Raw genomic sequence first — 57,671 nt, 5'->3', positions numbered from 1 at the left:
CAAAGGTAATCATATAAACCATCCAGTTGAGCGTTGCGAAGCAGTTGACGCACTCTCTTAGCACCTTCTCTATGCGGCTCAACTCGAGCCTGATTAAAGCAAGCTTGAGTGGCATATCGCTGCGCTACGTGCCAGTCTGTAAATGGATTAGCTAGTTCAAGTCCATAGGCAGCGCCTTGATGGTGCCCACTGCGATAAGTTTCATAACGTATCCAAATACCATCAGCATGTTTTGAATCTGCACTTTCTTGGGGTTTGTCTCTGTTTTCATCAAATGGCATGCCGAATGCCAGCATTAATTTCTTCAGGCCGCATTCTGCCGCCATGCCAAAAAAGTGGTCAGCATTGGCCCAACGCTGCGACTGAAAGAGCTGTTCAGCATCCTGCCAATGGCGCTCGCTAGCGTCGAGAAAATCACTTTGCATCTTGACCAGCTCCCTATCAATCTATTGCTTAGTATTACTCACTTGTTCAAGCATACGGATATTAACCCTTCAGCGCTTGTAACAACCCATGCCGCACATACCACACCCGTTCAGCCTGGGCAGTGGCATCCTGAACGAACCAGCCATTGAGGTCACGTAAGCGACGCTGTTCGGGCTGCATGGGCACAATCCCACGGCCAACTTCGTTGGCAATGATGATTAACGGTGCGTTTAGCTCTTCGGCGCGCTGGCAGAGTGCTGCCATATCGCTCTGCCACTGCTGGCGCAGGGCATCGTTATCGTCACGCTCAAGTGCAACGCTAAGCCACTCAAGCACACCTGTGATAACAAGCGGCGTATCGGCTACCAGTGCTTGCTGGCTATCGCTGAAGGGCTTAGCAGCATCAAGCCGCCACCCGTTTGCGGTGGGAAAGCGTGCGGTTACAGCGTCACGTTTGCCAGCGCAGGCACCGCCGATGAAGAGCTGCATTGCCATTCCCCTTTTCCATGGTCGTCTTGCTGATAAATAAGCTGCCAGCGCCTGCCTTGGGCTTGGAGCACGGTACCGTCCCAGAAATGAATCGTTTCAAAGCGGCGGCGCAGCTCACGAATCACGCCACCATGGGTGACGGCCAGAATCTTTTTATGGCCGTCGACGCGGCCATTCGTAGCCAGGTCATGCAACCAAGCGTCTAAACGCTCACGCAGTTGGGCCGCCGATTCTCCGCCGGGAATTTGCAGTTCGCCCACGCTATCAATCCAGGCACGGTAATGGGGTAAGTCTTTCAGCTCATCGTAAACTTTGCCTTCGTACTCGCCAAAATCGAGTTCACGCAGGCGTTGCTCAAGTACAAGCGGCACGCCAGCCTTGGCGACATCAGCCCACTCCAGGGTTTGCTGGCAGCGGCTAAGATCGCTTGAATAGATAGCATCGAACCGCTCATTCGCCAGTACGTCGCGCAGTTCCAGCAACCCTGCTTCAGCATCAGGAAACAGCAGCGGAATATCCTGCTGGCCTTGATAACGGCGCTCTAAATTCCAAGCGGTGATACCGTGGCGAACTGCCACCAGCTCCACAGTAAGATCAGTAGCCAAAGCTCTCCTCCTTCGATGGTGGCGCCTACCATATCGCCGTTAATGCCGTTCAACAGTCGCAACATTAGCCAGCGGATTAGTAACACGAACACAGTAACCGTAAGCATCATCAACACTATCGCGGGCGCTAACAGGGCTATCAGCATGATCGGCACCAACGCTAGCGCCACATCCTGACCGCTAAGCGATTGCTGCCAGCTCCACGCCAAGCCCTTCTGCTGGGCGCAGGGTGTTAGCACCAGTAACGCAACGCCAGCCCAGCGCCCTAGCGCAGGCAGCATCAACAGCCACCACAAGGGAGCCTGATAGGCCAGCAATGCCCATAGCAGAATGCCCTTCCAGGCGAGTAAAAACACTAGCGCCAGCATTCCAAAGCTGCCAATTTGTGGGTCTTTCATGATCTCCCAGCGGCGCGCCAGGGGCTGATTGCTGCCCAGGGCATCGGCGATGTCCATTACGCCGTCAAGATGCAAACCACCGGAAAGCGCTACCCACACGCTTAGTACCGCTAAAGCGGTGATAGGCGTGGGAACGTTGTGCATAGCCAACGCTGTTAGCATCAGCAAGCTCCCTATCATCAACCCCACTAATGGATTGGCCCGCACTGCCCAGCGACGGGTGTCAGGCGTCCAGGGAACGGCTATTGGAATCGGAATCCGGGTCAGAAACTGCAGCGCCAGCAACACACCGAACAAGGCATTTTTCAAACGTTTACCTCCTTCTCATGCTTCCACTGCCGATGCTTCCACTTAATGGCACAGCCTGCGACGACTTCGAGTACAGAATCGGCCTCTGCCACTATCCAGCAGTGAGCCCGCTGTAGAAATGCCAGATAGCGCCAGGTTTCAGCATCCGTAGGCGGCAGAGCTTCGTTGATATCATTGGAGACAATCACTAGATAAAGGCTACGCGCGCGGGCATCAGCCAGTGCGTTTACTAGCAACGCGAAGCCTTCTTCTTCGCTTAGTTTACTGGCGTACAGGACTTGGCTTGCCCATAGCGTTAAGCAATCCAGCAGCACGGCGCCACCATCAGGCACCTTGGCAATCGCTCGATCAATATGCAGCGGTGCCTCTAGCGTTTTCCATTGAACGGTGTGCCACTGCCCTTGCCTGGATTGACGATGACGCGCCACCCGCTCAGCCATCTCGTCGTCGTATATGTTTGCGGTGGCTAAGTAGTAACAGGGCGAACTGCCTGCTGCACTCACTGCTAGCTGCTCGGCGATATCACTTTTGCCGGAACGCGCCCCGCCGCTAACAAAGACAATCATGCAGTTCCTTTTTCCAAAACATTTTCTAAAACATGTTTCAACACGCTTATCAGCCGTCGATTAGCAGGGGCATCGCGCAGCGCTACCCGCAGCCAATCACCATTGAGCCCGGCAAAATTATGGGTATGACGCACTAAAATACCCCGGCGTAGGAGCTGCTCAAACAACGCATCACTGGTGATTGCCTGCGCGGCACAGGGCCGGATAAGAAAAAAACAAGCCTGGCTGGGCACGACTTCCAGCCCTAGTTGAGCAAGCGCCTCAGCCATGCGCGAGCGCTCGCTGGCCAACCACCGCTGGGTGCGCCGGGCAAAGGCATCATCTGCCAGCAGTGGTGCCACCAGTTCAGCCGCGAGGTGATTGACACTCCAAGGTGGCTGGTGAGCCTGTGCCGCTTGAACCGTGGCCGCATCCGCCAGCAGGTAGCCCAGCCGGAGCCCCGGCAGGGTATAAAATTTGGTCATTGAGTGGAGCAGCAGCAGATGCGGGTAGCGCGCCAGTAGCGGCACCAACGACGACGCTTGTGACGTCTCACCCACCATGTCGATAAAGGCTTCGTCGACCACAACGCGGCAACCCATCGCAGCGGTGTAATTCAACAGGTCTTCCATTGCTGAAATATCGATAAGCGTAGCGGTCGGATTATTGGGGCGGCATAGAAACAGCACATCAATGTCGTTAAGCCCAGCCGTTAGCGCGTCTATATCCACCGTGAAGTGCGGCGCGGGCAGCGCGATCTCACTGATTGAAAGCCGATGGGCACGGCAAGCGCGGGCATACTCGCCAAAGCTCGGGGTAATAATCGCCGCTCGCTTACCTGCATGCAGCGCGGCGGCGAGGAAAATTGCCTCAGCGCCACCGTTGGTGAGCAGTACCTGTTCGGGCTGAAGCTGGTGATGGGTGGCGATGGCCTGACGTGCAGCGGCGTAATCCGGCGCGGGGTAGCGTTCAAGACCTGCCAGTTGCTTAGCCAGCCAATCGCTAACCCACGCCGGAGGCCCCAAGGGGTTAAGGTTGGCACTAAAGTCGTCCAGGCGGTGATCGGCGGGCAAGCCGAAATGGGCCAGCAGTGTCTCGGCCTGGCCGCCATGGCTGGGCCATGGAGAGCTGGGCCATGGAGCGTTGGGCAATAGAGGAGTACTCATAGCGATCCTCGCAGCATAAACATCAATCCAACTATTACCCCAGCAAGCAGCAACATAAACAGTATCCAGGCGCCGTGCATTAAACGAAGTGTGGTGCTGATATGGGCAACACGCAGTTGCTCAAGCGGCTCGCCCAAGGTCGCACGGTGTGAGACCTCGCCTCCATAGAAATTGGTGCCGCCCAGCTGCACGCCGAGCAAACGGGCCACCATGGCTTCTGGCCAACCGGCGTTGGGGCTGGGGTGGCGCGGAGCATCGCGGAAGGTGCCCCACAGTGCGCCTTGCCAACGCAATCGTACAACACCTGAAAGACTTAATAGCAAGCCTGCAAGCCATAGACACAGCGCGGTTAAGCGTGCCGGTACCCAGTTAGCTAGATCGTCTAGCTTGGCAGAGGCAAAGCCAAAATCGGCATAGCGCTGGTTTTTGTAGCCTACCATCGAATCAAGAGTATTGACTGCCTTGTAGGCCAGCGCTAGCGGCGCCCCGCCGATAAGCGCGAAAAATAGCGGCGCGGTGATGCCGTCAACGGTATTTTCCGCCACGGTTTCCACCGTGCCCCGAGTAATCTCCGCTTCGTCTAGATTTTGCGTATCGCGGCCGACAATCATCCCCAGCGCCTTGCGGGCAGCAGGCAAATCGCCTTGAGTAAGCGGTTGGATCACGGCGCGGGCCGCATCGCCCAGACCTTTGATCGCCAGCGTAGTAGAGAGCAGCCAAAGCTCGGCGATCAGCGCTAGCCCTGGGTGCAAGCGTTCCAGCAGCGCCAGCGTTAGCCCGCTAATACCCCATACACCACCGACGACAATAATGGTTAGCAGGAAGCCACTAACTTTGCGCTGCTGTGCAGTTCCACGATTCCACAGCCGCTCAAAAGCACTGATAAAGCGCCCCATCAGCACCACCGGATGTGGCAGCGAGCGCGGATCGCCAACCACTAAATCAATGGCGGTCGCGAAGATGATCAGCACAATACCGCCAAAAGTGGCGCCTGGGATCATGGTGATGCCTTATCGCTAACACCGGCATCGGTAAAGGTAGCCATTTCCGCCACCATCGCTGTCGCCGCTTGCAGCAATGGATACGCCAGCGCAGCACCACTGCCTTCCCCTAGCCGCATGCCCATATCGAGAAGCGGCTTGGCCTCCAACGCTTTTAATGCCACATCATGGCCTGGCTCCTGGGAGCGATGACCAAAAATCAGATAGCCACGAACGGCGGGGCATAGACGGCAAGCGGTTAGCGCTGCGACGGTGGCAATAAAGCCATCCACAATGGCCGGTAAACGCTGGGCTGCTGCTGCCAGATAAGCACCGGTCATAGCGGCTATTTCCAGACCACCCAACTTGGCCAGCACCTCTAAAGGCACCTGAGGGTCAGCGCTGCGCGCAGCAATAGCGCGTTCAATCACCGCCACTTTGTACGCCTGCTGCTGAGGGTTAATCCCGGTTCCGGCGCCCACCACGCTTGCCACTGACTCACCCGTCAGCACCACCAACATTGCGCTGCTGGCAGTGGTATTGGCGATGCCCATTTCACCCACCATAATGCACTTTGCACCTGCCCTTTTTGCTCGATTAACGGCCGCAATACCCACATCAATCGCGGCTATGGCTTGATCACATTGCATCGCGTCTTCTAACACCATATTGGCGGTGCCATGGCGCACCTTGGCGGAGGTCACCCCAGGCAGTGTTAAAGGCGAAGCAACGCCCACATCCACAATCTCGACCTGCGCGCCTATCTGACGGGCGAAGACATTAATCGCCGCCCCACCGTTGGCAAAGTTGGCCACCATCTGAGCGGTCACTGCTTGGGGGAAAGCTGACACCCCCTCATCAGCAACTCCGTGATCGGCGGCAAACACAACCACCGCAGGCGGCGTCACGCTGGGCTTGAGTTCACCGGTTATGGCGCTCAGTTGAATAGCCAGCTCTTCCAAGGCACCCAAACTACCTGGCGGCTTGGTCAACGTATCCAAGTAACGATGCGTTTCTTCACCGGCATTAAGATCAACTGACTGAATGTGGTCAACAATGGCGTGCATGCAGGCTCCAGCCCACTAGGGGTCATCAAACATTCAAAGGCAAAGCGCAAAATGGTAGCAAAAGCCTGAGTGCTATACTTGCTATTTCATTAGCGGGTCTTCCACCCTGTCAGGATGTTAAGGCTTTATTTAGATATTTGGCGTGGCGTACTTGCCACCTCACATTCGAGTAATAAAACTACAAATGTGGTTTTTATTGCCGTAAAGTCTCTTATTTCGACGCCAAAAAATGTAAAATAACTACAAGCTTCACTCACCGTCTCTATCATGCAGAGGTCCCTATGCCGAGCTCAACACCTGCTACGTTAAACCCCACCGTTGCTGAGGTTACCCAGCGCATTCGTGAGCGTTCTGCTGAGCGTCGCGCCCTCTACGAGCGGCGCATGGCTGACCAGCACAAACGTGGCGTGCACCGTGCTGAGCTAAGCTGCGGCAACCTGGCTCACGGTTTCGCGGCCTGTAACCCGCGTGATAAAAACGAACTCAAGCTAATGAATAGCGCCAACCTGGGCATTATCTCGTCCTACAACGATATGCTCTCGGCGCACCAGCCGTTTGAGACGTTTCCTGAAACGATTAAAGCAGCCGCCAGTGCCATGGGTTCTACCGCCCAGTTTGCCGGTGGCGTTCCGGCCATGTGTGACGGTGTCACCCAGGGCCAGCCGGGCATGGAGCTATCGCTGTTTTCCCGGGATGTGATTGCCATGGCCACCGCCGTAGGTCTCTCGCATAATATGTTTGATGCCGCGCTGTATCTGGGCGTGTGCGACAAGATCGTGCCGGGTCTGTTTATTGGCGCGGCGCGTTTTGGCCATCTGCCCGCCATGTTTGTACCCGCGGGCCCCATGCCCAGCGGCTTACCCAATAAAGAGAAGGCGCGCATTCGCCAGCTCTATGCCGAGGGCAAGGTCGGCCGTGCTGAGCTGCTCGAAGCCGAGTCTGACTCTTACCACAGCCCCGGCACCTGTACGTTCTACGGCACCGCCAACTCCAACCAGCTAATGATGGAGATGATGGGCCTACACCTGCCCGGCACTTCTTTTGTAAACCCAGGCACCGAAATGCGCGAAGCGTTGACGCGCTATGCCACCGAGCAGGCGATCCGCAACACCGAACCCGGTGGCGACTACCGCCCGTTCTATAAGCAGATTGATGAGCGCGCGATTGTTAACGCCGTGGTGGGCTTGCTGGCTTCCGGTGGTTCAACCAACCACACGATGCACCTGATCGCCATGGCCGCCGCTGCGGGCATTACCCTCAACTGGGACGACTTCACCGACCTTTCGGCGGTCACCCCCAGTCTGATGCGGGTTTACCCCAACGGCCAGGCAGATATCAACCACTTCCAAGCAGCGGGCGGCATGAGTTACCTGTTCCGCGAACTGCTGGGCGCGGGCTTGATTCACGGCGATATTCCCACCGTATTCGGCACCGACCTAACCGCCTACACCCAAGAGCCGTTCCTTGAAGATGGCAAAATCGTTTGGCACGAAGGCCCCGAAAAAAGCCTTGATGAAGACGTGCTCAGCCCGGTAGCGACACCGTTCGCGCCGACGGGTGGCTTGACGGTCATGAAAGGCAATCTGGGTCGCGGTGTGATCAAAGTCTCCGCAGTGACGGAAGAGCATCGCGTGGTAGAAGCGCCGGTGAAGATCTTCGAAGATCAAAACGAAATGAAAGCCTCCTTCGAATCCGGCGACTTGGATCGCGACGTGATTGTGGTGGTTCGCTTCCAGGGACCCAAAGCCAACGGCATGCCCGAGCTGCATAAGCTAACCCCCTTCCTGGGCGTACTGCAGGATCGTGGCTTTAAAGTGGCACTGGTCACCGATGGCCGCATGTCGGGTGCATCAGGCAAAGTACCCGCCTCCATTCACATGAGCCCCGAAGCCCTGGACGGCGGCCCGCTGGCCAAACTGCGTGATGGCGATATTGTACGTCTGGATGCCAACGCCGGTACGCTCGAAGCCAAAGTCGACCCCGCCACCTGGGCTAAACGGGAACTGGCCATTGGCAACCTGGATCACTACCACGTGGGCTTGGGTCGCGAGCTGTTTGGGGGCTTCCGCCACCTGGCCATGCGCGGTGAAGAAGGCGCTGGTGTATTCGGTGGCTTTGAAGCCGATGATCTCGCCCGTCAGCAGGGGCAAATCTCAGAAGAGGATGCCTGATGCGACCGGCACTCATCGGCGATATCGGGGGAACCAACGCACGCTTGGCGCTGGTCTCTCCCGGTGAAATAACCCCGCACGATATATTGAACCTACCCTGCGCCGACTACCCTGGCGTCGTGGAAGCGGTGCAGGATTATCTGGGGCGCGTGGGCGCCACCGGTGACAACGCGCCCCAAGAGGCGTGTTTAGCCTTCGCCTGCCCCGTTCACGCTGAACGGGTCAAAATGACCAATAACCATTGGGATTTTTTGAAAAGCGATGTTCAGCAACAGTTGAATCTAGCGCTATTCAAGGTCATAAACGATTTTACCGCCCAGGCGCTGGGCGTTCCCCATGTGGCATCCAGTGATTTGGTCGAAGTTCAGCCGGGGCAAACCCAGGCACACTCCACACGCTTAATTATCGGCCCAGGCACTGGGCTGGGCGTTGCCGGGGTATTTCCTGGACAACACGCCTGGATTCCGCTGCCCACCGAAGGCGGACACGTCACCTTTGCCCCCACGGACAGTACCGAGCAGGCACTGCTGGATGTATTTCTGCAGCGCCACAAACGGGTGAGCGTAGAACGCATCTTATGCGGTCAGGGTTTATTGGAGCTTTATCAAGCCTACTGCACCCTTGAGGGAGTTGAGCCGCACTTAACTAGCCCAGCAGAGGTGACCACAGCGGCCAATGAAGGTGACAGCCTCGCCACGACTGCCCTGCTGCGCTTTCTAAAAATTCTTGGCGATGTGTGCGGCGACGCCACCCTTACCATGGGCGCAAGGGGCGGAGTTTATCTATGCGGTGGTATTCTCCCGCGCTTGCTTGAGTGGCTGCCAAAAAGCGAGCTGCGCGCCGCCTTTGTCAATAAAGGCCGTATGGGCGCCTATAACGCTGACATCCCCGTGTGGGTGGTAACTGCGCCCTGGACAGGGCTGTTAGGTGCCGCCGAAGCACTGCATAACGAAGAGGTTTTCTGATCACAACTTCTAACAACATCAATACGGAACCTGCTATGCCCGCCGCCACCTTTGATGTGCCGTTTTTACTTGGCATGATGCGTCTGCACGAAACACCCGCCATGCACGAACCCGAGCGATTAGCAGAATGGATCGAAGCGCGCCTGGAGCAGTGCCTTAACTGGTTTGACCATGCGGACATTTACGGCAGCGGCCAAGGGGAGACGCTTTTTGGCGCCGCGCTACGGGCGCGCCCTGCCCTGGCTCAGCGGGTTAATGTCGTCACTAAAGCGAGCATCGCTAACGACAACCCCGCCCCCGGTTCGGGTAAGGTAAAGCACTACAACGCTAGCCCTGCTTATCTTAATAGTGCCATTGATGCCTCACTTGTGCGTTTGAATGTCGAACGCCTCGACCATTTCCTGATTCATCGTCCCGATCTGCTGATGAACGCAGAAGCGACCGGCCGCGCGCTGGACGACGCCATTGAAGCAGGCAAAATTGGCGCTGCAGGGGTTTCCAACCACCTGCCCAGCCAGTGGCGGCGCTTGCAGGGCGCCATGCATCACCGCTTATCAGCCAACCAAATCGAGCTCTCGATTACCCACACAACGCCGCTGTTTGACGGCAGCTTTGATGATCTATGCGCCGATGGCCACGCCCCCATGGCGTGGTCGCCTCTGGCAGGCGGGCAACTGATGCAAGGCGCCGTTGGCGAATGTTTGGCTAAGTGGGCGACAAAGCTTGATAGCTCCCCCAGCGCTTTAGCGCTGGCATGGCTGCGTAGTCTTCCTAACTCGCCAGTACCGGTGATTGGCAGCATTAAACCTGACCGAATCAGCGACATGCTAAAGGGCCCTGCCACGCTACCCCGAGAAGTGTGGTATGAATTGCTGGAAGCCGCCCGCGGCCACTGCGTGGCATAAACCCGTCTTTGCAAACAATTACACTAAGGAGCCAATAATGACGCCAGTTATCGCGTTTGGGGAAGCGCTGGTTGATATGCTCTCCAGCCGTTTAGGGGCGGCTACAGATGCCCAGGAAACCTTTACGCCCTACGCCGGTGGCGCTCCCGCGAACGTGGCGGTCGCATGCGCCCGCCTGGGTGTTCCTAGCCAGTTTTTAGGTATGGTAGGCGACGATACCTTTGGGCATTTTTTGGTGCGTGAGCTCAATAGCCACGGTGTAGACACCAGCGGCATTGTGTACACCCAGCAATCCCGTACGGCGCTGGCGTTCGTTTCCCGGGATGACGTGGGCGAACGCACTTTTGATTTCTATCGCCCGCCCGCTGCTGACCTGCTTTATCGCCTTGAGCATTTACCCCATGGCGTATTCGAGAACCCTGCCATTCTGCACTTGTGCAGTAACAGCCTAACCGACCCAGAGATCGCCGACGTTACCCTGGCGATGGCCACCATGGCCAAGCGCGCAGGCTGCCTGGTCAGTGTAGATGCCAACCTACGCCACAACCTGTGGCCCGACGGCGAAGCCGATGCCAGCTTAGTCACACAGCTGCTAGACGGCGCTGAGCTGCTCAAGCTCTCCCAGGAAGAGCTCGACTACTTGCGCGCCGATCATCCTGCAGAATCGTGGCTTTCAGAGCGGCTTGCGGCAGGGGTAAAAGTTATTTTGATTACCGACGGCCCCAATGATGTCGTAATCAAAGGCGTCGGCATCGACCAGCGCATTGCGCCACCCAAAGTGGAAGCGGTCGACACCACCGCCGGGGGCGACGCCTTTATTGGCGGGCTGTTGGCGGAGCTCTCGGCCCACGGCATCAATGAACACTGGCAGAGCGATACGGATTTTCTACTCAGCGCAGTGAATACCGCCTGCCGCTGTGGCGCCCATGCGGTCACCCGGCCAGGCGCTTACGCAGCGCTGCCAACGCGAGCGGATATTATTGGCTAACTAAGTAGAGCTATAACCCATTAACAAATGGCGCGCCCCACGCAGGCGCGCTTTTTTTATGCTTCTTAGGGGTCGACTCGTCGCCAATCTAATTCGGACTTTTGTCTAAAGCGGCTCGCTTGTGGAAATGTCAGACATTTAATAGACTAGGGTTTATCCAATAAAGAACAAGAGATGACCGATGACGCTGGACGCTCTACCGCCCCACCAGGGTGGCGCTGAACAGTTAGCCCGTTTACTCGCCCAAGCACTGCTGGCAGGCCATTGGCAGCCAGGTGATGTTTTCCCCCGTGAGCTGGATATCGGTAAACACTTTGCCGTTAGCCGTAACCAAGTGCGTAACGCACTCACCAGCCTCACCGCTGCGGGTTTATTAGAGCGCACCGCGGGCCGTGGCACGCTGGTTCGCGAGATGGGCGATTGGCATCTACTCGACCCACTGATGAGCGAATGGATGACCGGGCTGGTCAACCTTGACCCACAGTTGGTAAGGGCTATTTACGCCTTTCGTTTTTCTGCTGAACCGGTGGTCGCAGGACTCGCTGCTCAGGCAGCTCAGGCTGAAGACATAGAACGTCTGGAGAGCGCCTATGCAGGCATGGAGAGCAGCGCAGGCAGTGTTGAAGCGCGTGCTGAGCATGCCGAGTACGATGTCGCCTTTCACGACGCCACCTACCGGGCCAGCCACAATTTAGTCTGGCGGCAAATGGGCCATTTATTGCGCCCTTCGATCATGGCGCTAATACATCGCTCGCAACACCGCACGGACACCCTGGACGACAGTCTCGCGCGCCACCGCCAGGTACTTGACGCTATCCGCAGCCACGATGCCAGCGCCGCAGAAACCGCCGCGAGAGAAGTGCTGCGCCGCACGGCCATCGACCTTGGCATCGTCAGCTAACAATTACTCAATGAATACTATCTATTCAGAAGGATGACTGAACATGAAAATTACCAAACTCAAGACCTGGCAAGTCCCCCCGCGCTGGCTGTTTCTCAAGATCGAGACCGATGAAGGCTGTTACGGCTGGGGTGAACCGGTAATTGAAGGCCGCGCGGCAACCGTTGAAGCCGCCGTACACGAGCTTTCCGACTACTTGATCGGCCAAGACCCGCACCGCATCGAGCATCTTTGGAACATCATGTATCGCGCCGGTTTTTATCGCGGCGGGCCGATTCTGATGAGTGCGATTGCCGGTATTGACCAGGCGCTGTGGGATCTTAAAGGTCGCGACCTGGGTGTGCCCGTTCATCAGTTGTTAGGCGGTGCCGTGCGCGACAAAATGCGCATGTATGCCTGGACGGGTGGCGACCGCCCAAGCGACGTAGGCGCGGGTGCCAAAGCGCTGGTCGACAAAGGCTTCACGGCTTTTAAAATGAACGGCACCCCCGAGCTGCAAATCGTCGACTCACACCGCAAGGTCGATGAAGCCGTCGCCCGGGTAGCAGAAGCCCGCAACGCCGTTGGGCCAGATGTAGGCATCGGCATCGACTTCCATGGCCGCGTGCACCGCCCTATGGCCAAAGCACTGCTGCGCGAGCTAGAACCCTTTCACCCCATGTTTGTGGAAGAGCCGGTCGCCCCCGAGCATCTGCCCTGCTTGAAGGATATTGCTGGCGGGCTTGGCTACCCGCTAGCCACCGGCGAGCGGCTGCATACCCGTTTTCAGTTCCGCGACCTGCTGGCCGATGGCATGATCGACATTATCCAGCCGGATATTTCCCACTGCGGTGGCATTAGCGAAGGTCTCAAAATCGCCGCCCTAGCCTCCGCTTATGACGTCGCCTTAGCGCCCCACTGCCCGCTCGGCCCGTTAACCCTGGCCGCCTCTTTACAGCTGGATGCGGTCAGCCACAACGCCTTTATCCAAGAGCAGAGCATGGGCATTCACTACAACCAGGGCAACGACGTCCTCGATTACCTGGTCGATAAATCCGCCCTCGCCATTGAAGACGGATTCTGCGCCATTCCCCAAGGCCCAGGCCTGGGTGTCGAGATCAACGAGGAGTTCGTTGAGGAGCGCGCCAAGGTGGGCCACCGCTGGCGCAACCCGGTCTGGACTCATGAAGATGGCTCTATTGCGGAGTGGTAAGCCATGGGATCAACCGAGATGAGCGAAACACCTGACATTGCAGGTCAATTAACCTGGATTGCCGTTGACTGGGGCTCCAGCAATCTGCGCGCCTGGGAGCTGGATCAACACGATCAAGTGATTGCCCAAGCCAGTAGTGACAAGGGCATGCTGTCGCTAAAGGCCGACGAGTACGAAGCCGAGCTGCTGCGACTGGTGGGCGACTGGCTACCCGCCACCGGCACGACTAAGGTGATGGTGTGCGGTATGGCAGGCGCTCGCCAGGGCTGGTTGGAAGCCGCCTATTTACCGGTACCCACGCGGCTTGACCAGCTTAGCCAAGGCGCAGTCACACCAACGCTTACGGGTAACCAGCTAGCTGTTTACCTGCTGCCTGGTTTAAGCCAAACCCGTGGTACCGCGACTCACTTTGATGTGATGCGCGGTGAAGAGACCCAGTTGGCAGGGCTCGTCGCTGATTCGCCAGATTTTACTGGCCTCGCCTGCCTGCCCGGCACTCACGCCAAATGGGCAACCCTGGAAGCGGGCGCGGTGAGCGGGTTTTCGACCTACCTGACCGGCGAGCTTTACCAACTGCTCGCCAACCAGTCGGTGCTGAAGCATTCCGTTTTATCACCTTCAGCGGCAAAGGATGATCTTAACGATGCAGCTTGCCGTGAAGCTTTTATTTCGGCCGTCAGCGAGATTCATCAAGCCCCCGAAACCTTTAGTAGCCGCCTGTTCGGCCTGCGCGCGCAAGATTTACTCGATGGCCGGCTACCTGCTGGCGACACGCGCGGGGCCGTTCTTGCGGCCAGGCTCTCTGGGCTCGCCATTGGCCTTGAGCTTGCTGGCGCCTGCCGTGAATGCCCCAGCGATAAGCCAATCACGCTGATTGGCAACCAAACGCTGAGCCAGCGCTACACGTTGGCACTCAATGCGATCGGCTATCAGACAAAACATGTGGATGGCGACACCGCTGTCTTAGCGGGCCTGCGCCTCGCCCATCGCGCGTTAAAATAAATTAAGCATGGAGAAATTGGCTATGTCACTGCCACTGATTGGAATTTTACGCGGTGTAACGCCTGATGAGGCCGTGGATATCGCGGAAGCGGTGCTGGCTGCGGGTATCACCCAGATTGAGGTACCGCTTAACTCACCCAACCCGCTGGAGAGCATTCGCCGCTTGGTCGACGCATTTGGTGAGCGTGCGGTCATTGGTGCGGGTACGGTGCTCACACCGGCTCAGGTGCGTGAAGTTCACGCTGCTGGTGGGCGCTTAATCGTTTCTCCCAACTGTCGGCCAGCGGTGATTGAAGAAACCCATAAGCTCGGCATGGCCAGCTGGCCGGGTATTGTGACGCCTTCTGAGGCCTTCGATGCGCTGGATGCAGGCGCCACCGGGCTTAAACTCTTCCCCGCAGTACAGGTAGGATTAGAAGGAATGAAAGCAGTACGCGCCGTGCTTCCGGCAGGCACGCTTTTGTATGCCGTCGGCGGCGCTGGAGTCGATAACTTCGCCGAATGGCGCGCAGCGGGTGTCGATGGTGCAGGCCTGGGCAGCGCATTATACAAACCTGGCCAAAGCGCTTCTCAGGTGGGAAAACAGGCTCAAGCCCTCGTCGATGCCTGGTTAGCAGGAGAACAATAAGGAGAACTAACAATAATGAATACCGATATGAGTGTTTCAACGTGGCAAGCCGAGTTAGCGGTCGATTGCCGCTGCACCCTGGGTGAAGGCCCGCAGTGGGACGCCAAAAATCAGCGCCTTTATTGGTGCGACATTCTGGAAAAACAGCTGCACTGGCTATCCCCCGCCACCAGGGAAGGCGGCCACTATCAGCTCGATCATCGGGTGTCCCTGGCAGCGCCCCTTGCTGAAGGTGGCCTGTTGTTAGTCGGTGAAGACCGCTTAAGCCGCTTCAACCCAAGCAGCGGCAGTATCGAAAAGCTGAGTGATTTCGAGGCCGATAACCCCATCACCCGCAGCAATGACGCACGCATTGATCGCCACGGCAGCCTGTGGCTCTCCAGCATGGGTAAAAGTGCTGAAAGAAACGCTGGAAGCCTTTACCGCCTGCATCGCGGCGAGCTCTCGCGGCTGTGTTCAGGCCTGACGATTCCCAATGCCATCTGCTTCTCCGCAGATGGCGAGTTCGCGTGGTTTACTGACACCGTGACGGGTGTAGTGATGCGCTGGGCGCTGGATAGCGACGGCTGGCCGCAAGGCGAGCCGCAGCCTTGGGCAGACTTTTTCTCCAGCCAAGGTAATCCGGATGGTGCGGTAATGGATAGCGAAGGCTGCCTATGGCTAGCGCTATGGGGGGCTGGGCAGGTCGTTCGTCTGGATCCTAACGGTGAAATAATAGGCCGCGTCGAGCTGCCGGTCAGCCAACCCTCCTGCCCGGCATTTGCCGGCCCTGATCTGAAAACGCTGTATATCACCACGGCGCAAGAGGGCTTCAGTGCTGAGCAACTGGCCCAAGAGCCCACCGCAGGCTCGCTCTATGTGGTCGAGACCGGCATCGCTGGACTCGCCGAGCCGCCGCTAAGCTTGGCTTAGTCAGAAAAGAGAAGCCCCGCAATCGCGGGGCTACTATTGAGTGTGAATCTCTTATTTGACTGCCCCTGCAGCACAATCGATCATCTCCTCGGTCGTCACGGATCTAATTACGCGATCAATTTGAACAGCCACTTAAAAGAGACGGGTTTTCTTCATTGAAGTTGCTTGCCATGTTGACCTTGTTTCAGCGTGCTGCCTTAAAGCGATACGTACTGTTGGCGGACCAGGCTCTGCCACTATTTGCCACGCTGGATTCTTTGGCTCAGCACACTCTTAGCATGGTGCTCAAATATAAATGGGACTTCGTCCGTTAGGATGTGACCTAACCAAAGTGGATCATCACGGTTCTTCAACAAATGAGCATCAGCACCATTCAGGATGGCCGTTAGCAGACTCCACCGCTTGTCATAACCTGCAGTTTTAAAGGCCTCTAGCAGCGCTCTTAGGCCTGTTTCCTTACGATGGTATTCGAGCGCCTGCAGTGCCGAATGCCTAACTTCGCTAGCGCTATCTTGGTCAGCAAGTCCGACGAGAACGTTATTAATTTGAGGAACTGGCAACCAAGCAGCTAATTCAGCGATGACCTTTCTCTCGGAAGCTGTACCCTTTATGCGCTCGGCAAATAGCGGGGCAATTGTTGCAGGATCGAGCGGTCGAAGAGCTCGTCCGACTGCACCCCTAATTGAATCCCGCTCAATCATAACAGCCGCATTAATCAGCTTTTCGGCTGCTACATCTGGTGCGAGGCGAACGAGCAGCCTCGCCAACTCTCGCTCAATCTTTGGGTGGGTTTGGAAAGCCAACTCAATTGCATCAACAGCGCGCGCCATATTAAATTTAGCCAGGCCTTCGATAGCGTTTAGTGGCTCTGTCACTACAAAAGAGGCTTCGGAAAACGCCTTTTCTAGAATTTTATCCCGCAGCTCCGGATCATTGGCTTCAGCTGCAATGTCATAAGGCGTCTCATCGAAATAGCTAACCCGCTCGCAGGCAATTACTGCAGCTGCTATGGCTTGATCTCGTGTCTCCGAACACCTATAGAGCATACGAATAACGAAAACCTCATAGCGGCCCCATAAACCCACGCTCTGATTTTTTAGCCATTCCAACAGTAACTCCGCACCGCAATCGCCTAAGTTTGCAAGGGCATTAATACCCCACCAGACATTTTCTTTTGTGTGCGCCACAAAAAAAGCAAACTGGGCAAATTCCTTCGATTCATCCCCAAGTTCACTCAACGTAATACAGACATGTACTGCCAAGCGGCTTTCGGGATCAGTTCTCACCATTACTTTGCGCATCATAGGTATGAGACTTGCATTACTGCTAATCCATGCAATAGCAAGAGCGACGCAAAGCTCCTCCTCGGCTGACGCCTCATTCGCCAGAGTCGTAACAACCTTCTCTACTATTAAACTCAACATGGGCCCTTGATGAGCTCTGAGGCTGGAAAGCTCGCTCGGAATTTCCGGTATTCCGATTTTAGTAAGGGTATCAACCAGGATGGAATCTGCGCCAATTGCCGCTAGCCCGCACACCGCTTGGTAGAACTCCTGGTAAGGCTGCGATTCTAAGTTTCCGGAGGCGTTACGTGGAATAGGGTTGCTGGCGATGGCGGCCAACCGCTCGATAACCCTATCGTTTCGGCGCACAAACGCCCATTTCAACCCGCCATGGCGCACCCAGTAGTGCTCAGACTCTAGCTCCGTTCTGAGCAAAGTCGTAATTCCTTCACCACCGATCAGAACTAAGATAAGGCGTGCGCTCTCAAGAATATGATCCGTAGATCTTCTATTAACCCGCTGACGGCTACAGGCAACAGTAGTAATCACCCGTTCCAGTTCACCACCTGCCTCCGCCATTATAATGGAAAGAAGATCAGGGCGCGTAACACCCCCCAAAAACCTTAGTGGTCGATCAAGCCTGCGCAGATCTCCCACGGTGACCGCATCGATATCTTCCAGCAAGTCTTGCTCAAGGGTGCGCAGCACAAACCGCAGCATTTCTTCGTTGATTTCATTCGGCCGCTCACCGAAAAGTATTTCAATAATGTGGCGGCCTTTCGGCTGTGCTTTAGCTAGCGCGAGCAAGCGGTGCCGCGTTAATTCTGGCTCAGCGTGAAGCAAGCCAGGGAGCCATTGATTTCGAGTGAAGTAACGCTCGGCTTCACCGACCTCCTCAAGCCGATCAATTGCGGCGCTTGGATCGAGAACGGAAAGCGCATTGAGCGCTGCTTCACTGGCGAAATCTTGCTTTTGTGACAGATGCTTTATAACGAAATCAATTTTTTCTCGATCGCTAAATCGTGCGATGCAATAAAGTAGGCTTCGCGGCTTACTGGCAGGCATCTTCTCAATTAATCGATCCCTTGTTTCTTTCCAAATATCCAGTGCATCAGGATGCTCAAGACTATTTAACAGATACCCTAAATCCCATACTGACTCCTTGAAGGGATCGACAGAAAGAATACGTAGCCGCAACCATTCTGGGTTAAGGGCCACACCGGAACGCAGAGCGCCCATACTGGCCTTATAGCCTTCGCTATTTTTGCTTTCTTCCAGCGCAATGACGCAGTGTTGGTGAATTTTCCAAAGCCTGTCGAGCCATGCAGCAATCGGCACCTTTGTTAGCACCTCAATCGCTACTCTTTGGTAACTCCATGAATTTGATCTAAGCAGTAATGCGATCACCTCTGATAGATCGACATGATCTTGTCGAGACAGAATAGCAAAAGACTGTCCAATTAATCCTATGCGGTAATCCCTATCTCTAACATTGTCAGAAACTACAGAATTCAAACGAGAGAGAAGAATTGGAACCGCACGCTGACCCAATGTCGGAAGCAGATGTTTATACAGCTCTCCTCCATAGCTTCCGAACTCCCGGCTTTGTTCCATTCGTGCGACGATCACACCCAAGGGTTCAGCGTTTTTATCGTTTTCCCCGAGCAGCCAGATCGCATCCATCGGCACATATCCGAGGCGACGCCGCTGTGACTGGTCTTCACTACTGCCACCAGAAAAAATATCGCCAAGCTCTTCCACGCGAAGTTGATTGTGCTGATATTGGCGGACAAACTCTTTTGCAACTGTCCAATTCAGCAGACGGTCATGCGCAAATGCGACCTCGCCATATTCAGTGGTTCGAAGCCATCCAACCGCTTCCAACCGGGCGCGACTCTCATCGTTCAGACCGATTCCGTTCCATCTCTGCCGGGGAAGCGGAGAAGTCTCTCCTCCGACGTATAAGGCAGCGAGCGCGAGCACGATGCCTACATCACTTGAAGCAATGCGCTCCCAAAAGGACTCAAAGATTTCGTACTCGCTTCGAGGAGCACGTTGTATGGAGCTATAAGGAAGTTTGAGAAAAAGGCCGGCCAAAATTGGAGCGCGCAGAAGCTTCTTAAGGTCGGAAGGGAGTTCAGTCCACCTTTTACCATTCCGCCTCAAAAGGCAATCAAGCTCATTGATTGAGAAGTCACCGACAGAATGCAGATGGATACGTTCGCTGTCAGTTGACTTAAGCGCTTGTGCTAAATCATACGGTACTGTCATAACAAGGCGCATATCCCACTCGGCCCAATCCCGTCGAATCAGAGTGCGGACAACACCCACGTCTTGAACATCATCAACGGCGATCGTAACCTTTCGACCCTCAGCGTTTGGCACAAGCTCGCAAAGGTGCCGAGCAACCGCAACAAGTGTTTTCTCTGATGTTTCGTCGAGCCCAGTTTGCCAGATATCCTGTGCTGCATCCTTCAGCACTGTTTCCGAAGCGTTGTTAGAAGGTACGAGAGTGACTATCTCCCGGCTTTGCGCCAGAGTCTCCAGAAGCCGCCCCAGTTGCCAAGTTTTCCCCATACCGCTTGTCCCAGCGATCAAAAGAACGGGCTTATTATCTGGCCAATCCGGTGTGTTCCGCACATCACACTCAGGGCGATAACCCATACGATTAAGACGATTGCGAGTCCGCTCGCCCATCGTTTCAGCTAGTTGCTCAAGACGAACCATCCTCTCTGGCTTGAGCCCTACCTTGCGAAACATTTCGTTTATCTCTTGGCTATCAAGCTTCACTTCGCCCTGGCTTAATTTCTCAACAAGAATACCTATAAGCCATTCTCGTATGCCGCTTTCGTCTCCCAGATTAGGAGCATAGCGGCGCAGCAATTTATCTATAGCACGAGCCTGTTTAGTGCCATCCGATTCAAACTCTAGCTGCAGGTGCTGAAGTAGATGAAATACTTGTATCCGCTCATCGTCCTCCAGTAGTTTTCCAATTGCGCGGCTAGCCACAACAATATGGTCGAAGAATTCGCTATTGGTACAGATTAGCCCAGAGCTGAATTTCCTTTTTATCAACCGATCTAGATCATCAGGAGCCACTGCTGATTCAACATCAGTGAGAAACAATTTTAAAGGCTCTAAACGGCCTTCCTGACCATCAGTGACAAATCGATAACGTGCATAAGCTGGATACTGGGATGGTATTGCCTTTCGCAGATCAGCAAGAACAGAGACGATATCCTTGACAGACCATGTGCCATTTTTACGTGACTTGTACTGCTCAACGAGATATACGCCAGCCGCCTCAGCTCTTGCGTCACCGCCATTGCGCGGCTCAAGAACCAGACATGCATCATCGATCAGCGCCCCATCTATAGTGCCGGAGAGCGAGACTTCCGTAATCCATCCTAAGTGATGGAGAATCTGGTAAAGAAAGCCATTTATCGCAGCAGGCCCGCCAGCTTGTGTCATTCTCTCGTCCTCAATTATCGGCTAAGGCAAGTGCCTTTAAAGCTGGCACAGCCAGATCAAACAGCGACGCACCGGTTAAATGATTTTTAAACTCTTAAATTAGTGTCCACTATGGGTAAGAAAAGTCAGTGAATCTAAAAATACTGAACCAAGCACGCGACATGATCAACGAATCAATCAAAAGCTATAACCGAACCTGCCTCCTGAAATACAGAACGCCCGCTACAATGCAGCGGGCGTTCTGATATGACATAGATGTCAAACTAATTAGGTGCTACACAAGCTAAATGCTTCAGAAAGCCGTTTAACCCGCAAAGCTTATATACATAACGATCACTAACACGACCAAGACGATACCGGCGGGTACCGCCCCTTTCCAGGGTGTTAGATCCACATCGCCGCTGTGCTGCTGAATCCAGTCGGTTTCCCTTGGGCGCAGCTTGCCGATGATCAGCATCACGACGACCAACAGCACAAAGACCAGCGCCACGAAGTGGAACTCGTGCATGATCTGCGGCAGCAGCGTAAACGGTGGCACAAAGTAACCGGCGGCAATCAACAAGCAGCCGCCCACCAGGGCGATTTTGGCCGCCATCGGCGGAACCCGTTTGGTTAGCAGCCCGACCAGCACTACGGCAAGAATCGGAATAAAGTAGATCGCGTTCATCTTCTGCAGGTAACCAAACAGACTATCCTGGCCTGCCAACAACGGCGCGATAATCATGGTGAGAATGGCCATGATCCAGCCAAAGACCTTACCCGATTTAACCACCTGCTCTTCCGTAGCCTCTTTGTTCAGCACGCCTTTATAGATGCCCAGGCTGAAAATCGTGGTGGTACTGTTAAGCGCGGAGTTAAACGACGACAGAATTGCACCGACCATCACCGCAGCGAAGAACCCGGTTAGATACGGTGGCAATACGTTAAAGACCAAATGACCGTAGGCTTCATCAGCACGCACGCCCTGATCGGCATAAAGGTGATAAGCTATGATGCCCGGCAGCACTAGGTACAGCGGCCCCAGTAGTTTGAAAAGGCCGGTCAGCAGCACGCCCTTCTGACCTTCGGCGAGGTTTTTGGCTGCAAAGGTACGCTGAATAATCTGCTGGTTGGTGCTCCAGTAGAACAGGTTGATCAGGAAAACGCCGGTAAACAGGGTAAAGAACGGCACCTGCTGTTCAGCACCGCCAATCGAATTAAGCTTATCCGGGTCAGCCTCTTTAAGGATGCTCCAGCCTTCCATAATACCCGTGCCGCCACTCACGGCCTGCAGGCCGAAATAAACGATTACGAAACCACCGATCAGGAGGCCAACACCGTTGAGCGTGTCGGAAACGGCAACCGTGCGCAGGCCACCAAACAGGGCATACACGGAACCGATAATACCGACGATCCACACCGTTAGCCAAAGCAGCGTCGTCGAAGACTCAATGCCGGTTAATCCCTGTAGGTCGAGCATTCCCTGCAGACCGATGGCACCTGAATAGAGAATGATCGGCAGCAGAATCACCGCGTAAGCAATCAAGAAGATGATATTGGTGATTAGCTGAGTCGTTTTATCGAAACGAATCTCGAGCAGTTGCGGCAGCGTGGCAATACCACTTTTCAAAAACCGCGGAAGGAAGAAGAGCGCCAACGCCACCAGTGCGATAACCGCGACCACTTCCCAGGCCATTACGCTTAAACCATCAGCAAAAGCAGCCCCGTTCAGCCCTACCATTTGCTCGGTAGAGAGATTGGTCATTAACAGAGAGCCAGCGATCAGCGGGAAGGTTAGCGTGCGTCCAGCCAAAAAGTAGCCGCTGGTACTTGAGTGGTCATCTCGGCGGGTGATGCGCCAAGTGATAAAGGCGACAAGCCCTGTAAAAAACAGGAAGGACGCCAGGGTCAACGCGTGCATTTTGACTCACCTCATGATCATTATAAGTGGCACGCACGTTACTGTATGCGCGTAGAGCGAAATGTCAGACAAATCGTGCCGTCATTTTAGTTGAGCTGAATATGCTCCGTTATACGCCTTTGGTCTTACGCTAGGGGCCAAAATAGGTAAACGCAAAATTTTGCCCTAAAAAAACCTAGCAATGTTTAGAAACATTGCTAGGGATAGCCGTTCTTGCTCAATGGGTACAGCCAGTAGTGGCTTACTTAGTGATGAAAGCGCTCTGCTGATTGACGGGCCAGCTCGCGGATGCCGTCCCAATCTTCAGCATCGACCATCGCTTTCGGCGTCAACCAGGAGCCGCCTACACACATCACGTTCGGCAGTGACAGGTAAGAGTCGGCGTTGTCCACGGTAATGCCACCGGTTGGACAGAAGCGCGCTTCTGGAATCGGCGCACCAAACGCTTTGATGGCTTTGGCGCCGCCACTGGATTCAGCGGGGAAGAACTTGAACCGACGGTAGCCGTACTGCCAGCCGGTCATCAGTTCAGAAATGGTCGATACACCTGGCAACATCGGCACCGGGCTTTCCACGCCGTAGCGGTAAAGCGCGTCAGTAGCCCCTGGCGTCACCACAAAATCAGCGCCCACCTGCTCGGCTTGGCGATATTGCGCGGGTGTTAGCACGGTGCCCACGCCAATGCTTGCACCCGGCAGCGCTGCTTTCATTCGCTTGATGGCGTCCAGGGCGCAATCGGTGCGCAGGGTCACTTCCAGCACGGTTAAGCCACCCTCTACCAGGGCGCGGCCTAGTGGTACCGCATCTTCCAAACGCTCGATAGTGATGACCGGAATCACCTCGGCTTTCAAGCAGATGCTATCCAGCTCTGCAGTGCGCGTAGAAGGTAACTGTTTGTCGATAGTCATTAGTGAGTCTCCAAGCAACTTATTATTGGCTAAGGCAGTTAGCGCTCAAGGCGCCCAGTAAATTGCCAACGGGCAGGTTAAAAAGGCACGAATAGGCAGTTGACGAACGTCGTCGCCGTTGAGTGCCTTGGCCAATACGGCGCGTTTATCTTCGCCTGTAATATGTAGAATGTGCCGCCGCGCCTGATGCAGGCGATCGGCGGAAAAGGTGATCCGGGGTTGCGGCTGACTAGGCGTTCTTACCGCCACTAACAGCTCCTCGGTGGCAAGGGCCAGGGTCAGTTCAGGACTATCGGGAAATAGTGACGCCGTATGGCCATCACCGCCCATACCTAGAATCACCACGCTGGCAGGCCACGCTAGCGATTCCGCTTGCTTGGCAACTTCATCAACGCCCTCTTCAGGTGTAGCCGCGCTGCAAGTTAACGGTATAAAAGTGGCCGCCGATGCCTCGCCCTGGAGCAGATGCTCACGCACCAGCTTGGCGTTGCTATCGCTGCTCTGCTCGTCTACCCAACGCTCATCGGCCAGCGTTACATCTACCCGCTCCCAGGGCAGGGATTTGGCCGCCAGCGCCTTAAAAAAAGGCACTGGCGTAGAGCCACCAGAAACCACCAGCAAGACACGCTCCTGGTGGTTTAAATCGTCTTGCAGACCCTGAAACACGGCTTCGGCAAGCTGCTCGGCCAACTGTTGGCGTGCTTGACTCATATTAATAATCCTCGTACCAGCTGCGGCCATCCTGGGTAATCATGGCGATGGAGGCGACTGGCCCCCAAGAGCCTGCGGGATAACGACGCGGGGGCATGTCGCGTTTTTTCCAGCCATCGATGAGCTGGTCGCACCAACGCCAGGCGTGTTCAATTTCATCGCGACGCACGAACAGGTACTGCTGGCCTTTCATGACTTCGAGCAGCAGGCGTTCGTAAGCATCGGGTATCCGCGATTTGGGAAATGCGCTGTTGAAGTCCAAATGCAGCGGACCCGGGCGCAGGCGCATGCCTTTATCCAAACCGCTATCTTTGGTCAATACTTGCAGGGCAATACCCTCTTCCGGCTGCAGGCGAATAATCAACTTATTAGAGGCGATGCCGCGCTGATCCGGGTCGAAGATATAGTGGGGCTGCTGACGGAAGTGAATGACGATCTGCGAGAGCTTCTCCGGCATCCGTTTACCGGTGCGCAGGTAGAACGGCACGCCTGCCCAGCGCCAGTTAGCCACTTCGGTTTTCATGGCCACAAAGGTTTCGGTCTGGCTCTGGGTGTTGGCGCCTTCTTCTTCCAGGTAACCCGGCACCGACTGGCCATCGCTGGTGCCCGCGATATATTGACCGCGTACTACATCGCGACCAAGCGCCTCGCCCACAAACGGTTTAAGTGCTTTAAGCACCTTGACCTTTTCATCACGGATGGCGTCGGCATCCAGGTTAGAGGGCGGATCCATGGCGATTAAGCACAGTAGCTGCAGCAGGTGGTTTTGCACCATATCGCGTAGCTGGCCCGCCTCATCGAAATAGCCCCAGCGCCCTTCGATACCTACCTTTTCGGCAACGGTAATTTCCACGTGGGAAATGTTGTTCTGATTCCACTGGGTGCCAAACAGCGGGTTGGCAAAACGCAGGGCAATCAGGTTCTGTACGGTCTCTTTGCCCAAATAGTGGTCGATGCGGTAAATCCGCGACTCGGGGAACACTTCACCGATAGCGTCGTTAATTTCAACCGAGGAGTGCAGGTCGTAACCGATGGGTTTCTCAACCACCACGCGGGACTCATCGTCCAGGCTTTTACTGGCCTGCAGGTGACGGCAGATATCGCCATAAATAGGTGCCCCAACGGAAAGATAGACCACCATTGGGCGCGGTGAGCCCTTTCGCCACTGGCGAATGGCGTCGTAACCTTCAACGCTGGAAAAATCGAGTTTTAAATAATCTAGGCGGGCGAGAAAACGCTCGAGGCTCTGCTTATCCTGCTCGCTGCTTTTCAGCCGTTTCTGCAGAGCATCGTTAACCATTTTTCGGAACGATGCAGCGTCGTGCTCATGGCGAGCCAGTCCCATAATGCGCGTGCTTTCAGGCATCAAGCCTTCGCGATCAAGATGGTATAAGGCAGGAAATAGCTTGCGCATGGCAAGATCACCCAGCGCTCCAAACAGCGCTAAATCAATAGCGTGATTCGGATCGCCCAGCGGTGCACCTTGGGAAGCAGTGGACTGGCTCATCGTCACTCCTGTTTATAATTAGGCATCTAATGTAGTTAGATTACCTAAAATCTACCGTAAAGGGGGCATTATACGCAATAATTCGTGTAATTTTACTACAAAATAACCACGGTTTCTGCTCTATCAACGCACTCAGCACTTCATATCAATCCTTCTCCTTCCACTTTTACTCTACGCCCTTGATATACGCCACTGCTACGCCCCCTAAGGAGGAGGTGACCTTGCGCATAATTGGCCACTCTGCGGCAGTTGATAAATAAATGACCACAACAACAATGAGGTTATTACTCGATGGCAACGCTACGCTATTTTATCAGACCACTACTCACAGCCACTTTGGCTGCCAGCGCTACCCTGCCAGCCTTCGCGTTCGAAGATGACCGGCTAACGATCTGGATGGGCGACAACAAAGGCCAGCAAGGTATTCAGCTGCTGGCCGATCAGTTTCTTGAAGAGACGGGCATAGAAGTTGAGGTGGTCTTTCCGGATAACCTGACAGACCGTTTTCAACAGGCGGCAGGTAGTGGTCAAGGGCCGGACATCGTAATCTGGGCCCACGACCGGATTGGCGAGTGGGCACAAAGCGGCCTATTAAAACAGATAGCGCCTAGTGACAGCTTCCGTGAGTCTTTTTATGACTTCTCTTGGGAAGCTGCCCTGTGGAATGGCGAAACCTATGGCTACCCCATTTCAGTGGAATCACTCGGGCTCATTTATAACAAAGCCCTGGTGGACACCCCGCCGGAGAGCTTTGCCGAGCTAATGCAACTGGACGAGACGCTTTCCCAAGAGGGTAAAAAAGCCATCCTGTTCGACTACAGCGAGCCCTACTACGGCTGGACGCTGCTAGCCGCTAATGGGGGCTACCCGTTTAAACAAACTGACGCAGGCTACGACGTTACCGATATTGGCGTTAACAACGAAGGCGCTGTGCAGGGTGCAGAGCTGCTGGTCGAGCTGATCGAAAGCGACGTGATACCGCGAGGAACCGACTACAGCATCATGGATAACCGCTTTAACAAGGGCGAAGTAGCAACCATGATCAGCGGCCCCTGGGCCTGGCCAAACCTTGAGCGCAGCGGCATTGATTACGGCGTCGCCTTGCTGCCCAAGGTGGGCGATGAACGTGCCAAGCCCATGTTTGGCGTTATGACGGCAATGATCAACTCGGCCTCACCCAATGACTTTCTGGCCGTCGAGTTCCTGGAAAACTACCTGCTTAGCGAGGAGGGTATGCGCACCTTCAACAGCGATGGGTCGCTGGGGGCCGTGGCCCACATCGACTATCAAGCGGAACTGGCCGACAACCCCAATATTGCCGCCACGCTTGAAAACGCCGAAGTTGGCATGCCGATGCCGAACATTCCCGAAATGGGCGCCTTTTGGGCAGCCATGGAGCCCGCGCTGCAAAACATCGGCAGCGGGCGTCAATCACCCCAAGAAGCGTTGGATGCCGCCGCGCGGCGTATGCGTCAGTAGCCACTCGCCTTTCCTTCACTGCCCGACCATGGCACACCGCTGGCAAGGCCGGGCAGTTTCGCAGGACATCTTTCATGTTTACCACGAATGCTTCGCGGGGCTTGCCCCGCCACCGCTCCCGCCATGTGGCCGAACGCTATTCCCGCTGGGCAATGCGCAGCTTGATCGGGCTGATGGTACTGGCCCTGCTTTGGCTGGTGATGGCCTTTTACATGCACGGCCAGTGGGTATTTGCGCTGCTTTTTTTGGTGCTTGGCACGTCGCTGGGCGTGGTGTTCAGCCGACGTTCGCTGATGAGCCACCGGTATATTTTCCCTGCCGTGGCCGGGCTTGGCGTGTTTGTCATTTTCCCGCTGGTGTATACCGTCGGCATCAGCTTCAGCAACTACAGCTCGGACAATCTGCTTAGCCAGGAGCGCGTACGCGCACAACTGACCAATCAAACCTACCAGGCAGAAGGCGCTGCCTTTTCCTATTCGCTTTACCAGGAAGGCGAGCTGGTGCGCCTTTACCTGGAAAGCGACGCCCCTGCGGGCGACAACGACCGGCTACTATCCGCCGCGCTCAACCTAACTAACAGCGAAGTTCGTCGCGTTCCAACCCAATCCGTAGACACCCCGCCCGAAGGTGAGCCGCTTCCCATGCGCGCAGCCATCCAGGCCCGCGACGCCCTCCAGGCGCTGCGCCTGCAAACGCCCGGGGGCACCGAGCTGCGTATGGCGGGTCTGCGCCAGTTCGCGCCAATGATCGACCGCTATGAGATGCGTGACAACGGCAGCCTCTATGATCGGCAAGAGGATCAGGTGCTGACGCCGGACAACGATATCGGCTTTTTCGTCACCGAAAACGGAGAACGCATCACCCCGGGGTGGCCGGTGAACGTGGGCTTCACCAACTACACCAAGATTTTCACCGACCCGGATATACGCGGGCCGTTTATGCAGATTTTTGTCTGGACCTTCGTGTTTGCCGGGCTCACCGTACTGTTCACCCTGGCCGTGGGGTTTGTCCTCGCCTCGCTGCTGCAGTGGGATCAGCTCAAGGGCAAGGCGGTCTATCGGACGCTGCTGATACTGCCCTACGCGGTTCCAGCGTTTATTTCGATTCTGATTTTCAAAGGCATGTTCAATCAGCATTTTGGTGAGGTGAACATGATTCTGGAGGCACTGTTCGGCATTTCGCCGGAGTGGTTTACCGACCCCTGGCTAGCCCGAACCATGCTGCTGATCGTCAATACCTGGCTGGGTTACCCCTACATGCTGCTGCTGTGCATGGGGCTGATTCAGTCGATCCCCGGCGATCTGTACGAGGCCTCGGCGGTAGACGGCGGCGGGCCGATCACTAACCTGATGAAGATCACTCTGCCACTGATCATCAAGCCACTCACGCCGCTGTTAATCGCCGCCTTTGCATTCAACTTCAATAACTTTGTACTGATTGCGCTGCTCACTGGGGGCAGCCCAGACATTCTGGGTGCCAGCACGCCCGCGGGCACCACCGACCTGCTGGTGAGCTATACCTACCGCATCGCCTTCCAGGATGCCGGTCAGAACTTCGGTCTGGCGGCAGCCATTGCTACGCTGATCTTCCTGCTGGTGGTGGGCATGTCGGTGGTTAATTTGCGGCTTTCCAAGGTTAAAGTTTAGGAGGTTTACGATGGCGATGGTTCAACCCCGCTCCATTCGCGCAAGGCGATGGGGCGCGCATTTGGCGCTGATCGGCTTTGTGTCACTGATCGTGTTTCCGCTGCTGTTGGTGATTTCAATCTCGTTTCGCGAGGGCAACTTTGCCTCGGGGAGCTTGATCCCCGAGCGCTTCTCTCTTGAACACTGGTCGCTGGCCTTGGGTATTCCCTGGGAGCGCGCCGACGGCAGCGTGATCCAGCCGCCCTTCCCCGTGCTGCTGTGGCTATGGAACTCGATCAAAGTCGCCGTGGTGTCCTCGTTGCTGATTTTGATGCTTGCCACCACCAGTGCCTACGCCTTTGCCCGCATGCGCTTTAAGGGCAAGGAGCCGCTATTGAAAGGCATGCTGATTTTCCAAATGTTCCCAGCAGTATTGTCGCTGGTGGCACTCTACGCGCTGTTCGACCGGCTGGGTCAGTTCGTCGGCTGGCTGGGGATAAACACCCACGGCGCGCTGATTGTCGCTTCCCTGGGCGCAGTGGCGCTGCATATATGGACGATCAAGGGCTACTTCGAATCCATCGACGGGTCGCTCGAAGAAGCCGCCATGGTGGACGGGGCAAGCACTTGGCAGGCGTTTCGCTACATCCTGCTGCCGCTGTCGGTGCCGATTCTGATGGTGGTGTTCATCCTGGCGTTTGTGATGAGCATCATGGAGTACCCCATGGCGTCGGTGCTGCTAGTGGATGAGCATAAGCTCACCCTGGCGGTGGGCGCCCAGCAGTACCTGGCCGACCATAATCAGCGCTGGGGCGACTTCGCCGCCGCTGCCGTGCTCTCGGGGCTGCCAATCACCGTGGCGTTCCTGATCTGCCAGCGTTGGATTATTGGTGGATTAACCGCCGGGGGCGTTAAAGGTTAAATCTAACGAAGGTGTTTAACTAGCTTGCCCAAACCCAGCAGAGTGCTGGGTTTTTTTGTTTTTTTACAGACTTTTTATGGAAGGTCATGGTGTCATAGCAAATATTAAGAATACTAAACGGCGAGCTGGGCATATGACTCCATTCACACCATGGTTTTACCGTAGCAGGAATGCGTATCGGCACTGGGCACCTGTTTTTAAAATTATTTCGATTCTCTGGGTTGTGCTAGCTCTGTTCATGATGGTGCCTTTCGTCGTACTGCTAATTGAGAGAGACCCTGATGCACCCGCCTTCGGTGTTTCCATTCTGATTGTACTTGGCGCCGCAGCGCTTACTTGGTTACTCACCTATCGCACAGCTTTAGAGTTGAAGCCATGGCAGATGTTTATTCTTACCGCCGCCAGTTGGGTCACCATTAGCGGTTTTGCCAGCCTGCCGCTGGTGCTGGGCGCCCCACAGTTAACCTTCACCAATGCGGTGTTTGAATCGGTATCAGCGATAACTACGACGGGATCCACGATTCTGGTCGGTATTGAGCACTTTTCCGATGGATTGAAGCTATGGCGAGGGCTCATGCAATGGATGGGCGGCATCGGCATTATCGTCATGGGTATTGCGATTTTGCCGTTTCTTAAAGTAGGTGGTATGCGGTTGTTTCACACCGAGTCGTCCGACTGGTCGGATAAAGTGATGCCACGCACTGGCGGTATTGCCAAAGCGACGCTAACGATCTATGTCAGCCTAACCCTGGTCGCGATTGGTAGTTATTGGTTCGGCGGGATGACGCTCTTAGACGCCACCGTACATGGTATGACGTCGCTTTCTACCGGCGGCTTTGCCAATTCCGACGCTTCCTTCGGCGCCTATAGCGAACAGCCATGGCTGCTGTGGATGGCCAGTTTTTTCATGCTGAGCGGTGCGCTTCCCTTTGTACTGTATATCCGTTTTATACGCGGGTCGCGCAGTGCCCTATGGAACGATCAGCAGGTACTTGGGCTGTTAAAGCTCTTGATGGCCGCGATTTTGCTACTCAGTGTCTGGCGCATCACCCAGGGCGACAACTGGTTTGAATCGCTCACCCACGTTACCTTTAACATTATTTCAGTGGTAACCACCACCGGCTATGCATCGGATGATTACACCCAGTGGGGGGCGCTGCCGGTGGTCGCTTTTTTCTACCTGACCTTTGTGGGCGGCTGCAGCGGCTCTACTAGCGGCGGAATGAAAATCTTCCGGTTTCAGATTGCTTCTTTAATGCTGCTTAACCAGTTGCGTTACCTCATCCATGCCAATGGTGTGTTTACCACTCGCTATAACCATCAGCCGGTCACCAGTGATATCTCGCGCAGCGTAGTGGCCTTCTCGTTCTTCTTTTTTATCACCATAGCGGCACTGGCGTTGAGCCTCTCTGCCCTGGGGTTGGATTTAGTCACCGCTCTTTCCGGTGCCGCCACCGCAGTCACCAATGTGGGCCCTGGTCTAGGCGATATCATCGGCCCCGCAGGTAATTTTGCCCCCCTACCCGACGCGGCGAAATGGTTGCTATGCATTGGCATGCTGATGGGGCGGTTAGAAATACTCACCGTCGTGGTGTTACTGACCCCAATGTTCTGGCGGCGCTAGCCGATCATTTTGAAGGACGTTCGTGAAGGACAATCGTGTCATGACGTTTAGAAAACCGATGTTCAAACCCTTTGGGCAGATTGCGAACCAGTTGCGCTTGCCAATGCCGTCAGAAATCCTGATTGCGCTGGCGAGCACGCTAATTGCTCTGCTAATCGCCTGGGGACTATATACCTGGCTAGCCTTGGCTAATCTTTCGCTGATTTTTCTTACCGCGGTTCTCGCCAGTGCGGTGTTAGCAGGAAGCTACGCAGCTCTGCTATGTGCCGTACTGGGGTTTCTGACGTTTAATTTTTGCTTCACCGTTCCGCACTTTTCGTTAGCGGTTGAAGAGCAAGAGCAACTGCTAACACTGCTGTTCTTTCTATTAGTCGCACTGGTAGTCGGCAAGCTCGCCGGAGACAGCCGCCAACGCCTGCTGGAGCTTAGTGCCGCTCGCTTGGCTGAAGAGCAGGAGAGGTTGCGTTCAGCGCTGCTATCGTCGGTTTCCCACGACCTGCGCACTCCGCTAGCGTCGATTATTGGCGCGGCCAGCTCGCTTCGCACTCTTGATGCACAGCTCAGTCAACAGGATCGCTTTGCGTTACTAGATGGCGTATTAAGCGAAAGTGAACGCCTTAACCGCTATATACAGAATTTGTTGGACATGACCCGACTAGGGCATGGCGATATGAAAATCGAGCGCGATTGGGTGGCGTTTGATGATTTAGTCGCTTCAGCGCGGAAGCGACTGGGCAGTGCCCTTGAAGGTTTCCAAGTCGAGCAGCACTGGTCAAAAGAGCTACCACTACTTTACGTTCACCCCGCCCTGATTGAGCAAGCGCTGGTCAACGTGCTTGAAAATGCGGCGCGCTTCTCACCACCTAATGGCCATATCACTATCGAAGCCCAATGTCGTGATGATAAAAGGGCTGGAGACCCGTCCATCTTATTGTTTTCGGTTACCGACCAAGGCCCTGGCATACCCGAAGCACTACGCGAGCGCGTGTTCGATATGTTTGTCACCGGTAACGACGGCGATCGCAGCCTGCACGGTAGCGGCCTGGGGCTGGCGATTTGTCGGGGAATGCTTGGCGCCCACGCGGGTCAAATCCACGCAAGCCCTGGGCCAGACAATGTTGGCACCAGGATTACCATGACGCTGCCCCTATCGGCACCCAGCAAGGACGCCGAGAATGAGCACTGATCAAGCGCGCGTATTAGTCATTGATGACGAGCCGCACATTCGTCACTTTTTGCGTATCAGCCTCACTTCTCAAGGGTTTCAGGTGATTGAGGCCTCCAGTGGTCGCGAGGGGTTGGAAAAACTCAATGCTGATGCCCTCACCGCTAATGCAGACATCGTTTTACTGGATCTTGGTCTGCCAGACATGGATGGACAGCAAGTGCTCGATTCTATCCGCAAGCATAGCGAGGTGCCCGTGATCATTGTTTCGGTGCGCGGCCATGAGGCTGAAAAAGTGCGCGCCCTGGATAACGGGGCGAGCGACTACGTTACCAAACCCTTCGGCATTCAAGAGCTGTTGGCACGTATTCGAGCCCTATTAAGGCGGCGCGCCAGCCCAAGCGCTCAGCGTTTCCAGCATGGCGGTTTGATAGTTGACCTGGCCGCTCACCAAGTAAGCTTGCACGGCGAGGCCGTTCATCTAACGCCGAAAGAGTTCGCCGTGCTGGCCCAGCTTATTGCTTCAGCTGGGCGAGTGGTCACGCAGACCCAGCTATTACGACAGGTATGGGGCCCAACTCACCAGGAAGATACGCATTACTTGCGCATCGTGGTGAGCAAATTGCGTCAAAAGCTAGGTGATGATCCCCAGTCCCCCACCCTACTGCAAACTGAGCCCGGCATTGGTTACCGACTCTCCCTTGAGCCTGACCGTGAGGACAAGACCGTATGAAAATCATCATTCTCGGCGCCGGCCAGGTCGGCGGCACACTGGCTGAACACCTCGCCCGCGAGGAGAACGACATCACCGTCGTTGACACCGACGCCAAAAAACTGCGCGAGCTGCACACCAAAATCGATATCCGCACCGTCACCGGGGCAGGTTCCTACCCGATAGTGTTGCGCCAGGCTGGCTGCGAAGACGCCGATATGTTGATCGCTGTCACCAACAGCGACGAGATCAATATGATCGCCTGCCAGGTCGCCCATACGCTGTTTCGCACGCCGACTAAAATTGCCCGGGTGCGCGCCACCGCGTATTTGACCCGTAAAGGCCTTTTTGCCCACGAAGCGATCCCCATTGATGTACTGATCAGCCCCGAGCAGGTGGTCACCGACCACGTACGCCGCCTGATCGAGCACCCCGGTGCCCTGCAGGTGCTCGAGTTTGCCGGTGGCCTGGTGCAGCTGGTGGCGGTGAAAGCGTTCTACGGTGGCCCGCTGGTGGGCCAGGATTTGGCCTTTCTGCGCCGCCATATGCCCAACGTGGATACCCGGGTGGCGGCGATTTACCGCCGTAACCGCCCAATCATTCCCCGTGGCGATACGGTCATCGAGGCTGACGACGAGGTGTTCTTCCTCGCCGCCCGCCGGGATATTCGCGCGGTGATGAGCGAGCTGCGCCGGGTCGAGCGGGACTTCCGTCGGGTCGTGATCGCCGGGGGTGGCAATATCGGCGAGCGGCTGGCCGAACACCTGGAGCATAGCCACCAGGTCAAGATCATCGAGCACAGCCTGGAGCGCTGCACCACCCTCTCCGAGCGGCTGGATCGCACCGTGGTGCTCCATGGCAGTGCCACCAGCAAGCGTCTGCTGGAAGAGGAGAATATCGAAGAGTGCGATATCTTCTGCGCGCTGACCAACGACGACGAAGTCAATATCATGTCGTCGCTGCTCGCCAAGCGTTTGGGGGCGAAGAAGGTGCTGACGCTGATCAACAACGCCGCCTATGTGGACTTGGTGCAGGGGGGCGAGATCGATATCGCTATTTCTCCCCAGCAGGCGACCATTGGCAGCCTGCTCACCCACGTGCGTCGGGGTGATATCGTCAACGTTCACTCGCTGCGCCGAGGCGCCGCCGAGGCCATTGAAGCCATCGCCCACGGCGATAAGCAGTCCTCCAAGGTGGTCGGGCGTACCATCCGCGAGATCGACCTGCCCGAGGGCACCACCATCGGTGCGATTGTGCGCGGCAAAGAGGTCATTATCGCCCACGGCGATGTGATGGTTGAGAGCGGCGACCACGTGATTCTATTCGTGATCGACAAGCGCCGCATTCGCGACGTGGAGCGCCTGTTCCAGGTCGGCTTGACGTTCTTTTAACTGGCGCTTTTGAGTGGCTAAATCTCGACCGCGCGGCCAATAAACTCAATCGGCCCGGTGGGCAGGCCGGTTGGTGAGCCGGTTTCGTCTTCCAGCGTTAGCTCAAATAGCTGGTTATCCTCAAGAGGCGGCAGTTCATCCAAGCGCAAACGGATCGGCTGCCCTGGCTCCACTAAACCCAGCGATACCGGGGCCTGCCACTCATCTGCTTTGGTCCAAAACTCAAGCGCTTTACCTTCAGGTACTTCGAAAGTACCCAATGGGATCAGCTCGATTTCCTGGCGTGATGAGGCCTGCACTACCCAACCCGCTGACTGCGTTTGCGGAGCAAGCAGAACCACCATGTACTCGGGGGTCGTCGGTTCAGTTACTTCATTGGCCAGCATCACGCCCAATACTAACGCCGCCGCTAAGCCAAACCCGGCAGCGCCGCGCCAAAGCGGCAGGCTGTGCAGCATGCGGCGAGGTCTTGGCGGCACGACAGAGGCAGGTCGAGCACGCTTAGCAAGCGCTTCCCGTGACGCTAAGCTGCGCTCAATACGCGGCCATAAATTGTCAGAAGGCGTTACCGGGTCGGTGATAGCGGTATAGGGCAAGAAACGCTCTTCCCAAGCCATCACGGCTTGTTGCAATTCAGGCTCGTTAGGTAGCCGGGCCTCTAGCGCCTTACGCTGCTCTAACGAAAGCGTACCCAGCACGTATTCACCCGCTAAAGTATGGTCGTCTTGGTGTTCGTGCTGACTGGGGCGGCTCATGCCATACACTCCCGTAGGCGCAGCAAACTGCGTTTGATCCAGGCTTTTACGGTTCCCAGCGGCGCGCCGGTATGCGCCGCAATTTCCGCATGACTAAGGCCGTCAACATAGGCATGGAGTACGCAGTTACGCCGCTCAGGCTCAAGCGCTTCCAAACAGCTATCCATCCGCTGGCCGGTCTGCCAATCGAAGGCTTCATCGGCAACGAAGGCGTGCTGAAAATGTTCATCGAGATCTAATTCGGTGGGATCGTGATTATCAAAAGTGACTTCACGGTCGCGATAACGGATAGCGTTCAGTGCCAGGTGACGCGCCACGCTAAATATCCACGTCCGCGCGGATCCTTTGGCGGGATCAAAACTATCGGCATGCTGCCAAATATTAAGACAGGCATCGTGGACAATATCCTCGGCCATACCACGATCCTTGACGATTCTTATGACGACGCCTAATAGTCGGGCACCTTCATGAACATAGAGTTGGTGCAAGGCGTCATGCTCGCCACGGGCACAGTTGGCTAATGCCGCAGCATGATCAAATTCTGAATACACGTCAGTCAAACCCTAGCTCCCTGGTGACGGCACCGACGCCAGTCGTCGTTCTCAGAGACAGCATAGCCGCTGGGGACTCGACAGACGAGCCCCCAGCGGAATTAACATTCCAGTCGACTTATTCAGCAACCCAGAAGATATAGTCTGCCTGGTAGGTCACTACCGCGGTGGCTCCGTCGTGATCCATATCGCAGGTGACGTCCGGGGCAACACCACCCTGAGTGTTCAGGCGCTGAATGTAACTAACACCGCTCATAGCGCCTTCGCCTTCAGCCGGATTGGCTTCCACCAGTTGAAGCGGGATGTTGCCATCACCATTGGCAGCCGTGGCTAGCTGAGTGCCGGTAATTTTTGAGCCATCCAACGCTTCCCAGGTGGCTGGCGGGCCGTAGTAGCTTCCTACTTGTGTGCCTTCGCTGTCGTTAAGCGCCGCGTGGGGGCCTTTGAATACCCAGCCCATGTTGCCGTCGTCTTTGGCTTCGCACATGTAGGTAATAGCGCCAACGCCAACGGTTTCGAGGGCGACAGCATTACCGTCCGGCACCTGAACTTCCGCGGGCGTCATGTCTGCCAGCGCGACGTGACTGAAGGATGCAATCAAGGTAGCGGCGAGTGCTGCACGCGTAAGAGGTTGGATGGTCATTTTCAGTCTCCTAAAAGGTTTTTTATCAGCCGCCTTAAATAGCGCCTGTATAGGGATTACCCGCGAGGAGACGTATTGGATGCACTTTTATTGAAAAAAATAAGATGGGCGATTATTGGCTTACCCCATCTACCACCACCTGCCGCGGGCAGGCACTACCCTGTAGATCAAAAAGATGGCAATGCTGGCCCGCTAAACCCAAGTCGAGCGTTTGGCCTTCGGTTAGTTGCGTTAAGCCATCCAAACGCTGGGTTAAGGTAGCGTCTATACCGTCTACCTGCAGATGCGCCAGGGTTTCGTAACCCAGCTTTTCCGCCACCATTAATCTCGCTGTCAGCCGAGCCTCTGCCTGTTCAGGCGATACAAAATCTTCCGCCCGCAATCCCAAAGTGGCGCCATCTCCTGAATGGAGGTGCTTGCCATTGACCGCCACCGTCAGTGTCTCCCCGTTAGGCAGACGCACCACCGTTTGGCGCTCACCTGAGTCGACTACCGTGACCGGGAAGGTATTGATGCGCGGCGAGCCGATAAACTCCGCTACCTCTAAGGTTTTGGGAAAGTGATAAAGCGAGAGCGGCGCGCCTACCTGGGCGATTCTTCCCCGGGAAAGCAGCACAATGCGGTCAGCCAGCGTCATCGCCTCCACTTGGTCGTGGGTCACGTAGATCATGGTGGCGTTCAAGCGCTTATGCAGCGCAGCGATCTGCACTCGCATATCCACCCGCAGCGCGGCGTCCAGGTTAGAGAGCGGCTCGTCGAACAGAAACACGGCAGGCTCTTTGACCAGCGTGCGGCCAATGGCTACCCGCTGGCGCTGACCGCCGGAGAGGTCTTTGGGCTTACGCTCCAATAGCTCGGTGAGATGCAGCATCTCAGCGGCGTGTTGAACGCGGCGACGAATTTCCGCTTTGTCGGTGCGGGCCAGCTTCAGGCCAAAGGCCATATTCTCGGCCACGCTCATATGCGGGTAGAGGGCGTAGGATTGGAACACCATGCCGATGTCCCGCTCCTGGGGCGGAATCTCGTTGATTCGCTGACCATCCAGCTGCATATCCCCTTCGCTGATATCTTCAAGCCCGGCAATCATGCGCAGCAGCGTGGATTTTCCGCAGCCGGAGGGGCCAACAAACACCACGAACTCGCCGTCTTCGATGGTGAGATCGATATCCCGCGAGATTTCCACGCCATCAAAAGATTTACCGATACCACTTAGTGTTAGACGTCCCATGGTGCGTTCTCCTCAAGCTGGGAGCAGCGGGCAATGGCCACGCCATAGGGCGGAAGGGACAGTTGCGGAAGCGACAGCTGATTGCCCTGCCACTCACCGGTTAGCCACACTGGGGCACCGGCAATGGCTTCAGCGCCTTCAGGTGCCGAACGGGTGACCGTTTGACCGCTAAAATTCAGAGCAATTAGTAACCGCGTTTGCTGGTAGGTGCGCTCAAGACAGAGCACATCGTCACGCACAGCGTGATAGCGCACATCGCCCTTCACCAACGCAGGCTGAGTACGGCGGAAGGCTAAAAAATCGCGGTAGGCATTGAGCAATGAATCAGTATCGTTATCTTGCTGATCAACGGCGAGGCTAGCATGAGTGTCAGGCACCGGCAGCCAGGGTGTGCCACGACTAAAGCCCGCGTGACGAGCATCGGCCTGCCAGGGATGCGGCGTTCGGCAGCCGTCTCGGCCTTTATAAGCGGGCCAGAAGGTAATACCCGCAGGGTCAACCAACTGTTCAAACGTCAGCTGAGCTTCGGGCAGGCCCAACTCTTCACCTTGATAAAGGCATACGCTACCGCGCTGAGTGAGTAGAAACACCATATAAAGGCGCAGCTTATCCAGCTGCCCTTCCGCCTGCCAGCGAGTTGCCAGCCGCGTCACGTCGTGGTTGCCCAGCGCCCAGCAGGGCCAGCCATCGCCAATGCGCGCTTCCATTTCGGTTAGCGTTTCGTGCAAGTAGCCGGGGTCGTATTTGTCGGTGAGCAGGTTGAACGAGTAGCACATATGTAGCCGCTTACCGCCCTGGGAGTATTCCGCCATCACGCCCAAGGCATCGTCGTCGCCCACCTCGCCCACGCTAGTGGTGCCGGGGTACTCATCCAGCAGCGCGCGCAGCCGCTCCAGAAACAACAGGTTCTCCGGCTGGGTTTTATCGTATTGGTGGAGCTGGTAGCCGTAGGGGTTGTCGGGGCGAACACCTAGAAAGCTTTCGGTCATCTCCTGGCGCGGCGGGTTATCTTTTAGCTCGCCGTGGGTGCAGAAGTTCACCGCATCCAGCCGGAAGCCATCCACGCCCCGCTCTAGCCAGAAGCGCACTTCCTCCAGCATGGCATCGACCACCGCAGGTGTGCGGAAATTTAAATCCGGCTGGCTAGCCAGGAAGTTATGCAGATAGTACTGGCAGCGGCGGGTGTCCCACTGCCAGGCGCTGCCACCAAACACGGATTGCCAGTTAGTGGGCGGCGCGCCATCGGGCTTAGGGTCAGCCCAAACGTACCAGTCGGCTTTGGGATTATCACGACTTTGGCGACTCTCTTCGAACCAGGCATGCTGATCGGCAGTGTGCGACATGACTTGATCGATGGTGACTTTTAGCCCCCTGGCATGGGCACCCTCGACTAAACGGTCGAAATCCTCCAGGGTGCCAAACATCGGATCAACATCGCGATAGTTGCTGATGTCGTAGCCGAAGTCTTTCATCGGTGAGGTAAAGAACGGCGACAGCCAAATCGCATCGACGTTAAGCGAGGCGATGTAATCGAGCTTGTCGATCACGCCTTTTAAGTCGCCAATGCCGTCGCCGTTGCTGTCCATAAAGCTGCGCGGGTAGATTTGATAAATCACAGCGCCGCGCCACCAGTCGGCTCCTTGGCTGCCAACGTAGTGGGAAGTAGAGGTTGTCTGCATCATTGTTTTGTCCTTGCCATAGTTCTTGTCACAGTTCTTGACATAGTTCTTGCTGGTTACTTGGCATGATGCAGGGTTGCTCACAAGATAAAATCCTCCCCCCAGGGTGACTCTGGGCGTAGGCGTTAGGAGTAGCCCGTCTGTCGACTTATTCCCCCTGAATATGCGCCAGCAACTGTCCCGCCAGGGCAATCGCTTCGTCGCGGCGTCGAATATTCTGCTTTTGATAGAGGCTGCGGATATGGGTTTTGATGGTGGTAGGCGCCACCGACAGCTGCTCGGCGATCTGCTCATTGGAAAGCCCGGCATGAATCAGCCCCAGGATTTGCCACTCCCGGCGAGTGAGCGGCGAAGTGCGGATCAGCTCGGGGACATCTGGCCGGGCGACAATATCGGCGATCACCGTTTCATCCAGCATTAAGCGTCGGGCGCTGCCAAAATCCTTCTGGCGCCCCGCAAGCGCCAGCAACCGCTCTGCCCTCGCCTGCTCTAAGGCATCCAAGGTGCCGCTGTCGAGCAACCGATTGAGCAACTCCCCAAGGGGTTTGCCCAGTCGCAGAAAGCTGCCCACCAGGGCGGTGCGGGAAGCCAAGCTCAGCGCTTGATGCATATGCTGGCAGGCATGCTCTTCTCTTCCTGCATACCACGCCGCTGCCGCGAGACAGATCTGGTTGCGGTTGGCATCCGTGACCAGCCCCAAGCGCTGAGTGTGCACTTCAAGGGCCTCTAATAGCATGCAGGCTTCATCAAAGCGTCCCAGTAGCGTGAGCGCCCGGGCGTGGTTGCGCACATTGCACTGGGAAAAGTGGTTGGTGGCCCCTTCAGTAATGGGGGACGGCGCTTCCTGGCGCCAGCGCTCTACCGCATCAAGATCCTGGGTGGAGTGCCACCAGGCCAACAGGGTAGCGTGAGCATTCGCCACCCAGTCAATATGGTAATCCCCTTCTGCGAGAATTTTGCGCAGCCGCCGAATATGGTCAGCGCACTGGGCTTGGTCGCCACGGCTTTGGGCGATTTTGGCCAGTTGGATATGACACTGAAGTGTCCAGCGCTCCCCCTGGTTATCCAGCACGGCGATGCCTTTCAGCGCGGCCTGCTCGGCTTCATCCAGCCGGTGCCACTCCCAGAGTACCTGACTGCGAATGCGGTAGAGAAACTCCGCCACGGGCAGGTGCTCAAGCTCCGCGCGCTCCAGGTGGGCAAAGGCGCGCTCCTGAATATCGTAGGCGGCCTGTAGGCGCCCCTGAGCCACCAGCGTCTCCGACTGATGGCAAAACGACCAGAGCAGCAGTTGATGATCGCCACGCTGGCGGGCCTGACGCTCTACCTCGCGCACCCGCTGCAGCGACTCTTCCAAATAGCCCAGCACAAAGCGCGCCTCGCTTAAGATGGCAGTGGCAGTCAGCGGCGTGGAAGCTAAATAGCGGGCGGGCACGGCTAGCGCTTGCTCGGCCAGCGGTGCGGCTCGCTCGGCATCGCCCTGGTTAATCGCTAACTGGGCGCGCAGCGTAGCGAATTCAGCGCTGAGCAACTGCCACTCTGACGCGTGCAACTGTGCTTCAATCCAGCCAATTACGCGTGCGGTAATATCAAACTGAAACTGAGCATGGGAGACCCAGCCATAGAGCAGCGTGTGTTCCGGACAGGTAGAGAGCCGCGGCTCACCGAGCAGGGCGAAGCCCTTGGCCAACAGTGAATAGGCGCCGCTTGCCAGCAAGGCGGGTCCATGGGCGGTCAGTAGGCTTGCCACATCATCGGGGGCCTCGGCGAGTATCGCCTGGCGCAGAGCCATCACCGGATCGTTCAAGGCTAACCACGCCTGGCTTGCGCGCTGGTGCAGCACGCGCTGGGTGGCCAAACTAAGCTCATGACGGCGATGACGGAGGTACTCGCCAAACAGTCGTTGAAAGCGGTACCACTGAGCATGCGGGTCTGGGCGTTCAATAAATAGCCCCGCTTGTTCAAAGGCCTCCAGGCGCTGGGTCAAGCGCTCCCCTTCCAGTAGTCGGGCCATAAGCTCGGGGGAAAAGCGCTCCAGTACCCCCAGTTGCAGCATTAGCTCTCGCTCTTCCAATGGCAGTGCAGCGGAGAGCAGTTCGTCAAACCAAGCGGCAAAGTCTGGGTGGGCACCACTTAACCGGTCAACCAGGGCGTCAAACCCTGCCCGCGTGGTGGTGCGCTCTACCAGCCAGCTCAACGCCATTACCCAGCCACCGCTTCTGCGCAGTGCACGTTCCAGGCTGACTCGCGTGGGGGGAAAGCTCAACTGTTCGGCACACAGGGTTTGCGCCTCCTCGCTGTCAAAGGCCAACGCGTGAAGGTCGATCTCTTCGAGTTCACCTCTTAGCCGCAGGCTTGCCAAACCCAATGCTGGCCTTGAGCGGCTGGCCAGCGTTAACGTTAGCCAAGGCGGCTGATGACGCAGCCAGTGGGCGATCCCAGCTAAGATATCCGGGTGGCTAAGGTGCTCAAAATTATCCACTACCAAACGACACGGCGAGCGCTGCTCAGGCAATTCGCCAAGCCAGCGCTCTAACTGCTCCACGCAGTCTCCATCGTCTGCCACGGGTGAAAGCCGTATGTGCTCGATTAACAGTCCATCGAGCGCTGCCTGCCAGTAGGCTAAAAACCGCGCGGGTTGGTTGTCGCGCTGATCCAAGCCTAGCCAAGTGGCCTCTTGCTCCAGCGCGGTCAGCCGCTCAGCCAGCAGCGTGGTTTTGCCATAGCCTGGAGGCGCCTGCACCATCAGTAAGCGGACACGTTCATCTAACCCGAAACGGTCATTAAGGCGCGGCCGGGCCACTACACCAAGCGGTAGCGGCGGCGCTTTTAATTTCTCTTGCAGTAGTGACATAAACGCTCCTGAGCAACCCTGCTAGCCCTCCATAAATACTATTCACAAATTCTTTTAAAGCTATAAAAAAGCCCGCGACATGTCGCGGGCAAAGTGCATTGGAGAAGAAACAGTTAAACGCTAACCAACTTACATCGGTTTAGAACCATACCTCGGTCTGAACGCCGAAAGTCCACTGACCACCGGTAAAGCCTTCGTTGCCCAGTGAGCTGGCACCGTAGTTGTTAAGGTCGTCATCCCAATCGCTGAAGGTGGTGAACAGACGAATCTCAGGACGCTGCCAGAAGCCGCCGACTTCAGGCTTGAAGGTGGGCGCAATCGTGAATTTGCTGAAGCCACCATCCACGGCGTTACGACCGCTATAACCCTGGGGATCGAGATCCATCCACTGATAGCCCGCTTCGTACTGCATTTCGAAGTTCTGCGTTAACTCGTTGGCTAGGCGCACGTTGAGCCCTGCCCAGTTGTACTTATCGCCCTGGGCATAACGGTCTTCGCTGGTTTCAGCCAGAATGGAGGGGGCAACGCGCCACTGCGGGGCAATATAAGTGGTGCCATAGAGCGCTAGGCGCGTGGCGGTAGCGTCATCAGTTAGATCACCCCGTGAACCAATACTTTTGGTCTCGGCGCCTAACCCCTGACCATGCAGCACGGCCGCTTTGAAACTACCCTCGCCCATGCCGAAGAAGCTGTCGCCATGATAAGCAATCATGGTGTGGAAACCAGTATCGGCAGCAGTTTGGCCGACATCAATGTCGCGCTCGTCGTTGTCTGCAGCGGACATACCGTTGACCATCCACTGCCAGTTGCCGAAGTAGTTGTTGGAGGTCAGGATCAGGTTGTCGGTGTCGCCTTCAAGACCGGGGTTCTCGCGGTCAACAATCGGATAGTCAGAAAAACTACGGCCATAAATCGAGAGGTTAGATTTCCAGTTGTCTGCCAACTGCATGTCGTAGATACCGCCACCGGTACCGGCCAGGAAAATCACATCACTGTCGAGCCAATGGATATCGAAGTTATCGCGGTCAAAGCGCTTACCGGCCCAGATAGAGGCGTTTTCAAATGCGCCGGTAAAGCTGGGAAGATCGCTGAATTCAGCAAACACTTGGCGCACGTTGAGATCGGACTCGCCACCAGTCCAGTCATTGCTGGAGGTCGTGCCGTCAGCAATCATGGTGCGATAAAGCGCTTTGGCGCCGTTATCGAACTGCATGCGGTAGTTGAAAATAGCTTCAGCGTAGGTGTCCGGCTCATTGCCTAAACGGCCAACGGCGCCGCCCTCTCCACCCGCGGGTGTCAGGTAAGGGCCAGCATTCTCGCTTTTACCATCTTCGCCAATCAACAAGCCTGAACGCGCATAAACGTTGAACGAGAAACCCTCTTCGCCATCGGCGTAACGCTCCACCCGAGCCAGACGCTCTTCGATCTCCGCGTCGCTCTCTGTCGCCACGGCAGTCGACTGTGATTGCTCGGCAATCTCGGCACGGCGCTCGGCGGCATCAGCGCGCTGTTCCGCGGCTTCAATGCGGGCTTCAAGCTCGGCAAAGCGTTGTTCCATGGTCATTTGTGCCGAAGCAACACCGCTCATTCCCAAGCTGGCGGTGGCAATAGCAATGGCTAACGGCGTTTTAAATGTCATTTTATGCATTGTTTTGAGTACCCTATTGTTATTGGCAAGCGGTTGTTTATTAGCGCCTGTTTTTAAGCGTCTGCCTGTAAGCGCTTTTGCCTAAATCGATTAAGATCGAATCGATAACACTTCCCTTGCACGGTTCACCCAGGGGGTAGTGGCTTTGCTGCTAAACGCCACGGCGCTTAAGGAAAGGTAGCCAAAACTTAATCGATTAAGTCTCTTTTTACCAACGGCTAGTTGCTAATTAGCGACTAATGTCTAAGGAACGATTTTATTTAGTGAAAACTGAACAATGCCGTTAGACAAAAGTCGCTATTGAACTTCCTCGATCAAAGCGGCTAACTGAGCAGCACAATCTTAATCGATTAAGATAAAGATTAAGAGAGCCATTGAACAAACGTTGAGTTTGTGAATTAACGCTAATTTAGAAGCCACACCATCCACAACAATAAACGTCGAGGTACGCCGTTATGAAAAAGACTTTAATCACTACCGCCATCGCAGTAGCCAGCACGCTGAGTGCAACAAGCCAAGCTCAGGCTGAAGAACTCACCATTTCCTGTGGCGCAGTCGGCGCAGAGCTGACGCTGTGCCAGGAAGGCGTACGCGCCTGGGAAGAGAAAACCGGCCATAGCGTCGATGTTGTTTCAACGCCCAACTCCTCCACCGAGCGCCTTTCGCTCTACCAGCAGATCCTTTCGGCTAACTCCAGCGATATCGATGTGATGCAAATTGACGTGGTGTGGCCCGGCCTACTCGCCAATCACCTACTCGACCTCAAAGAAGTGCTTGGCGATGACGCCGCTGCCGGGCACTTTGACACCATCGTCACCAACAACACCATCGATGACCGTTTAGTCGCCATGCCGTGGTTCACCGATGCGGGCGTGCTCTACTACCGCGAAGACTTGCTGGAAAAGTATGGCCATGACGTGCCAAAAACCTGGCAAGAACTCACCGAAATTGCCCGCGAGATCAAAGACGCCGAGCGCGCTGAGGGCCAAGACGGTATGCAGGGCTATGTCTTCCAGGGGCGCTCCTATGAAGGTTTGACCGTTAACGCCCTTGAGTGGGTAGCCAGCTTTGGCGGCGGCACAGTGGTGGAAGCCGATGGCGAAATTAGCATTAACAACGAACACGCCGCAGAAGCACTCGACCTAGCCGCATCGTGGATTGGTGATATTTCGCCTAACGGTGTGCTCAATTACACCGAAGAGGAAGCGCGCGGCGTCTTCCAAAGCGGCGGTGCCGTGTTTATGCGCAATTGGCCCTACGCCTGGGCACTGGCCCAAAGCGAAGACAGTGACGTTCGCGGCAAAGTAGGTGTTACCCAACTGCCCGCAGGTGGCGAAAACGGCCAAAGTGCCGCTGGCCTGGGCGGCTGGAACCTGGCGGTATCGCGCTACAGCGAACACCCCGAGCTGGCCGCCGACCTGGTCGCCTTCCTGACCGGTGAAGAGGAACAGAAGCGTCGCGCCATACAGGCCTCTTACAACCCCACTATCGACGCCCTCTACCAGGATGACGAAGTGCTTGAAGCCGTGCCCTTCTTTGGCACCCTTTACGACACCTTCGTCAATGCGGTCGCTCGCCCCTCTGCCCCCACCGGTGATGCTTATGGCCGGGTGAGTAACGCCTTCTTCAGCACCTCCCATGACGTGCTTTCCGGCACTAAAGATGGCACTCAAGCGGTCGCTGATCTTGAAGACGAATTGGCTCGCCTGAAGCGTCGCAACTGGTAACCCTGGAGCCTTTCCATGTCGACCTCCATCAAGCATGATGACGCGCCCGCCGGGGCGCGTTCTTTCACTACCAAGCCGCGCCGGGGCACTAAGGTTCGCCGACAGCGGGTTAAAGCCGCCTGGCTTTTTTTAGCCCCCATGCTGATTGCGTTAACCCTGGTCGCTGGCTGGCCACTGGTGCGCACCTTTTTTCTCAGCTTCACCGATGCATCACTGTCAGATTTAGGCGCTGCCAATCTGATTGGCTTTGAGAATTATCTCGTCTATGACGATGGCCGCTGGTATGGGGTACTGGCCGACTCGGTGTGGTGGCAGTCGGTATGGAACACCGTCTACTTCTCGGTGGTGTCGGTATCGCTGGAAGTGGTTTTCGGGGTCATTGTGGCGCTGATTTTGAACGCCGAGTTCAAGGGGCGTGTAATTGTGCGCGCTGCGGTGCTGATTCCCTGGGCAATCCCAACCATTGTTTCCGCGCAAATGTGGGCATGGATGCTCAACGACCAGTTCGGCATCATCAACCATATGCTGATGGGCCTGGGTGTGATTGACGCTCCCATCGCCTGGACGGCTAACGCCACCTACTCCATGTGGGCGGTAATTATGGTCGATGTATGGAAAACCATTCCCTTCGTGGCGCTGCTGGTGCTTGCGGCTCTGCAGATGCTGCCCAAGGATTGCTATGAGGCCGCCGAGGTAGACGGCATTCACCCGCTGCGGGTGTTCTTCAAAGTTACCCTACCGTTGATTACCCCGGCGTTAATGGTCGCGGTGATCTTCCGCCTGCTGGATGCGCTGCGTGTCTTCGATGTTATCTACGTACTCACCTCCAACTCCACCAGCACCATGTCGATGTCGGTCTATGCCCGCCAACAGCTGGTCGAGTTCCAGGATGTCGGTTACGGCAGCGCCGCTTCTACCCTGCTGTTCTTGATCATTGCCCTGGCTACCGTGGCTTACCTCTACCTTGGGCGTAAACAAATCCAATTGGGAGGCGACTAATGAATACGCGTCAGTTGGCCAAAATAGCCAAGCGCATCGGGTTTTGGGCGTTGATTGTGCTGATTATGGTGTACGCCGTTTTCCCGTTTTACTACGCGGTCATCACCTCGTTAAAACCGTCGAGCGACCTGTTCCGCGTTGAGCTTTGGCCTTCGAACTGGAACTTCGATAACTACATCAGCATTTTTAGCCAGACCAGCTTTCTGCGCGCTATTTTCAACTCCATCGTGGTGGCGTTTAGCGTGGTGTTTATTGCCCTGCTACTCGGCATTACCGCCTCTTACGCCCTGGGCCGGGTGCGCTTTCGGGGCCGCTCCACGGTGCTGCTGGTAATTCTCGGGGTGTCGATGTTCCCCCAGGTAGCGGTGCTTTCCGGGCTGTTTGAAGTGATTCGTGCGCTCAACCTTTACAACAACCCCGCCGGGCTGATTTTAAGCTACACCATCTTCACCCTGCCCTTCACCGTATGGGTATTGACCACCTTTATGAAGCAGTTGCCCATGGAGCTGGAAGAGGCCGCCATCATGGACGGCGCCACGCCCTGGATAACCATCACGAAAGTATTTCTGCCGCTGATGTGGCCCGCCATGGCAACCACCGGCCTGTTGGCATTTATCGCCGCGTGGAACGAGTTTCTGTTTGCCCTCACCTTCACGCTGACCGACGCCCAGCGCACGGTGCCCGTCGCTATTGCGCTGCTGTCAGGCGGCAGTGCCTACGAACTGCCCTGGGGGCCGATTATGGCCGCTTCTGTGGTGGTCACGGTGCCACTGGTCGTATTAGTGATTATCTTCCAGCGCCGCATTGTGTCAGGCCTTACCGCAGGCGCCGTTAAAGGATAAGGAATTTTTATGTCAACGTTGGACTCTACGATGCAAGACAACACACTCTGGTGGCGCGGCGGGGTTATCTACCAGATCTACCCGCGCAGCTTTATGGATAGCCGCGGTGACGGTATTGGCGATCTTAACGGTATTACCGAAAAACTCGATTACGTTGCCTCCCTCAATGTGGACGGCATTTGGTTATCGCCATTTTTCACCTCGCCGATGCTCGATTTTGGCTACGATATTAGCGATTATTGCGACGTCGACCCCATGTTCGGCACCCTGGAAGACTTTAAAGCGCTGCTGGCAAAAGCCCACTCGCTGGGCCTGAAGGTGATGATCGACCAGGTGATTAGCCACACCTCGGATCAACACGCCTGGTTTCAGGAGAGTCGCCAAAACCGCAACAATCCTAAAGCCGACTGGTTTGTATGGGCCGACCCCAAACCGGACGGCACGCCACCCAACAACTGGCTATCGATTTTCGGCGGCCCGGCGTGGACGTTTGATTCCCGCCGCCAGCAGTACTATATGCATAACTTCCTGACCAGCCAGCCGGACGTTAACTTCCATAACCCGGAAGCACGTCAGGCGCAGTTGGACAATATGCGTTTCTGGCTGGATCTGGGCGTAGACGGTTTCCGCTTGGATACCGTCAATTTCTACTTCCACGACGCCGAGCTGCGCGACAATCCGCCGGTTCCCAAAGGCGAAGCTAAAACCCTGGGCGCACCGGATAGCAATCCCTACACTTGGCAGCGCCACGTCTACGACCTGAGCCGCCCCGAAAACCTCGAATTCTTGAAAGATCTGCGGGCGCTGATGAACGAATACCCCGGCACCACGACCGTGGGCGAAATTGGCGACGATAACCCGCTGGAGCGCATGGCCGAGTACACCGCCGGTGGCGACAAGCTGCATATGGCCTACACCTTCGACTTGCTCAACACGCCCCACTCTGCGCGCTATATTCATGAAGTGCTGGAGCGCTTTCAGCGCCTAGCGGGCGACGCCTGGCCCTGCTGGGCAACCTCCAATCATGACGTCGTACGCAGTGCCACCCGCTGGGGTGCTGGCGAAGACCCCATAGCCTACCCTAAAGTGGCGCTGGCCATGCTCTGCTCGCTGCGCGGTAGCGTCTGCCTGTACCAAGGCGAAGAGCTCGGCCTGCCGGAAGCCGACGTGCCCTTTGAGCGCATCCAAGACCCCTACGGCAAAGTGCTCTGGCCGGAATTCAAAGGTCGCGACGGTTGCCGCACGCCAATGCCCTGGAACGGTAGCGAACATGGCGGTTTTTCCAGCGTTGAACCCTGGCTCCCCATAGAGACCCATCATCGCGATCTAGCGGTAAGCCGCCAACAGGATGATGCCAACTCCACCTTGAACGCGCTGCGCAACATGCTGGCTTTCCGTCGCCAGCACCCGGCGCTGTTCGATGGAGACTTAACGCTGGTCGATGTGGGTGAAACACTGCTCGGTTTTACCCGCCAAAAAGCGGATGAGAAGCTGTTGTGCGTTTTCAACCTCACCGCTGAGAAGCAGACGGTTAACCTGCCGCTAGCGATAGACAGCGATTTGCAGGGCCACGGCTTTATCACCCAGCGCGATGGTGACAGCCTGACGCTACCGGGGTATCAAGCGGCCTTTATGCGCGTCGTCTCATAAGCTCTAAACAACAACAGGCCGACCCAGAAGACATAAGCATTGAGGTCGGCAAGGAGTTACCTATGGCAAGTGTTACGCTTAGCAAGATCAACAAAGTGTTTGGCAGCGATCACATTATTAACGATGTGGACCTACATATTGGCGACGGCGAATTTGTGGTTTTCGTTGGCCCCTCCGGCTGCGGCAAGTCGACCCTTTTGCGCCTGATCGCCGGTTTGGAATCGATTAGCGATGGCGACCTGAGCATGGATGACACCGTGGTCAATGACTTGCCACCGCGGGAACGCGGTGTGGGCATGGTGTTTCAATCCTATGCGCTCTACCCGCATATGACCGTTTACGACAATATGGCGTTTGGCCTGAAACTGGCCAAGACCGCCAAAGAGACCGTGCACGAGCGGGTCATGAGCACGGCAAAGATTTTGCAGCTTGAAGAGCTGCTGCACCGTAAGCCAAAAGCCCTTTCCGGGGGCCAACGCCAGCGGGTGGCTATGGGCCGTGCCATGGCGCGTGAACCGCGTATTCTGCTGTTTGACGAGCCACTCTCCAACCTGGATGCCTCGCTGCGGGTACAAATGCGTAACGAGATCGCACGGCTGCATAACCGCCTTGGTTCCACCATGATTTACGTGACCCACGACCAGGTGGAGGCCATGACCCTGGCCGACAAAATTGTGGTGCTCAATGGCGGACACGTTGAGCAGGTAGGCAGCCCCCACGAGTTGTACCAGCGCCCGGCGACGAAATTCGTTGCCGGGTTTATCGGCTCGCCCACCATGAACTTCATGCCCGCAGAGTTACTCGCTGGTGACGCCAACGGCTGTCGTGTGCGAGCCGTAGGAGTTGGCGAGCTCGCCCTGCCCCAGAATGCCCAGCAGCGGCAAAGCGGCGAAGCATTGACCCTCGGCATTCGCCCAGAGCACCTATGCTTAGCGGCACCCACTGATAACAACTGCTTCGATATCGTCAATGTCGAGTATTTAGGTAACGAAGTTTACGTCTACCTTGAGCCCAAACAGGGCGACACGCTGTTGATCCATCGCAGCGAAGCACCCAGTCAGTGGCAGGAGGGTCAGCAGGTATCACTGGCAGCGGACTGGGAAAAAGTACACCTGTTTGATGAGAGCGGTGCAGCACTGATGTTATCCACTCAACAAGCAGCGGCTTAAGCACAAGAGTCAACCAAGATACCCGCTTTAACGACCCTCTGTGTGTGCCTAACCTTCCCTTCGCTTATCATGGGGAGTGGCAGCACACAGCGGGTCGATTTTATTATGCACATCCTTTGAATAGCTAATCTTCAATTATTAAAAAAGCCTGTATAAGGAAGTACCGTGACTGATCAGCGCCGTATGACACTCAAGGATCTTGCGCAGGAACTCAACGTCTCCACTGCCACGATTTCCAATGCCTTTAACCGGCCGGATCAGCTTTCTCCAGCCCTGCGCGAACGCATACTCAAAGAGGCGAAAAGGCTGGGGTACAGCGGCCCTGACGCCAAAGCGCGCAGCCTGCGCACCGGCCGCTCGCGGATTATTGCGGTGATTCTTGCGGAAAGCCTGACCTACAGTTTGAACGATGCCGTGGCCAGCGAGTTTTTATCAGGGGTTGCCGAAGTTCTTGATGCCCACGGCCACACGCTGCTGTTATTGCCGGGTCGCGGCCATGCCTCACAGCCGCCGGGCTCCGCCAATATCGCCGATGGCTTTATCGTTTATGGATTAATGCCCAACAATAAGCTGCTCGATGAACTGCCCGCCCAACGCACCCTGGTGGCCGTCGATTTTGATATTGAAGGCTGCCCGACGGTGCATATCGATGATACAGCTGCTAGCTATAAAATCGCCCAGCATGCGCTTAACCAGTTGCCCAAACGCCCGGCGATTATCAACCTGCGCTTAACCAAAGAGGTCTGCAACGGCCGCGTGACGGCCGAGCACACGCTGCTGCCCAACACCAGCACCATTAGCCGTGCCCGCCTTGAGGGCTTTCATAACGCGCTGAGTGAGCAAGGTGTGGATGTGGCGCAAGTGCCGCTCTGGAATATCGAGGAGAATACCTTTGAGGTGTGCTCGCCGGTGATTGCCGAGATTCTCGACCAGCCACTAGAACAACGGCCAGACCTGCTGCTGTGCATGTCTGACCGTATTGCACTCACGGCGCTAACGCTGGCCGAGCAGCGCGGTATACGGGTGCCGGAAGAGTTACGCATTACCGGGTTCGATGGCATTGCTGAAGGACAGTACCGCGCACCGCGTTTAACCACGGTGCGCCAGGATAGCGTGGGCAAAGGGCGAGTCGCAGCGCAGATGATTCTTGGCCGCATCCCCCTCGCCCAGCAGTTGCTGCAAACTGAGCTGCTGCTGGGCGACACCTGCCCTTAGCCCTTAGGAGGGTATTACTTAGCAGTCGCCTGCATGGCAAGCGCAGTATCCAGCATACGGTTGGAGAAGCCCCACTCGTTGTCGTACCACGCCATGATTTTAACCAGACGGCCATTCACGCGGGTGTGATTAGCATCGAAGGTCGATGAGTTGGCATCATGATTGAAATCAATAGAGACCAGCGGTTCAGCGTTAACAGCCAATACCGGAGAGTTAGCCGCGGCCTTCTCAACGATGGCATTAATCTCTTCTTTAGTGGTATCGCGACTGGCAGTAAAGGTCAGATCCACCAGCGAGACGTTGATCACCGGTACGCGAACGGCTAGGCCATCAAATTTACCCGCCAGCTCTGGTAGCACCAAGCCCACCGCTGCGGCAGCACCGGTTTTGGTCGGGATCATGGAGTGCGTTGCACTGCGCGCCCGGTAGGGGTCAGAGTGGTAAACATCCGAGAGGTTCTGATCATTGGTGTAAGCGTGCACCGTGGTCATCAAACCGTTTTCGATACCGACTGCGTCGTTCAACGCTTTCGCGACCGGCGCTAGGCAGTTGGTGGTGCAGGAAGCATTAGAGACAACCGTGTGCTCAGCGGTCAACACTTGGTCATTAACGCCATACACAATCGTCGCATCAGCGTCGGGGCTGGGTGCGGAAATCAGCACGCGCTTGGCACCCGCTTCGATATGCTTGGCCGCCGCCTCGCGCTTGGTAAACAACCCGGTGCACTCCATCACCAGATCGATATTCATCGATGCCCACGGCAACTCCGCTGGATCGCGCTCTGAGGAGATGGCGATACGATCACCATCCACCGTGATGCTCTCGGCGTCGTGTTCTACCTTAAAGGGGAAGTGGCCATGCACGGTATCGTGACGCAGCAGGTGGGAATTTAGCGAGGGGTCGCCGAGATCGTTAATGGCGACGACCTGTACGCGGTCACGGTAGCTGTTTTCGTAAAGGGCGCGCAGTACATTGCGGCCAATACGGCCAAATCCGTTAATCGCAACTCTTATTGTCATGATAGCTCCTCAATTGACCAATAGTAACAATCTGCACCTTTAGTAAAAAAATTACTAAAAATACGTATTTAAGCGTCATGAGGCCGATAAACAGCGTTTCAACCGCCCCAAAAGGCTAGTAAATATCCAATATGTAGTAAAATTACTATATAAACGCTATCGTAGTCCAATACTAAATTGCCCACAATCCCCTTACTCAAGGAGAGCGCCCATGACGAATGCAACCTCGAATACAGCAGCACCGGCGTCTACCAACCCTCATTCCCATACGCCTTTAAGGCGCACCAAAATTGTTGCCACACTCGGCCCCGCCAGTGATCGCCCCGGCGTGCTGGAAGCGATGCTAAAAGCCGGTGTGGATGTGGTGCGGCTTAACTTCTCCCACGGCTCGGCGGATGATCACCGCCGTCGCTTAAGCGAAGTCCGCGAGATCGCCGAACGCCTTGGCCGCAGCGTTGCTGCGCTGGGCGACCTGCAAGGGCCGAAAATTCGTATTGCGCGTTTTGTCGAAGGCGCCGTCAACCTCAATGTCGGCCAGGCATTTGTCTTGGACATGGCGCTGGACGCCAATAGCGGCACTGCAGAACGCGTCGGCTGCGACTATCAAACACTGGCCGATGATGTCGTTGAGGGCGACCGCCTACTGCTCGACGATGGCCGTTTGGTACTCGATGTCACCCGTGTAATTGGACAAGAAGTGCATACCCGCGTTCACGTAGGTGGCAAGCTCTCCAACAATAAGGGCATTAACAAGCAGGGAGGAGGACTCTCAGCGCCCGCCCTTACTGAGAAAGATAAGGCCGATCTAAAAACCGCTATTGAGATTGGCGTTGACTACTTAGCCGTCTCCTTCCCGCGCAGCGCCGCAGATATGCAAGAAGCCCGCGAGCTGCTTGGCGAAGCCGGGAAAGAGATCGGCCTGGTGGCTAAGCTTGAACGCGCCGAAGCGGTTGCCGACGATGCTACGCTGGATGGCATCATTGAAGCCTCTGAGGCGGTCATGGTGGCCAGGGGCGACCTGGGCGTTGAGATTGGCGACGCCGCGCTGATCGGTACTCAGAAGCGAATTATCAAGCACGCACGCACACTCAACCGTGCCGTCATTACCGCCACCCAAATGATGGAATCGATGATCGAGTCGCCGCTACCCACCCGCGCCGAGGTCTTCGACGTGGCCAATGCGGTGCTCGACGCCACCGATGCAGTGATGCTCTCTGCGGAAACCGCCGCAGGTGACTACCCGGTGGAAACCATCGAAGCGATGAACCGTGTGTGTCTGGGTGCCGAGCGTGAGCGTCTCGCTCAGGAGTCAGGCCACCGTATTCATGAGGGCTTTGAGCGCATCGATGAAACCATCGCGCTATCGGCGATGTATGCAGCGAATCACTTATCCGGCGTCAGCGCCATCGCTTGCATGACCTCCACCGGTTATACACCGCTGATTGCATCGCGCATTCGTTCCGGCCTGCCTATCGTAGGGTTGGCTCACAGCCCTATCGCCCAGCGGCGTATGGCGCTCTATCGTGGCGTGGTTTCCATTCCTTTCAACACCACCGATATGGATCCGGCCAACCTTAACCAAGAAGCATTGAAATGCTTGCAGGCACAGGGATTTATCCACCCTGGCGAGCATGTCATTCTCACTCGCGGCGACCATATGAATGCCCATGGGGGCACCAATACGATGAAAATCCTTGCCTTTGATAGCGAGTAACGGTCTAACCTTTGTAGCGAGCTTTTAGCTTTTACGACCTTTAAAAAGAAAAACCATTCGGCCATAAGACCGAAAGGCAATAGAACCATGAGGGAAGTGACGAAATGAGTGACGCGCAACCGCCCCGCCAAGCCATCCGTACGCTGCAAGCGCGCAAGCGTATTGCGCTAATTGCCCACGATGGCAAGAAGAGCGAAATGCTTGAGTGGGCAACTCGCTGGAAGGATACGCTGAGCCAGCACGAATTGATTGGCACGGGAACAACGTCTAAGCGGCTTAAAACCGCGTTAGGGTTAGAAGTCGAGGGTCTAATGAGCGGCCCTCTGGGCGGTGACCAGCAGATTGGCGCACGGATTGCGGAGCAGCGGCTGGATGTACTGATCTTCTTTTGGGATCCCTTCTCACCCCAGCCCCACGACCCGGATGTCAAAGCGTTGCTGCGTTTAGCGGCGCTGTGGAATGTACCCGTTGCCTGCAATGCGGCGAGCGCCGACTTCGTGCTCTCCTCGCCCTACTTGAGCGAGAGTTACGATATGTCGATACCAGATGCAGCAGCTTGGGCCCAGGCGCGCACGGTTTAACGCCGGTGCAGATGACGCGCCACCACCTGCAGCCCGCTCTCATAGTGGCCGTTCATGGCGGCTAGGGCACAGCGCAATGTTAACTCGGCAATACGGTCATAATCCTGTAGCGCCGAGTTCACTGGCTGAGGAAGGAAATCCAGCAGCCGGTGATCACCAAAGGTCGCCAGGCGCATATTCTCCGGCAGACCGCCGCGCTCCAAGAACACATCAAACACCCCTTCCATCAGTGTATAGGACGCCGTCACCAGTGCGTCGGCACCGCCCTGTTCATCCAGCAGTTGAATCGCTAAACGCACCCCTTCGCTACGCTCATAGTGCGATCCGGTAAGATAAAGCGGTTCAATCATGCTGCCTTCAAGGGCCGCCTGAAAACCCACCCGCCGCTCACAGCTAACCGACAGCTCCGGCATCGCTTCCAACCAGGCAATACGCTTGGTCGCCGCGCCGATCACCGAACGGGTCAACGTCTTAGCCGCCTCCTGATCGTTACTCACGACACTGGCAAAGCGCGTCGGGTTGAGGCCACGGTCCATCCCCACCACGCACCATCCCTCGTCTACCAGGTCGGCATAAAAAGTATCGTCGCTAGGCAAGCAACTGGCGGTTATCAACACCTCACAGCGTTGCGCACGCAGCGCCAACGCGAGTGTCCGTTCACTCTCTGCACAGTCATCTGAGCTTACGATCAACAGCTGATAACCCTGCTCCCGTGCACCCCGCTCCAGGCGTTTGGCTAGGCGAGCATAACTAATGTTCTCCAAATCCGGCACGATAAGCCCCAGCAAGCGGCTTGCACCCCGGCGCAGCGCAGCCGCCTGAGGGTCAATGTGATAGCGGTGTTGCCGCACCACCGCCATCACTTTTTCAATTGTCGCTGCGCTAATGCGGCGCTGCTCGGCCTGACCATTAATGACGTAGCTAGCAGTGGTGCGCGAGACGCCGGCTAGCCGGGCAATATCGGCAAGTGTCATGCGGTTTCCCCCTGGTGTGACCGGGCAGTTTATCAGCAAGTTAGCGCCTACCAGACCAAAGTCTAAAAGCTCAAACCTTGTGTCATTCAGTGAATCGATTCAGCATAGCACTATGTGCAGATTTAATAGCACCATACCCAGATTTAATGGCAAGGATAAACCGACTGAAACGGCACGGTTCATCTCATTGGCATCAACGCCATTACCATGATCATTTAACGACGATCACTTTATGTACACGACGCTGCGTCGACGCTGCCCCATTAAAATGCCGACAGTGCGCGTTTACAGGAGAATACTATGTTGACACTCGGCCCCGATGACATCTTGCTAGGCCGCCACGCCGACAGCTGGCAAACCGCGCTGGACAGTGCCGCTGAGGCGCTGGTTGAGGCCGGATTGGTTGAGGCCGAGTACCGCGACGGCCTACACGCCCGCGAGGCACAATCATCAACGTTTCTAGGCAACGCCATCGCAATACCCCACGGTACACCGGAAAGCCGTCAGTATGTGAAGCAGACGGGTGTACGCGTGTTGCAGTTCCCACAAGGGATCGAGTGGCACGACGGCCAGCAAGTGCACGTACTGGTAACGATTGCTGCCCAGAATGATGAGCATCTGGATATTCTGCGCCAGCTCACCCATGTGCTGGATCGCGAAGGCGTTTCCGAGCAACTGGCAAACGCCACCTCCGCGGCAGATGTAGCGCGGCTGCTTTCGAAACCAGCATTAGAACCGCGCCTGGATGCCGACACCCTATGCGTCAACTTTCCGGCACGCGACCCACAAGAACTCGCTCTGGCTGCAGCCGCCCGCTTACGCCAAAGCGGCTGTGTCGATAACAGCTTTATTTCCGCCGTCGCCGCGGCACAGCCGACCTGGTTAGGTAAAGGACTGTGGCTGGCTAGCAGCGCCCAGGGCGTTAATCAGCCCGCGCTTGGGGTGGCCACACCTGCTGAACAAACCCTGGAAAGTGCTGGTCATCCGGTGCATGCGTTGTTCTGCCTGGCCGCCCATGGCGATGCCCACCGCCCCCTGCTAGAGCAACTGATGGCGGTGTTGGAAAACAGCGAAAGCCAAAGCCTGGTGGGCAAAACCAGCGATCAGCTGTTAGCCACCCTGGCGGGCGAAACCGCAAATACCCAAACCCGTCGGGTACGGGTGCTCAACCCCCATGGGTTGCACGCTCGCCCCGCCAAACAGTTGGTACAGATAGCGCGCGCCCAGGCCATGCCGATTCAGGCACGTTTGGAAGAAGGCAGCGCCACCCCGGTTTCCGCCGCCAGTCTAACCAAAGTGATTGGCCTGGGCGCACGCCGCGGCCAGTGGCTGGTGCTGTCAGCCGAGGGTGAGCAGGCAAGCGCGGCGCTAGAGGCCGTCGCCGAGGCTGTTGAATCGGGCCTGGGAGAAAAAGTAACGCCCTTTGACGGCGGCTTTGATAGCACGCAGGAAACGAGCACCGCTACACCGGCCGTTGAGCCCCTCGCTGCCGATACGCCCCACACCGGCGTGGCCGCCTCGCCGGGCTTGGCCATTGCACCAGTATTTGTCATTCGCCCGATGCAGTTCGAGTACGCCGAGCACGCAAGCGACGCTGAACACGAAATCAGCCGTTTAAATAGCGCGCTGAAAGAGGGCGCCGCCCAGCTGCAGACATTGGTGCATAACGCCCCCGGTGGCGAAGTCGCCGATATTCTTTCAATGCACGAAGAGATGCTCGACGACCCGGAGCTCCATCACGCGGCGACGGATGCCATTCGTGAAGGGCGCTCGGCGGAAGCGGGCTGGTGGGAAGCGATTGAAACCGCGGCCCACGCCCAGGAGATGCTCGCTGACCGCCTGCTGGCCGAACGCGCTGCCGACCTGCGCGACGTAGGTCGCCGGGTGTTGGGCGTACTCTGCGATGTGACGCTCCCCGAACCGCCGGATCACCCTTATATTCTGGTGATGGACGATATCGGCCCTTCCGATGTGGCCCGGCTGGATACTTCCCGTGTCCGCGGCCTGCTTACCGTGCGCGGTGGCGCCACGGCACACAGCGCTATTCTGGCCCGTGCACTGGGTATTCCCGCCGTG

48 protein-coding genes (3 of these 48 only partly in view) are annotated in these 57,671 nt (G+C 56.2%); 25 read left to right on the top strand and 23 right to left on the bottom strand.

Annotation, left to right across the window (positions count from 1 at the left end; all coding sequences use genetic code 11):
- Nucleotides 1–13 carry the beginning of a tyrosine-protein kinase family protein gene (locus HZS52_RS14720; RefSeq protein ID WP_190373046.1) on the bottom strand. Its footprint begins 1,298 nt before the window's first position, so only the first 13 of its 1,311 coding nucleotides appear in the window; it begins with the start codon at nt 11–13; its stop codon lies beyond the left edge, outside the window.
- A protein-coding gene (locus HZS52_RS14715; RefSeq protein ID WP_190373045.1) for an SAM-dependent methyltransferase crosses the window boundary here: on the bottom strand, nt 1–425 show its 5' portion. Its footprint begins 1 nt before the window's first position; the window shows 425 of its 426 coding nt (coding positions 1–425); it begins with the start codon at nt 423–425; only part of the stop codon is in view: it crosses the left edge, with 2 bases visible at nt 1–2. Before HZS52_RS14715 ends, HZS52_RS14720 begins: the two co-directional genes overlap by 14 nt.
- Nucleotides 426–486: 61 nt before the next feature.
- Nucleotides 487–915 carry a bifunctional adenosylcobinamide kinase/adenosylcobinamide-phosphate guanylyltransferase gene (locus tag HZS52_RS14710; RefSeq protein ID WP_190373044.1) on the bottom strand — a complete coding sequence of 143 codons (429 nt, stop codon included), beginning with the start codon at nt 913–915 and terminating at the stop codon, nt 487–489.
- Complete coding sequence (locus HZS52_RS14705; protein WP_041158608.1) at nt 867–1,520, bottom strand: histidine phosphatase family protein; 654 nt, start codon at nt 1,518–1,520, stop codon at nt 867–869. Before HZS52_RS14705 ends, HZS52_RS14710 begins: the two co-directional genes overlap by 49 nt.
- Nucleotides 1,457–2,227: an adenosylcobinamide-GDP ribazoletransferase gene (gene cobS / locus HZS52_RS14700; protein WP_190373043.1), complete on the bottom strand. Its 771-nt coding sequence runs from the start codon at nt 2,225–2,227 to the stop codon at nt 1,457–1,459. The genes HZS52_RS14705 and cobS overlap by 64 nt, the downstream gene beginning before the upstream one ends.
- Nucleotides 2,224–2,793 carry a bifunctional adenosylcobinamide kinase/adenosylcobinamide-phosphate guanylyltransferase gene (locus HZS52_RS14695; protein WP_190373042.1) on the bottom strand — a complete coding sequence of 190 codons (570 nt, stop codon included), beginning with the start codon at nt 2,791–2,793 and terminating at the stop codon, nt 2,224–2,226. Before HZS52_RS14695 ends, cobS begins: the two co-directional genes overlap by 4 nt.
- The gene (gene cobD, locus HZS52_RS14690) at nt 2,790–3,938 is read right to left on the bottom strand and encodes a threonine-phosphate decarboxylase CobD (protein WP_190373041.1); all 1,149 of its coding nucleotides are present in this window, start codon (nt 3,936–3,938) and stop codon (nt 2,790–2,792) included. Before cobD ends, HZS52_RS14695 begins: the two co-directional genes overlap by 4 nt.
- Nucleotides 3,935–4,939, bottom strand: a complete 1,005-nt coding sequence (gene cbiB / locus HZS52_RS14685; protein ID WP_041158611.1) for an adenosylcobinamide-phosphate synthase CbiB — start codon at nt 4,937–4,939, stop codon at nt 3,935–3,937. Before cbiB ends, cobD begins: the two co-directional genes overlap by 4 nt.
- Nucleotides 4,936–5,985 (bottom strand): nicotinate-nucleotide--dimethylbenzimidazole phosphoribosyltransferase, encoded by a 1,050-nt coding sequence (gene cobT, locus HZS52_RS14680; protein ID WP_190373040.1) that lies wholly within the window; start codon nt 5,983–5,985, stop codon nt 4,936–4,938. Before cobT ends, cbiB begins: the two co-directional genes overlap by 4 nt.
- A gap of 281 nt (nt 5,986–6,266) precedes the next feature.
- Here cobT and edd point away from each other — a divergent pair, with 281 nt between their 5' ends.
- The 9 genes from edd to HZS52_RS14635 all read left to right on the top strand — a co-directional run bounded on the left by edd (nt 6,267) and on the right by HZS52_RS14635 (nt 15,649).
- A complete protein-coding gene (gene edd, locus HZS52_RS14675) occupies nt 6,267–8,156 on the top strand; it encodes a phosphogluconate dehydratase (RefSeq protein ID WP_022523045.1) in 1,890 nt (629 codons plus the stop codon).
- Nucleotides 8,156–9,121 carry a glucokinase gene (gene glk / locus HZS52_RS14670; protein WP_041158613.1) on the top strand — a complete coding sequence of 322 codons (966 nt, stop codon included), beginning with the start codon at nt 8,156–8,158 and terminating at the stop codon, nt 9,119–9,121. Before edd ends, glk begins: the two co-directional genes overlap by 1 nt.
- 35 nt (nt 9,122–9,156) lie before the next feature.
- Nucleotides 9,157–10,026 carry an aldo/keto reductase gene (locus HZS52_RS14665; protein ID WP_190373039.1) on the top strand — a complete coding sequence of 290 codons (870 nt, stop codon included), beginning with the start codon at nt 9,157–9,159 and terminating at the stop codon, nt 10,024–10,026.
- Nucleotides 10,027–10,063: 37 nt separating this feature from the next.
- Nucleotides 10,064–11,014 carry a carbohydrate kinase family protein gene (locus tag HZS52_RS14660; protein WP_190373038.1) on the top strand — a complete coding sequence of 317 codons (951 nt, stop codon included), beginning with the start codon at nt 10,064–10,066 and terminating at the stop codon, nt 11,012–11,014.
- Between the two features lie 181 nt (nt 11,015–11,195).
- Nucleotides 11,196–11,915, top strand: a complete 720-nt coding sequence (locus HZS52_RS14655) for a FadR/GntR family transcriptional regulator (RefSeq protein WP_190373037.1) — start codon at nt 11,196–11,198, stop codon at nt 11,913–11,915.
- A 43-nt stretch (nt 11,916–11,958) separates the two neighbouring features.
- Entirely contained in the window at nt 11,959–13,107 is a 1,149-nt protein-coding gene (gene dgoD, locus HZS52_RS14650) for a galactonate dehydratase (RefSeq protein WP_009287071.1), read from the top strand.
- Nucleotides 13,108–13,110: 3 nt separating this feature from the next.
- A complete protein-coding gene (locus tag HZS52_RS14645; protein WP_190373036.1) occupies nt 13,111–14,109 on the top strand; it encodes a 2-dehydro-3-deoxygalactonokinase in 999 nt (332 codons plus the stop codon).
- 7 nt (nt 14,110–14,116) lie between these two features.
- Entirely contained in the window at nt 14,117–14,737 is a 621-nt protein-coding gene (locus HZS52_RS14640) for a 2-dehydro-3-deoxy-6-phosphogalactonate aldolase (protein ID WP_009287073.1), read from the top strand.
- Nucleotides 14,738–14,752: 15 nt separating this feature from the next.
- On the top strand, nt 14,753–15,649 hold the full coding sequence (locus tag HZS52_RS14635) for an SMP-30/gluconolactonase/LRE family protein (protein ID WP_190373035.1): 897 nt from the start codon (nt 14,753–14,755) through the stop codon (nt 15,647–15,649).
- 236 nt (nt 15,650–15,885) lie between these two features.
- On the opposite strand, the gene HZS52_RS14630 is transcribed toward HZS52_RS14635, so the two are convergent.
- The 5 genes from HZS52_RS14630 to zwf form a co-directional block, all read right to left on the bottom strand.
- A complete protein-coding gene (locus HZS52_RS14630; RefSeq protein ID WP_190373034.1) occupies nt 15,886–20,403 on the bottom strand; it encodes a HEAT repeat domain-containing protein in 4,518 nt (1,505 codons plus the stop codon).
- Between the two features lie 304 nt (nt 20,404–20,707).
- A complete protein-coding gene (locus HZS52_RS14625; protein ID WP_190373033.1) occupies nt 20,708–22,303 on the bottom strand; it encodes a solute:sodium symporter family transporter in 1,596 nt (531 codons plus the stop codon).
- 245 nt (nt 22,304–22,548) lie between these two features.
- Nucleotides 22,549–23,211 carry a bifunctional 4-hydroxy-2-oxoglutarate aldolase/2-dehydro-3-deoxy-phosphogluconate aldolase gene (locus tag HZS52_RS14620; RefSeq protein ID WP_088699811.1) on the bottom strand — a complete coding sequence of 221 codons (663 nt, stop codon included), beginning with the start codon at nt 23,209–23,211 and terminating at the stop codon, nt 22,549–22,551.
- Between the two features lie 45 nt (nt 23,212–23,256).
- Nucleotides 23,257–23,922, bottom strand: a complete 666-nt coding sequence (pgl, locus tag HZS52_RS14615) for a 6-phosphogluconolactonase (RefSeq protein WP_190373032.1) — start codon at nt 23,920–23,922, stop codon at nt 23,257–23,259.
- A gap of 1 nt (nt 23,923) precedes the next feature.
- On the bottom strand, nt 23,924–25,429 hold the full coding sequence (gene zwf, locus HZS52_RS14610) for a glucose-6-phosphate dehydrogenase (RefSeq protein WP_022523034.1): 1,506 nt from the start codon (nt 25,427–25,429) through the stop codon (nt 23,924–23,926).
- A gap of 291 nt (nt 25,430–25,720) precedes the next feature.
- Here zwf and malE point away from each other — a divergent pair, with 291 nt between their 5' ends.
- The 7 genes from malE (at nt 25,721) to trkA (ending at nt 34,347) form a co-directional block, all read left to right on the top strand.
- Complete coding sequence (gene malE / locus HZS52_RS14605) at nt 25,721–26,908, top strand: maltose/maltodextrin ABC transporter substrate-binding protein MalE (protein ID WP_190373031.1); 1,188 nt, start codon at nt 25,721–25,723, stop codon at nt 26,906–26,908.
- A gap of 74 nt (nt 26,909–26,982) precedes the next feature.
- Nucleotides 26,983–28,554 (top strand): maltose ABC transporter permease MalF, encoded by a 1,572-nt coding sequence (gene malF / locus HZS52_RS14600; RefSeq protein ID WP_190373030.1) that lies wholly within the window; start codon nt 26,983–26,985, stop codon nt 28,552–28,554.
- Nucleotides 28,555–28,564: 10 nt separating this feature from the next.
- On the top strand, nt 28,565–29,455 hold the full coding sequence (gene malG, locus HZS52_RS14595; RefSeq protein ID WP_022523031.1) for a maltose ABC transporter permease MalG: 891 nt from the start codon (nt 28,565–28,567) through the stop codon (nt 29,453–29,455).
- Between the two features lie 133 nt (nt 29,456–29,588).
- Complete coding sequence (locus tag HZS52_RS14590; RefSeq protein WP_022523030.1) at nt 29,589–31,079, top strand: TrkH family potassium uptake protein; 1,491 nt, start codon at nt 29,589–29,591, stop codon at nt 31,077–31,079.
- A gap of 40 nt (nt 31,080–31,119) precedes the next feature.
- A complete protein-coding gene (locus tag HZS52_RS14585; RefSeq protein ID WP_022523029.1) occupies nt 31,120–32,265 on the top strand; it encodes a sensor histidine kinase in 1,146 nt (381 codons plus the stop codon).
- Nucleotides 32,255–32,977 (top strand): response regulator, encoded by a 723-nt coding sequence (locus HZS52_RS14580; protein WP_009287080.1) that lies wholly within the window; start codon nt 32,255–32,257, stop codon nt 32,975–32,977. Before HZS52_RS14585 ends, HZS52_RS14580 begins: the two co-directional genes overlap by 11 nt.
- Entirely contained in the window at nt 32,974–34,347 is a 1,374-nt protein-coding gene (trkA, locus tag HZS52_RS14575) for a Trk system potassium transporter TrkA (protein ID WP_022520098.1), read from the top strand. The genes HZS52_RS14580 and trkA overlap by 4 nt, the downstream gene beginning before the upstream one ends.
- Nucleotides 34,348–34,364: 17 nt before the next feature.
- Here trkA and HZS52_RS14570 read toward each other — a convergent pair whose 3' ends face one another.
- From HZS52_RS14570 to HZS52_RS14540, 7 genes are all read right to left on the bottom strand, one after another.
- A complete protein-coding gene (locus HZS52_RS14570; RefSeq protein WP_027958700.1) occupies nt 34,365–35,102 on the bottom strand; it encodes an anti-sigma factor in 738 nt (245 codons plus the stop codon).
- Complete coding sequence (locus HZS52_RS14565; protein WP_223828136.1) at nt 35,099–35,653, bottom strand: sigma-70 family RNA polymerase sigma factor; 555 nt, start codon at nt 35,651–35,653, stop codon at nt 35,099–35,101. Before HZS52_RS14565 ends, HZS52_RS14570 begins: the two co-directional genes overlap by 4 nt.
- Before the next feature lie 118 nt (nt 35,654–35,771).
- On the bottom strand, nt 35,772–36,296 hold the full coding sequence (locus HZS52_RS14560) for a DUF3455 domain-containing protein (RefSeq protein WP_009287082.1): 525 nt from the start codon (nt 36,294–36,296) through the stop codon (nt 35,772–35,774).
- A 112-nt stretch (nt 36,297–36,408) separates the two neighbouring features.
- Nucleotides 36,409–37,524, bottom strand: a complete 1,116-nt coding sequence (gene ugpC / locus HZS52_RS14555) for a sn-glycerol-3-phosphate ABC transporter ATP-binding protein UgpC (protein WP_190373029.1) — start codon at nt 37,522–37,524, stop codon at nt 36,409–36,411.
- Entirely contained in the window at nt 37,512–39,206 is a 1,695-nt protein-coding gene (locus tag HZS52_RS14550; protein ID WP_190373028.1) for an alpha-glucosidase, read from the bottom strand. The genes ugpC and HZS52_RS14550 overlap by 13 nt, the downstream gene beginning before the upstream one ends.
- 145 nt (nt 39,207–39,351) lie before the next feature.
- Nucleotides 39,352–42,057, bottom strand: a complete 2,706-nt coding sequence (gene malT, locus HZS52_RS14545; protein ID WP_190373027.1) for an HTH-type transcriptional regulator MalT — start codon at nt 42,055–42,057, stop codon at nt 39,352–39,354.
- A gap of 139 nt (nt 42,058–42,196) precedes the next feature.
- Nucleotides 42,197–43,705, bottom strand: a complete 1,509-nt coding sequence (locus HZS52_RS14540; RefSeq protein ID WP_027958695.1) for a carbohydrate porin — start codon at nt 43,703–43,705, stop codon at nt 42,197–42,199.
- A 455-nt stretch (nt 43,706–44,160) separates the two neighbouring features.
- Between HZS52_RS14540 and HZS52_RS14535 the strand changes: the two genes are divergently transcribed.
- From HZS52_RS14535 to HZS52_RS14510, 6 genes are all read left to right on the top strand, one after another.
- Complete coding sequence (locus HZS52_RS14535) at nt 44,161–45,432, top strand: ABC transporter substrate-binding protein (protein ID WP_022523019.1); 1,272 nt, start codon at nt 44,161–44,163, stop codon at nt 45,430–45,432.
- Between the two features lie 15 nt (nt 45,433–45,447).
- Nucleotides 45,448–46,431, top strand: a complete 984-nt coding sequence (locus HZS52_RS14530) for a carbohydrate ABC transporter permease (RefSeq protein ID WP_027958694.1) — start codon at nt 45,448–45,450, stop codon at nt 46,429–46,431.
- Nucleotides 46,431–47,273 carry a carbohydrate ABC transporter permease gene (locus HZS52_RS14525; RefSeq protein ID WP_133732639.1) on the top strand — a complete coding sequence of 281 codons (843 nt, stop codon included), beginning with the start codon at nt 46,431–46,433 and terminating at the stop codon, nt 47,271–47,273. The genes HZS52_RS14530 and HZS52_RS14525 overlap by 1 nt, the downstream gene beginning before the upstream one ends.
- Nucleotides 47,274–47,303: 30 nt before the next feature.
- Nucleotides 47,304–48,923, top strand: coding sequence for an alpha-glucosidase family protein (locus tag HZS52_RS14520; protein ID WP_190374923.1), 1,620 nt, complete (start codon nt 47,304–47,306; stop codon nt 48,921–48,923).
- Nucleotides 48,924–48,985: 62 nt separating this feature from the next.
- The gene (locus HZS52_RS14515; protein ID WP_027958692.1) at nt 48,986–50,092 is read left to right on the top strand and encodes an ABC transporter ATP-binding protein; all 1,107 of its coding nucleotides are present in this window, start codon (nt 48,986–48,988) and stop codon (nt 50,090–50,092) included.
- A 165-nt stretch (nt 50,093–50,257) separates the two neighbouring features.
- Complete coding sequence (locus HZS52_RS14510) at nt 50,258–51,307, top strand: LacI family DNA-binding transcriptional regulator (RefSeq protein WP_009287088.1); 1,050 nt, start codon at nt 50,258–50,260, stop codon at nt 51,305–51,307.
- Between the two features lie 14 nt (nt 51,308–51,321).
- Here HZS52_RS14510 and gap read toward each other — a convergent pair whose 3' ends face one another.
- A complete protein-coding gene (gene gap / locus HZS52_RS14505) occupies nt 51,322–52,326 on the bottom strand; it encodes a type I glyceraldehyde-3-phosphate dehydrogenase (RefSeq protein ID WP_009287089.1) in 1,005 nt (334 codons plus the stop codon).
- A 211-nt stretch (nt 52,327–52,537) separates the two neighbouring features.
- On the opposite strand from gap, the gene pyk reads away from it, so the two are divergent.
- Together pyk and HZS52_RS14495 are read left to right on the top strand one after the other, a co-directional pair.
- Nucleotides 52,538–54,040: a pyruvate kinase gene (pyk, locus tag HZS52_RS14500; protein WP_009287090.1), complete on the top strand. Its 1,503-nt coding sequence runs from the start codon at nt 52,538–52,540 to the stop codon at nt 54,038–54,040.
- A 104-nt stretch (nt 54,041–54,144) separates the two neighbouring features.
- Nucleotides 54,145–54,621 (top strand): methylglyoxal synthase, encoded by a 477-nt coding sequence (locus HZS52_RS14495; protein WP_022523012.1) that lies wholly within the window; start codon nt 54,145–54,147, stop codon nt 54,619–54,621.
- Here the strand turns inward: HZS52_RS14495 and cra are convergent.
- Nucleotides 54,618–55,595 (bottom strand): catabolite repressor/activator, encoded by a 978-nt coding sequence (cra, locus tag HZS52_RS14490; protein WP_190373026.1) that lies wholly within the window; start codon nt 55,593–55,595, stop codon nt 54,618–54,620. The two genes, HZS52_RS14495 and cra, sit on opposite strands and share 4 nt — an antisense overlap.
- A 300-nt stretch (nt 55,596–55,895) precedes the next feature.
- On the opposite strand from cra, the gene ptsP reads away from it, so the two are divergent.
- On the top strand, nt 55,896–57,671 hold the 5' portion of the coding sequence (gene ptsP, locus HZS52_RS14485) for a phosphoenolpyruvate--protein phosphotransferase (protein WP_190373025.1). The gene runs 1,095 nt beyond the window's last position; the window shows 1,776 of its 2,871 coding nt (coding positions 1–1,776); it begins with the start codon at nt 55,896–55,898; its stop codon lies off the right edge, out of view.

This window comes from Vreelandella titanicae, from assembly GCF_014697095.1.
Classification (GTDB): domain Bacteria; phylum Pseudomonadota; class Gammaproteobacteria; order Pseudomonadales; family Halomonadaceae; genus Vreelandella; species Vreelandella titanicae.
Note: the sequence above shows the minus strand (reverse complement) of the source record. Positions and strands in the feature narration are given on the sequence as shown.

What these genes read in the sequence shown, in the direction of transcription:
- HZS52_RS14710 (WP_190373044.1), bottom strand. Translation starts at nt 915, where the DNA reads ATGCAGCTCTTCATCGGCGGTGCCTGCGCTGGCAAACGTGACGCTGTA.
- HZS52_RS14695 (WP_190373042.1), bottom strand. Translation starts at nt 2,793, where the DNA reads ATGATTGTCTTTGTTAGCGGCGGGGCGCGTTCCGGCAAAAGTGATATC.
- cobD (WP_190373041.1), bottom strand. Translation starts at nt 3,938, where the DNA reads ATGAGTACTCCTCTATTGCCCAACGCTCCATGGCCCAGCTCTCCATGG.
- cbiB (WP_041158611.1), bottom strand. Translation starts at nt 4,939, where the DNA reads ATGATCCCAGGCGCCACTTTTGGCGGTATTGTGCTGATCATCTTCGCG.
- cobT (WP_190373040.1), bottom strand. Translation starts at nt 5,985, where the DNA reads ATGCACGCCATTGTTGACCACATTCAGTCAGTTGATCTTAATGCCGGT.
- edd (WP_022523045.1), top strand. Translation starts at nt 6,267, where the DNA reads ATGCCGAGCTCAACACCTGCTACGTTAAACCCCACCGTTGCTGAGGTT.
- glk (WP_041158613.1), top strand. Translation starts at nt 8,156, where the DNA reads ATGCGACCGGCACTCATCGGCGATATCGGGGGAACCAACGCACGCTTG.
- HZS52_RS14665 (WP_190373039.1), top strand. Translation starts at nt 9,157, where the DNA reads ATGCCCGCCGCCACCTTTGATGTGCCGTTTTTACTTGGCATGATGCGT.
- HZS52_RS14660 (WP_190373038.1), top strand. Translation starts at nt 10,064, where the DNA reads ATGACGCCAGTTATCGCGTTTGGGGAAGCGCTGGTTGATATGCTCTCC.
- HZS52_RS14655 (WP_190373037.1), top strand. Translation starts at nt 11,196, where the DNA reads ATGACGCTGGACGCTCTACCGCCCCACCAGGGTGGCGCTGAACAGTTA.
- dgoD (WP_009287071.1), top strand. Translation starts at nt 11,959, where the DNA reads ATGAAAATTACCAAACTCAAGACCTGGCAAGTCCCCCCGCGCTGGCTG.
- HZS52_RS14645 (WP_190373036.1), top strand. Translation starts at nt 13,111, where the DNA reads ATGGGATCAACCGAGATGAGCGAAACACCTGACATTGCAGGTCAATTA.
- HZS52_RS14640 (WP_009287073.1), top strand. Translation starts at nt 14,117, where the DNA reads ATGGAGAAATTGGCTATGTCACTGCCACTGATTGGAATTTTACGCGGT.
- HZS52_RS14635 (WP_190373035.1), top strand. Translation starts at nt 14,753, where the DNA reads ATGAATACCGATATGAGTGTTTCAACGTGGCAAGCCGAGTTAGCGGTC.
- HZS52_RS14630 (WP_190373034.1), bottom strand. Translation starts at nt 20,403, where the DNA reads ATGACACAAGCTGGCGGGCCTGCTGCGATAAATGGCTTTCTTTACCAG.
- HZS52_RS14625 (WP_190373033.1), bottom strand. Translation starts at nt 22,303, where the DNA reads ATGCACGCGTTGACCCTGGCGTCCTTCCTGTTTTTTACAGGGCTTGTC.
- HZS52_RS14620 (WP_088699811.1), bottom strand. Translation starts at nt 23,211, where the DNA reads ATGACTATCGACAAACAGTTACCTTCTACGCGCACTGCAGAGCTGGAT.
- pgl (WP_190373032.1), bottom strand. Translation starts at nt 23,922, where the DNA reads ATGAGTCAAGCACGCCAACAGTTGGCCGAGCAGCTTGCCGAAGCCGTG.
- zwf (WP_022523034.1), bottom strand. Translation starts at nt 25,429, where the DNA reads ATGAGCCAGTCCACTGCTTCCCAAGGTGCACCGCTGGGCGATCCGAAT.
- malE (WP_190373031.1), top strand. Translation starts at nt 25,721, where the DNA reads ATGGCAACGCTACGCTATTTTATCAGACCACTACTCACAGCCACTTTG.
- malF (WP_190373030.1), top strand. Translation starts at nt 26,983, where the DNA reads ATGTTTACCACGAATGCTTCGCGGGGCTTGCCCCGCCACCGCTCCCGC.
- malG (WP_022523031.1), top strand. Translation starts at nt 28,565, where the DNA reads ATGGCGATGGTTCAACCCCGCTCCATTCGCGCAAGGCGATGGGGCGCG.
- HZS52_RS14590 (WP_022523030.1), top strand. Translation starts at nt 29,589, where the DNA reads ATGACTCCATTCACACCATGGTTTTACCGTAGCAGGAATGCGTATCGG.
- HZS52_RS14585 (WP_022523029.1), top strand. Translation starts at nt 31,120, where the DNA reads ATGACGTTTAGAAAACCGATGTTCAAACCCTTTGGGCAGATTGCGAAC.
- HZS52_RS14580 (WP_009287080.1), top strand. Translation starts at nt 32,255, where the DNA reads ATGAGCACTGATCAAGCGCGCGTATTAGTCATTGATGACGAGCCGCAC.
- trkA (WP_022520098.1), top strand. Translation starts at nt 32,974, where the DNA reads ATGAAAATCATCATTCTCGGCGCCGGCCAGGTCGGCGGCACACTGGCT.
- HZS52_RS14570 (WP_027958700.1), bottom strand. Translation starts at nt 35,102, where the DNA reads ATGAGCCGCCCCAGTCAGCACGAACACCAAGACGACCATACTTTAGCG.
- HZS52_RS14560 (WP_009287082.1), bottom strand. Translation starts at nt 36,296, where the DNA reads ATGACCATCCAACCTCTTACGCGTGCAGCACTCGCCGCTACCTTGATT.
- ugpC (WP_190373029.1), bottom strand. Translation starts at nt 37,524, where the DNA reads ATGGGACGTCTAACACTAAGTGGTATCGGTAAATCTTTTGATGGCGTG.
- HZS52_RS14550 (WP_190373028.1), bottom strand. Translation starts at nt 39,206, where the DNA reads ATGATGCAGACAACCTCTACTTCCCACTACGTTGGCAGCCAAGGAGCC.
- malT (WP_190373027.1), bottom strand. Translation starts at nt 42,057, where the DNA reads ATGTCACTACTGCAAGAGAAATTAAAAGCGCCGCCGCTACCGCTTGGT.
- HZS52_RS14540 (WP_027958695.1), bottom strand. Translation starts at nt 43,705, where the DNA reads ATGCATAAAATGACATTTAAAACGCCGTTAGCCATTGCTATTGCCACC.
- HZS52_RS14535 (WP_022523019.1), top strand. Translation starts at nt 44,161, where the DNA reads ATGAAAAAGACTTTAATCACTACCGCCATCGCAGTAGCCAGCACGCTG.
- HZS52_RS14530 (WP_027958694.1), top strand. Translation starts at nt 45,448, where the DNA reads ATGTCGACCTCCATCAAGCATGATGACGCGCCCGCCGGGGCGCGTTCT.
- HZS52_RS14525 (WP_133732639.1), top strand. Translation starts at nt 46,431, where the DNA reads ATGAATACGCGTCAGTTGGCCAAAATAGCCAAGCGCATCGGGTTTTGG.
- HZS52_RS14520 (WP_190374923.1), top strand. Translation starts at nt 47,304, where the DNA reads ATGCAAGACAACACACTCTGGTGGCGCGGCGGGGTTATCTACCAGATC.
- HZS52_RS14515 (WP_027958692.1), top strand. Translation starts at nt 48,986, where the DNA reads ATGGCAAGTGTTACGCTTAGCAAGATCAACAAAGTGTTTGGCAGCGAT.
- gap (WP_009287089.1), bottom strand. Translation starts at nt 52,326, where the DNA reads ATGACAATAAGAGTTGCGATTAACGGATTTGGCCGTATTGGCCGCAAT.
- pyk (WP_009287090.1), top strand. Translation starts at nt 52,538, where the DNA reads ATGACGAATGCAACCTCGAATACAGCAGCACCGGCGTCTACCAACCCT.
- HZS52_RS14495 (WP_022523012.1), top strand. Translation starts at nt 54,145, where the DNA reads ATGAGTGACGCGCAACCGCCCCGCCAAGCCATCCGTACGCTGCAAGCG.
- cra (WP_190373026.1), bottom strand. Translation starts at nt 55,595, where the DNA reads ATGACACTTGCCGATATTGCCCGGCTAGCCGGCGTCTCGCGCACCACT.